General features: G+C 67.2%; 39 protein-coding genes, 2 tRNA genes and 1 pseudogene (1 of these 42 running past the window's edge). 33 read left to right on the forward strand and 9 right to left on the reverse strand.

Annotated features, from left to right (window positions below):
- Positions 1-127: IS3 family transposase (locus DSM100685_RS07355; protein WP_152349903.1), on the forward strand; the 127-nt coding region annotated here is incomplete at its 5' end.
- 821 nt (positions 128-948) lie between these two features.
- Here the strand turns inward: DSM100685_RS07355 and DSM100685_RS07360 are convergent.
- Positions 949-1025 (reverse strand) — tRNA-Met (locus tag DSM100685_RS07360).
- 537 nt (positions 1026-1562) lie between these two features.
- Here DSM100685_RS07360 and DSM100685_RS07365 point away from each other — a divergent pair.
- From DSM100685_RS07365 to nucS, 10 genes are all read left to right on the forward strand, one after another.
- Positions 1563-2603 carry a homoserine O-succinyltransferase gene (locus DSM100685_RS07365; protein ID WP_152350711.1) on the forward strand — a complete coding sequence of 347 codons (1041 nt, stop codon included), beginning with the start codon at positions 1563-1565 and terminating at the stop codon, positions 2601-2603.
- A 360-nt stretch (positions 2604-2963) separates the two neighbouring features.
- On the forward strand, positions 2964-3773 hold the full coding sequence (atpB, locus tag DSM100685_RS07370) for a F0F1 ATP synthase subunit A (protein ID WP_152350712.1): 810 nt from the start codon (positions 2964-2966) through the stop codon (positions 3771-3773).
- A gap of 74 nt (positions 3774-3847) precedes the next feature.
- A complete protein-coding gene (gene atpE, locus DSM100685_RS07375) occupies positions 3848-4078 on the forward strand; it encodes an ATP synthase F0 subunit C (RefSeq protein ID WP_152350713.1) in 231 nt (76 codons plus the stop codon).
- Between the two features lie 63 nt (positions 4079-4141).
- Positions 4142-4672, forward strand: coding sequence for a F0F1 ATP synthase subunit B (locus DSM100685_RS07380; RefSeq protein WP_152350714.1), 531 nt, complete (start codon positions 4142-4144; stop codon positions 4670-4672).
- Positions 4673-4712: 40 nt separating this feature from the next.
- Complete coding sequence (locus DSM100685_RS07385) at positions 4713-5531, forward strand: F0F1 ATP synthase subunit delta (protein WP_152350715.1); 819 nt, start codon at positions 4713-4715, stop codon at positions 5529-5531.
- Between the two features lie 39 nt (positions 5532-5570).
- A complete protein-coding gene (atpA, locus tag DSM100685_RS07390; protein ID WP_152350716.1) occupies positions 5571-7214 on the forward strand; it encodes a F0F1 ATP synthase subunit alpha in 1644 nt (547 codons plus the stop codon).
- Between the two features lie 3 nt (positions 7215-7217).
- Positions 7218-8126 (forward strand): F0F1 ATP synthase subunit gamma, encoded by a 909-nt coding sequence (locus DSM100685_RS07395; RefSeq protein WP_152350717.1) that lies wholly within the window; start codon positions 7218-7220, stop codon positions 8124-8126.
- Between the two features lie 8 nt (positions 8127-8134).
- Positions 8135-9622, forward strand: a complete 1488-nt coding sequence (gene atpD, locus DSM100685_RS07400; RefSeq protein WP_152350718.1) for a F0F1 ATP synthase subunit beta — start codon at positions 8135-8137, stop codon at positions 9620-9622.
- A complete protein-coding gene (locus DSM100685_RS07405) occupies positions 9622-9915 on the forward strand; it encodes a F0F1 ATP synthase subunit epsilon (protein WP_152350719.1) in 294 nt (97 codons plus the stop codon). The genes atpD and DSM100685_RS07405 overlap by 1 nt, the downstream gene beginning before the upstream one ends.
- Positions 9916-10670: 755 nt before the next feature.
- On the forward strand, positions 10671-11399 hold the full coding sequence (gene nucS, locus DSM100685_RS07410; RefSeq protein ID WP_152350720.1) for an endonuclease NucS: 729 nt from the start codon (positions 10671-10673) through the stop codon (positions 11397-11399).
- Between the two features lie 263 nt (positions 11400-11662).
- On the opposite strand, the gene DSM100685_RS07415 is transcribed toward nucS, so the two are convergent.
- Entirely contained in the window at positions 11663-12637 is a 975-nt protein-coding gene (locus tag DSM100685_RS07415; RefSeq protein WP_152350721.1) for an FKBP-type peptidyl-prolyl cis-trans isomerase, read from the reverse strand.
- An 88-nt stretch (positions 12638-12725) separates the two neighbouring features.
- On the opposite strand from DSM100685_RS07415, the gene DSM100685_RS07420 reads away from it, so the two are divergent.
- From DSM100685_RS07420 to DSM100685_RS07430, 3 genes are all read left to right on the forward strand, one after another.
- A complete protein-coding gene (locus DSM100685_RS07420; protein WP_152350722.1) occupies positions 12726-13985 on the forward strand; it encodes a hypothetical protein in 1260 nt (419 codons plus the stop codon).
- 4 nt (positions 13986-13989) lie between these two features.
- A complete protein-coding gene (locus tag DSM100685_RS07425) occupies positions 13990-15015 on the forward strand; it encodes a DUF8094 domain-containing protein (protein WP_152350723.1) in 1026 nt (341 codons plus the stop codon).
- 859 nt (positions 15016-15874) lie between these two features.
- Complete coding sequence (locus DSM100685_RS07430) at positions 15875-16837, forward strand: tetratricopeptide repeat protein (RefSeq protein WP_152350724.1); 963 nt, start codon at positions 15875-15877, stop codon at positions 16835-16837.
- A gap of 20 nt (positions 16838-16857) precedes the next feature.
- On the opposite strand, the gene DSM100685_RS07435 is transcribed toward DSM100685_RS07430, so the two are convergent.
- The gene (locus DSM100685_RS07435) at positions 16858-17478 is read right to left on the reverse strand and encodes a CYTH domain-containing protein (RefSeq protein ID WP_152350725.1); all 621 of its coding nucleotides are present in this window, start codon (positions 17476-17478) and stop codon (positions 16858-16860) included.
- A gap of 148 nt (positions 17479-17626) precedes the next feature.
- Between DSM100685_RS07435 and DSM100685_RS07440 the strand changes: the two genes are divergently transcribed.
- From DSM100685_RS07440 to DSM100685_RS07490, 12 genes and pseudogenes are all read left to right on the forward strand, one after another.
- Positions 17627-17699 (forward strand) — tRNA-Arg (locus DSM100685_RS07440).
- Between the two features lie 180 nt (positions 17700-17879).
- Positions 17880-18269, forward strand: coding sequence for a Rid family detoxifying hydrolase (locus DSM100685_RS07445; protein WP_152350726.1), 390 nt, complete (start codon positions 17880-17882; stop codon positions 18267-18269).
- A gap of 722 nt (positions 18270-18991) precedes the next feature.
- Entirely contained in the window at positions 18992-20818 is a 1827-nt protein-coding gene (gene argS, locus DSM100685_RS07450) for an arginine--tRNA ligase (RefSeq protein ID WP_152350727.1), read from the forward strand.
- Between the two features lie 1055 nt (positions 20819-21873).
- Positions 21874-22038, forward strand: a complete 165-nt coding sequence (locus DSM100685_RS10750; RefSeq protein WP_170284996.1) for a hypothetical protein — start codon at positions 21874-21876, stop codon at positions 22036-22038.
- 291 nt (positions 22039-22329) lie between these two features.
- Entirely contained in the window at positions 22330-23973 is a 1644-nt protein-coding gene (locus DSM100685_RS07455; RefSeq protein WP_152350728.1) for a diaminopimelate decarboxylase family protein, read from the forward strand.
- A gap of 156 nt (positions 23974-24129) precedes the next feature.
- Entirely contained in the window at positions 24130-25440 is a 1311-nt protein-coding gene (locus DSM100685_RS07460) for a homoserine dehydrogenase (protein ID WP_152350729.1), read from the forward strand.
- Between the two features lie 74 nt (positions 25441-25514).
- Positions 25515-26513 (forward strand): homoserine kinase, encoded by a 999-nt coding sequence (gene thrB / locus DSM100685_RS07465; RefSeq protein WP_152350730.1) that lies wholly within the window; start codon positions 25515-25517, stop codon positions 26511-26513.
- A 143-nt stretch (positions 26514-26656) separates the two neighbouring features.
- Entirely contained in the window at positions 26657-28027 is a 1371-nt protein-coding gene (locus tag DSM100685_RS07470) for a Maf family nucleotide pyrophosphatase (protein ID WP_152350731.1), read from the forward strand.
- Entirely contained in the window at positions 28017-29159 is a 1143-nt protein-coding gene (locus DSM100685_RS07475; protein ID WP_152350732.1) for a LacI family DNA-binding transcriptional regulator, read from the forward strand. The genes DSM100685_RS07470 and DSM100685_RS07475 overlap by 11 nt, the downstream gene beginning before the upstream one ends.
- Before the next feature lie 264 nt (positions 29160-29423).
- Positions 29424-30488: pseudogene (locus DSM100685_RS07480) on the forward strand (phosphotransferase enzyme family protein); the annotation flags it as partial.
- 212 nt (positions 30489-30700) lie between these two features.
- Complete coding sequence (locus tag DSM100685_RS07485) at positions 30701-32398, forward strand: galactose-1-phosphate uridylyltransferase (protein WP_152350754.1); 1698 nt, start codon at positions 30701-30703, stop codon at positions 32396-32398.
- Positions 32399-32770: 372 nt separating this feature from the next.
- The gene (locus DSM100685_RS07490; protein ID WP_152350733.1) at positions 32771-34681 is read left to right on the forward strand and encodes a DUF2264 domain-containing protein; all 1911 of its coding nucleotides are present in this window, start codon (positions 32771-32773) and stop codon (positions 34679-34681) included.
- A 471-nt stretch (positions 34682-35152) separates the two neighbouring features.
- Here DSM100685_RS07490 and DSM100685_RS07495 read toward each other — a convergent pair whose 3' ends face one another.
- Positions 35153-37318 carry a GDSL-type esterase/lipase family protein gene (locus tag DSM100685_RS07495; protein ID WP_170284997.1) on the reverse strand — a complete coding sequence of 722 codons (2166 nt, stop codon included), beginning with the start codon at positions 37316-37318 and terminating at the stop codon, positions 35153-35155.
- A gap of 126 nt (positions 37319-37444) precedes the next feature.
- Positions 37445-38764, reverse strand: a complete 1320-nt coding sequence (locus DSM100685_RS07500; protein ID WP_163201061.1) for an ABC transporter substrate-binding protein — start codon at positions 38762-38764, stop codon at positions 37445-37447.
- Between the two features lie 262 nt (positions 38765-39026).
- Here DSM100685_RS07500 and DSM100685_RS07505 point away from each other — a divergent pair, with 262 nt between their 5' ends.
- Positions 39027-39854, forward strand: a complete 828-nt coding sequence (locus tag DSM100685_RS07505; protein ID WP_163201059.1) for an AraC family transcriptional regulator — start codon at positions 39027-39029, stop codon at positions 39852-39854.
- Between the two features lie 554 nt (positions 39855-40408).
- On the opposite strand, the gene DSM100685_RS07510 is transcribed toward DSM100685_RS07505, so the two are convergent.
- The 3 genes from DSM100685_RS07510 to DSM100685_RS07515 all read right to left on the reverse strand — a co-directional run bounded on the left by DSM100685_RS07510 (position 40409) and on the right by DSM100685_RS07515 (position 43378).
- Positions 40409-41731, reverse strand: a complete 1323-nt coding sequence (locus tag DSM100685_RS07510) for an ABC transporter substrate-binding protein (RefSeq protein ID WP_152350737.1) — start codon at positions 41729-41731, stop codon at positions 40409-40411.
- A 281-nt stretch (positions 41732-42012) separates the two neighbouring features.
- The gene (locus DSM100685_RS10755) at positions 42013-42189 is read right to left on the reverse strand and encodes a hypothetical protein (protein ID WP_163201057.1); all 177 of its coding nucleotides are present in this window, start codon (positions 42187-42189) and stop codon (positions 42013-42015) included.
- Between the two features lie 331 nt (positions 42190-42520).
- Positions 42521-43378 (reverse strand): AraC family transcriptional regulator, encoded by an 858-nt coding sequence (locus tag DSM100685_RS07515; protein WP_163201055.1) that lies wholly within the window; start codon positions 43376-43378, stop codon positions 42521-42523.
- A 503-nt stretch (positions 43379-43881) separates the two neighbouring features.
- On the opposite strand from DSM100685_RS07515, the gene DSM100685_RS07520 reads away from it, so the two are divergent.
- From DSM100685_RS07520 to DSM100685_RS07545, 6 genes are all read left to right on the forward strand, one after another.
- Positions 43882-46761 carry a glycoside hydrolase family 2 TIM barrel-domain containing protein gene (locus DSM100685_RS07520; protein WP_152350739.1) on the forward strand — a complete coding sequence of 960 codons (2880 nt, stop codon included), beginning with the start codon at positions 43882-43884 and terminating at the stop codon, positions 46759-46761.
- A 119-nt stretch (positions 46762-46880) separates the two neighbouring features.
- Entirely contained in the window at positions 46881-50249 is a 3369-nt protein-coding gene (locus DSM100685_RS07525; RefSeq protein ID WP_204314342.1) for a DUF5107 domain-containing protein, read from the forward strand.
- 88 nt (positions 50250-50337) lie between these two features.
- The gene (locus DSM100685_RS07530; RefSeq protein ID WP_152350741.1) at positions 50338-52809 is read left to right on the forward strand and encodes a beta-galactosidase; all 2472 of its coding nucleotides are present in this window, start codon (positions 50338-50340) and stop codon (positions 52807-52809) included.
- A 63-nt stretch (positions 52810-52872) separates the two neighbouring features.
- Complete coding sequence (locus tag DSM100685_RS07535) at positions 52873-53571, forward strand: DUF624 domain-containing protein (protein WP_152350742.1); 699 nt, start codon at positions 52873-52875, stop codon at positions 53569-53571.
- A 752-nt stretch (positions 53572-54323) separates the two neighbouring features.
- Positions 54324-55136, forward strand: coding sequence for an ABC transporter ATP-binding protein (locus tag DSM100685_RS07540; RefSeq protein ID WP_152350743.1), 813 nt, complete (start codon positions 54324-54326; stop codon positions 55134-55136).
- Complete coding sequence (locus DSM100685_RS07545; RefSeq protein WP_152350744.1) at positions 55133-56632, forward strand: FtsX-like permease family protein; 1500 nt, start codon at positions 55133-55135, stop codon at positions 56630-56632. Before DSM100685_RS07540 ends, DSM100685_RS07545 begins: the two co-directional genes overlap by 4 nt.
- 431 nt (positions 56633-57063) lie before the next feature.
- On the opposite strand, the gene DSM100685_RS07550 is transcribed toward DSM100685_RS07545, so the two are convergent.
- Positions 57064-57671, reverse strand: the 3' portion of a protein-coding gene (locus tag DSM100685_RS07550; RefSeq protein WP_152350745.1) for an AEC family transporter. Its footprint extends 337 nt past the window's final position; 608 of the gene's 945 nt are visible here — the last part of the coding sequence; its start codon lies off the right edge, out of view; the stop codon is at positions 57064-57066.

Genomic DNA, 57671 nt, shown 5'->3' on the forward strand with positions numbered 1-57671 from the left:
GGGCTACGACGAGTTCCACGCGCGCCTGGCCGCCTACCTGTCCCATTACAATGGGACCCGTATCAAGAAGTCGCTGGGCTGGATGAGCCCGGTGCAATACCGCAGACACCTTGGGCTGGCGGTGTAGTCGTCCAAGAAAAAGTCCGCACCCCCATTGGACGGCGCACGGCATTGGATCTGCTCAATTTGCGGATGGATGCGCATGGATTGAGCGAATTCAGTGCGGCGCGAACTGATTGGGTCCTGCACGACATCGGATCCGCTCAATTTGCGAGGTTGGGTTGCTCGGATTGGGCTGATCGGTTCGGTATGGAACCGTTTGCCGGCATAGTGCCGGCATAGCGCGTCGGTTCCGGGCCGGCCGAGCGCGGCCATTGGGTTTGCCGTCGGCCGATCGTGGTTTGCTGCCGGCCTGATGACAACGGAACGGCGACATTTCCATGGAGAAGGCCGGAATGCCGATGACGGCGATGAAAAATCCGTGCTTCCGTGGTCGGCCGGTGATCCGCTGATCCGCATCCGTTTGCATCCGCGCCCATATGAGAGCCCATACGAGATGTGCGTTGCCGATATGTCCTGCGTATTGCCGATATGCGCCGTCGAAGGCATGCCTGCGTCCGTTCCCGTACGCATACCTATTATTTTGCCCGGATGGCGGCGCTTGGCGTCAGTTTCCATATACGTATATATGAATCCGGACGCTTGGAGCGTGTCAGCGTCCCAATCCGTACGGGCCGATATTATTTCGCCCGCTTGGGTCGTCTCCGCGTCCGTTTTCGTACGGATGGATATTATTCCGGCTGCGGCGAGCGGAATGTGCTTGATGCGATTGATGAGCTTGACGGATTGCCCGGATTCTGACCGGATCGGGCGACGGCGTCGGGCGGCCGGGACCAATCCACCCGGAAATGCAAAAGGCCGGAACCTTTGCGATTCCGGCCTTTCAATTGGTAGCGGGGCATGGATTTGAACCATGGACCTCTGGGTTATGAGCCCAGCGAGCTACCGAGCTGCTCCACCCCGCGTCGGCTTGTCTTGTTTCAGACAGCTCAACCTAAGATACGGGATGATTTGGGAAAGTCAAGCCGTCGGCGTGTATTCATCTGAGAGCGAACAATTACGGAAGGCGGGGACGAGAATGACATGAGCGGGCCGGACGGACGGAGGGCGTGAACGGAGGGTGCGGGCATCGGGCGTGAATGGAAGGCGGGCGAGCAGCCAGGCGGGCGAGCAAGCCAGGCGGGTCACGGCGGGCAAGGGCGGGGACGGAGCCCCAAAGCTCCCGCCATCACGCGGCTCGAACGGTGACGCGAAAATCCATCCATGTGTAACGCACGCGTCCGTCCGCCCGCGCACACGCCACCATGCCGCAAACGTTCCAACCTGCGTTTTCGGGGCGTCAGGTTGGAACGAATGACGGATTGACGGATTGACGGACGTCGGATGGGCAGCCCCGGAGCTCCCGCTATCACGCGGCCCGATGATCGGCCATAAGCGCTTTCGATGGCCAACCGTCGCCTCCCGGGTGTCGCCCGGCCGCGCGTGTTGTCATAATGGGGAGTATGCCTATCAAGATCCCCAGCGGCCTGCCGGCCAGAGACATCCTCGACTCGGAGCGCATCTTCGCGCTTGAGAAGCCCGAGGCGGAGCGTCAGCGCGTCCGCCCGCTCAAACTGGTGATCCTGAACCTCATGCCCAAGAAGATCGAGACGGAGACGCAGCTGCTGCGCCTCATCTCCAAGTCGCCGCTGCAGGTGGAGATCGACTTCATGAAGACCTCCACGCACGAGGCCACGCATGTGAGCGCCGACCATCTGGTGAAGTTCTACGAGAATCTGGATGCGTTCCGCGACAACTACTACGACGGCTTCGTGGTGACCGGCGCGCCGGTGGAGCACATGCCGTTCGAGGAGGTGGACTACTGGGACGAGTTCAAGCGGATCCTCGACTGGGCGTCCACGCACGTGTTCTCCACCATCTACCTGTGCTGGGGCGCCATGGGCGCGCTGTACTACCGCTACGGCGTGCATAAGCGCGACCTGCCCGAGAAGATCTTCGGCGTGTTCCCGCAGTACCTGCAGGACGAGTACTGCTTCCTGACCAACGGCTTCGACGAGATCGCCCTCCAGCCCCACTCGCGCCTCGCCGGCGTGGACGAGGACGACGTGCGCGCCAACCCGGACCTCCAGATCCTCACGTGGGGGCCGCAGTCCGGCCCCGGCCTCATCGCCACGCGCGACTTCTCCGAGGTGTTCGCGCTGGGCCACTGGGAGTACGGCAAGTACACGCTCGCGGAGGAGTACGAGCGCGACATGAAGAAGGGCATGACCAACGTGCCCTTCCCGAAGAACTACTTCCCGCACGACGATCCCTCGCTGGAGCCCCTGTTCGCGTGGCGCGCGCACGCCAACCTGCTGTGGCGCAACTGGCTCAACTGGGTCTACCAGACCACGCCGTACGACCTGACCGAGGTGCCGCGCCTGCGCGCCGAGAAGAGGCTCGGGACCGATCGCTCGATCCGCCACGAGCCCGGCGGCCCGCGCTCCGACGACTACCGCCCGCTGCTCACCGACGGCTACGGGCTCGTCCCGCACGGGGCCTGACGGGTACGGCCCAGGGCGGCGCAACCCGCGCAGCCGTCCCCGCAACCCCACCCGCGAACGCACGAGGAGGTGTGACCTGCATCCCGACATCGCACAGCGGAAATGTTTGATTAGCTGTGTGTGTCCGCATTGTGGACGCATGATGGACCGAAATCGGCGCGTTCACATGACCCGGTCCGAATGCGGGCGTAAACCATACCGAAGGCTTGAGAAGCCGGCACTGTGAGCGTTCACGAAATGTGGCGCGCCGACGGAGCCCAGCACGGGCAACGCGTGGCGGGTCAAAGTAACGATTCCGTCACACACACCGGGCCGGCTGGGGCTATATTGAGTGATGTTTGAGTTAGAAGGAGGTACGAGATGACAGGTGCGCTGAGTCTCGCGACCGCTGCGAGCACGCTGGCGGACTTTGAAGTTCCATCGATTGACGACTTCCTGCCTGACGCGTTCGTCTTCCAGGGCACCCCGTTCGCCATCAACCGCATCGTCATGGTGCGTCTGATCGCCACCGTGGTCCTGCTGCTCGTCTTCGGCATCACCGCCAAGCGTGCCAAGCTCATCCCGGGCCGCTGGCAGGGCGCCGTGGAGTGGCTGCTGGAATTCGTGCGCAACAACATCGTCTACGAGGTCATGGGCTCGGAACGCGGCCGCCGCTACGTGCCGATGATCACCACGATCTTCATGACGATCCTCGTGTTCAACATCTGCGGCATCATCCCCGGCATGAACATCGCGGCCACCGCCACGATCATGATGCCGGTGTTCTTCGCGCTGTGGACGTTCGTGCAGTACTGGATCGCCGCATGCAAGGGCAAGGGCCTCGGCAAGTTCCTCAAGGACGAGCTGCTACCCGCCGGCGTGCCGATCCCGGTCTACGTGATCCTCGCCCCGATGCAGCTCATCGACATCGTGCTCATCCGCCCGGCGTCCCTGGCCATCCGACTCTTCGCGAACATGATGGCCGGCCACCTGATCGTGGCGCTGTGCTTCTCCGCCACGCAGTTCTTCCTCATCGAGGCGCACAACGCCCTCGCGGCGTTCGGCGTGGTCACCTTCGCGTTCGGCTTCGTGATGACCCTGTTCGAGGCGTTCGTCGCCGCCCTGCAGGCGTTCATCTTCGCCACGCTGAGCTGCGTGTACATCAACCTGAGCTACCCCGAGGAAGACTAATCCCCGGGTAGGTTCCCCAAGATTTTTCAATTTGGTCTCTTCCCGCCCGGAAGCCAATAAGAAAGGAAACAACCATGGATCTCATTACTCTCGCAGAGGTCAGCGGCAGCCTGAGCGCCGTCGGTTACGGCCTGGCCGCCATCGGCCCCGGCATCGGCGTGGGCATCATCTTCGGCAAGGCCATCGAATCCACCGCCCGCCAGCCCGAACTCGGCGGCCGCATCCAGACGCTGATGTGGCTGGGCTTCGGCCTGGTCGAGTTCCTGGCCCTTCTGGGCTTCATCGGCGGCTTCATCTTCCGCTGATCCGTCCGGCGTAACGGCATAACAACCCCAAGCCCAAGACGAATCACCTGAAAGGAGGCGGATATGGAGACATTGGCAGAAACCCAGGGCATTGACCTGTTCCTCCCGAAGACCTTCGACATCTTCTGGAGCGCGGTCATCCTCGTGATCGTCGCCATTTTCTTCTACAAGTTCTTCCTGCCCAAGTTCCAGAGCATCTTCGACGAGCGCGCGGCCAAGATCGAAGGCGGCATCGCCAAGGCCGAGCAGGCCCAGAAGGAAGCCGACGCGGCCAAGGAGAAGTACGAGTCCCAGCTGAGCAACGCCCGCGTCGAGGCGGCCAAGATCCGCGACGACGCCCGTGCCGAGGCCTCGCACATCATCGCCGACGCCCGTTCCCGCGCCGAGTCCGAAGCGGCTCAGGTCACCGCGAACGCCCAGCGTTCCATCGCGTCCCAGCAGCAGCAGGCCCTGGTCAGCCTCAAGGGCGAAGTCGGCGTCATCGCCACCGCCTTGGCCGGCAAGATCCTCGGCGCCAAGCTGCAGGACGCCGATGTGCAGTCGTCCATGATCGATTCGCTCATCGACGACATCGACAAGGACCAGGCCGCGTGACCGGCCCAATCACAGCACGAATCCAAGTCAAGGAGGTGACATGCAAGGAGAGGCTTCACTGATCGCGGACCGCGAGTCCCGCGACAGTTTTGCGCCCAAGCTCCGGGCCGCCGGTCTGGAGAACGAGCGCATTTACCAGGAGCTGTTCAGCTTCACCGGGCTGCTTGACCAGAACAAGCGTCTGCAGCGCGCGCTGAGCGATCCTTCACGTCCCGTCGAGGACAAGGCCAAGCTGGTGGACGACCTGCTTCAGGGCAAGGCGCACCCGCTGACCGTCGATATCCTGCATGATGTGGTGGGCCGCCGCTGGAGCCGCATGAGCCATCTGGGCAACGCGGTGGAGGATTTCGGCGTGGACTCCGTGATGTACCTCGCGGACGCCCGCGGCGTGACCCTGCGCGTCTCGATCGAGCTCGCGCAGCTGCACTCCGCGTTCCTCGCGCTGCCGCAGGTGCGTTCCAAGCTCTCGGATCCCTACACCCCCGAAGCCGACCGCGTGGCCTTCCTCAAGGCCGTGCTCGCCGGGCAGAAGCTTGATCCGGTCACCGAGATCCTGGCCATCCACGCGACGCGCGCCCTGCGCAATCGCCGCTACCTGACCATCATCCAGTGGCTCATCAACAAGCTGTCGAGGCACATGGGCGAGACGATGGTCACCGTGACGACGGCCGTGCCGCTGGCCGGCGAGCAGATCAAGCGTCTGACCGCTACCTACACGGCGAAGCTGGGACGCCCGGTGCACATCAACTCCGTGGTGGATCCGGCGGTCATGGGCGGCATGCGCGTCCAGTACGGCTCGGAAGTCACCGACCACACAGTGGTCGCTCAGCTGCAGCGCCTCAAGCGCACGGTCGGCTGACGCGACGAGAAGGATTTTTATCAACAATAAGGAGTGATCATGGCAGAATTAACCATTGATCCCGCCACGATACGCAAGGCGCTCGACGATTTCGTCGATTCGTACAAGCCGTCGGGCACTCCCACTCAGGAAGTGGGCTATGTGGCCACGGCCGGCGACGGCATTGCGCACGTGACGGGACTGCCTGGTTGCATGGCCAACGAGCTGCTCACCTTCGAGGACGGCACGCTTGGCCTGGCGTTCAACCTTGACGCCCGCGAGATCGGCGTGGTTATCCTCGGCGACTTCGCTGGCATCGAGGAGGGCCAGGAAGTGCGTCGTACCGGCGAGGTGCTGTCCGTGCCCGTCGGCGATGGATACCTCGGGCGTACCGTGAACCCGCTGGGCGAGCCCATCGATGGCCTCGGCGAGATCAAGACGGAAGGCCGCCGCATCCTGGAGGCTCAGGCCCCCGACGTGATGCACCGCCATCCGGTCGATGAGCCGCTGTCCACCGGCCTCAAGGCCATCGACGCCATGACGCCGATCGGCCGCGGCCAGCGCCAGCTCATCATCGGCGACCGCCAGACCGGCAAGACCGCCATCGCGATCGATACGATCATCAACCAGAAGGCGAACTGGGAGTCCGGCGACCCGAAGAAGCAGGTGCGTTGCATCTACGTGGCGATCGGCCAGAAGGGTTCGACCATCGCCTCGGTGCGCCAGAGCCTCGAGGACGCGGGCGCCATGGAGTACACCACCATCGTGGCCTCCCCGGCCTCCGACTCCGCCGGCTTCAAGTACATCGCCCCGTACACCGGCTCGGCCATCGGCCAGCACTGGATGTACCACGGCAAGCACGTGCTCATCGTCTTCGACGATCTGTCGAAGCAGGCCGAAGCCTACCGTTCGATCTCGCTGCTGCTGCGTCGTCCGCCAGGGCGCGAGGCGTACCCGGGCGACGTCTTCTACCTGCATTCGCGTCTGCTGGAACGCTGCGCGAAGGTGTCCGACGATCTGGGCGGCGGTTCCATGACCGGCCTGCCGATCATCGAGACCAAGGCGAACGACGTCTCCGCGTACATTCCGACCAACGTGATCTCCATCACCGACGGCCAGATCTTCCTGCAGTCCGATCTGTTCAACGCCAACCAGCGCCCGGCCGTGGACGTGGGCATCTCCGTGTCCCGAGTCGGCGGCGCGGCGCAGACCAAGGCGCTCAAGAAGGTCTCCGGCACGCTGAAGATCTCGCTGGCGCAGTACCGCTCGCTGGAGTCCTTCGCGATGTTCGCGTCCGATCTGGACGCGGCCTCCAAGGCCCAGCTGGCCCGTGGCGCGCGTCTGACCGAGCTGCTCAAGCAGCCGCAGTTCTCCCCGTACTCGATGGAGCAGGAGGTGGCCTCCGTGTGGGCCGGCACCCACGGCAAGCTCGACGACCTCGAGATCGCCGACGTGCTCCCGTTCGAGCACGGCATGCTGGACTACCTGGAGCACAACACCGACATCCTCAAGACGATCCGCGAGACCGGCGACTTCACGGCCGACACCGAGAAGGCGCTGGACAAGGCGATCGAGGAGTACCGCACCACGTACGTGTCCGTCTCCGGCAAGCCGCTGGTCGACAAGAAGCCCGCGGTGGACCCGCGCGCCGAGGTCGAGCAGGAGAAGCTCGTCGCCGACAAGAAGTCCAAGGGAGCTCAGTAAGCCATGGCCTCGCAACTCGCATTCAAGAGCAGGATCGCCTCCACCGAATCGCTGGCGAAGATCTTCAACGCCCAGGAGATGATCGCGTCCTCGCACATCGCCAAGGCTCGCAAGGTCGCCCTGGATGCGAAGCCGTACTCCGATGCGATTTCCGACGCCGTGCAGGCGCTGGTGGCGCACACGCACATCACGCATCCGATCTTCAAGGGCGAGCCGGGCAACGACCGCGTTGCCGTGCTCGCCCTGACGGCGGATCGTGGCATGGCCGGCGCCTACACCTCCTCCGTGATCCGCGAAACCGAGGGTCTGCTCGCCCGCCTCGACCAGGAGGGCAAGCACCCGCTGCTGTACGTGTACGGACGCCGCGGCGTGACGTACTACAAGTACCGCAGCCGTGAGGTTGCGCAGACGTGGGAAGGCGACAGCGACAAGCCCGGCGCCGAAGTCGCGGAGCAGATCTCCAAGGCGCTCATGGAAGCCTACATGAAGCCGGCCGCCCAGGGCGGCGTCGGCGAGCTCTACATCGTGTTCACCGAATTCGTCAACATGGTGGTGCAGAAGGTGCGCGTGCTGCGCATGCTTCCCGTGGAGCTGGTGCAGGCCGAAACCGCGGCCGAGGAGATCGAGGTGGCCAAGACCGCCCCGCTGTACAGCTTCGAGCCCAGCACGGAGGAAGTGCTCGACGCGGTGCTTCCCAAGTACATCCAGTCGCGTATCCATGAGTGTCTGCTGACCTCCGCCGCGTCGGAGACGGCCTGTAGGCAGAACGCCATGCACACCGCCACGGACAACGCGCGCAATCTGATCGGCGACCTGACCCGCAAGCTCAACACTTCGCGCCAGGCCTCGATCACCCAGGAACTTACCGAAATCATCGGCAGCGCCGACGCGCTGAACAAGAAGGAAGAGTAGGAACGCACATGGTTGATCAAGTTCAGACCACTGCGCCCGACGCCTCGGTCGAAGGGCCGGCGAAGGGCCGCGTCACGCGTGTCCAGGGCTCGGTCGTCGACGTCGAATTCCCGGTGGGACACCTGCCCGAGATCTACAACGCCCTGAAGGTCAAGATCGCCGGCGGCGCCGGCGAGGAGGGCGAGAAGCAGGATCGCGAGATCACGCTTGAGGTCGAGCAGCACCTCGAGGACTCCATCGTCCGCACCGTCGCCCTCAAGGCGACCGACGGCCTCGTCCGCGGCGCCACCGTCGAGGACACCGGCGAGCCGATCAAGGTCCCGGTGGGCGACGTGACCAAGGGCCACGTGTTCGACGTGACCGGCCACATCCTCAACAAGAAGCCGGACGAGCACATCGAGGTCAAGGAACGCTGGTCCATCCACCGTTCCGCCCCGTCCTTCGACCAGCTGGAGTCCAAGACCCAGATGTTCGAAACGGGCATCAAGGTCATCGACCTGCTGACCCCGTACGTGCAGGGCGGCAAGATCGGTCTGTTCGGCGGCGCAGGCGTGGGCAAGACCGTGCTGATTCAGGAAATGATCCAGCGCGTGGCCCAGAACCACGGCGGCGTGTCCGTGTTCGCGGGCGTCGGCGAGCGTACCCGTGAGGGCAACGACCTGATCGGCGAGATGGCCGAGGCCGGCGTGCTCGAGAAGACCGCCCTGGTCTTCGGCCAGATGGATGAGCAGCCGGGCACCCGTCTGCGCGTCCCGCTGACCGCACTGACCATGGCCGAGTACTTCCGCGACGTGCAGAACCAGGACGTGCTGCTGTTCATCGACAACATCTTCCGCTTCACGCAGGCCGGTTCCGAGGTCTCCACGCTGCTGGGCCACATGCCCTCCGCCGTGGGCTACCAGCCGAACCTGGCCGACGAGATGGGCGCCCTGCAGGAGCGCATCACCTCGACGCGCGGCCACTCCATCACCTCGCTGCAGGCCATCTACGTGCCGGCCGACGATTACACCGACCCGGCCCCGGCCACGACCTTCGCCCACCTCGACGCGACCACGGAGCTTTCCCGTGACATCGCCTCGAAGGGCATCTACCCGGCCGTGGACCCGCTGAGCTCCACCTCGCGAATCCTCGATCCGCGCTACGTGGGCCAGGCGCACTACGACTGCGCGAACCGCGTCAAGGCCATCCTGCAGCGCAACAAGGAACTGCAGGACATCATCGCCCTGATCGGCATTGACGAGCTGAGCGAGGAGGACAAGACCACCGTCGCCCGCGCCCGCCGCATCGAGCAGTTCCTCGGCCAGAACTTCTACGTGGCGGAAAAGTTCACCGGCCGCCCCGGTTCCTACGTGCCGGCCGACGAGACCATCGAGGCCTTCACCCGCATCTGCGACGGCGTGTACGACGACGTCCCGGAGCAGGCGTTCTCCGGCATCGGCGGCATCGACGACCTCGAGAAGAAGTGGCATGACATGCAGAAGGAGCTCGGTGCCTGATGGCCGCCGAGAAAACCACGATGCAGGTGACGATCGTCGCCTCCGACCGTCCGGTGTGGTCGGGGCTGGCGGCGAGCGTGACCGTGCCCGCCTCCGAAGGCGGCATGGGCATTCTGCCGAATCATGAGCCCGTGCTCGTCGTCGTCAACTCCGGCCAAGTGGTCGTGACGGACGCCGAGGGCGCCCGCCACGGCTTCAACGTGGAGGACGGCTTCGTGGCCTTCGACTCGAATAAGCTCACCGTGGCGGTGGAGCACTGCTCCGACGAGGTGAGCGCCGAACAGGCCGCGTGATCTTGTGATCGCGTGATCTTGTGATCGCTTGATCGCGGGATCCGGCCCAACGGCAATCCGCTTGCAGGGCGGGTGCGGAACTTTCCGTTTTCGTGAAGTTCCGCACCCGCCCTTTCGCATATTTGCGTGCCATGTCTTCCGCTCGCCCGTCTGTCCGTGCGTCTGTCCGTGTGCCGTCTCCGCGCCGGTTCTCCTCCGTATACGCGTATACGTTCCGGACGCCGTGGATGCGGTTTCGGCGTCATTTGCGTATACGCGTATACGCGGAGTGCGTGCACAGACCGCTTCCGGCGTCGTGGGCGTATACGCGTATACGCTGCCTGCGCTGTGCGGGGTGTTCCGACGTCTCCGCCGTATACGCGTATACGGAAGGTTGTTGGATCACAAGTTCGCCTACGTGGTCGTGCTGCTGCCGTATGCGCGCATACGGAAGGTTGGCGTTTTTCGGTCGATCGTTCCAATCTGTGCCCCGAAATTCGCAGGTTGGAACGATCAACGGCAAAATTGCTTCCAAATGGCCGTGTTTTCCCGTCATTCGTTCCAACCTATGTTTTTGCGGGCACAGGTTGGAACGAATGTCGGATGTGGTGGCGGGTGATGACGTGTGGCGGCATCGGTGACGGGTGCAGCAACGGGTGTGGTGACAGGTGATGACGTGCAGTGGCGTCGGTGGCGGATGTGCGGCGGCGGGCGTCGGCGGCTTGCGAACGGCGCAGATTGGCGTTTGACGGACGCGTACGCTAGGGTGAGGGCTCGTGCGAATCATAGTTGCCGACTGCTCGGCCGAATATTCCGGCCGCCTGACCGCCTCCCTGCCGCCCGCAAAGCGCGTGCTGCTCATCAAGGCCGACTCCAGCCTGCTCATCTTCTCCGAGCTCGGATCGTACAAGCCGCTCAACTGGATGGCCGCGCCCTGTACGCTCAAGGAGATCGAGCCGGAGCCCGCCGCCGAGCCCGCCGAGGCCGCTGGGGCCGGGGAAACAGCCGAGCCCGCGCCCGTGAAGGTGCTGCGCGTGGCCGCCGACAAGTCCAGCGACATCCTCGACGTGAAGCTCTACCACGTCTACTCCGACGCGCAGTACGACCTCGGCGAGGACCCGGGGCTCATCAAGGAGGGCGTCGAGGACCACCTGCAGCGTTACCTCGCCGAACAGATCGAGCGCATCGGCGAAGGCGCCAAGCTCGTGCGGCGCGAATACCCGACCGCCATCGGCCCGGTGGACATCATGGCCACGGACGCGAACGGCGAGCACGTGGCCATCGAAATCAAGCGGCACGGCGGCATCGACGGCGTGGAGCAGCTGACCCGCTACTGCGAGCTGCTCAACCGCGACCCGCTGCTCGCCCCGGTGCACGGCATCTTCGCCGCGCAGACCATCACCCCGCAGGCGCGCGTGCTCGCGGAGGACCGGGGCTTCACCTGCCTCATCCTCGACTACGACGAGATGCGCGGCGCCGAATCCGACGAACTGCGCCTGTTCTGAGCTTGCAGGAGTCTCGGGAGCCTCAAGAGCTCCCATTATGCAAAGCGCCCGCCGCGGAATGGTCCCACGGCGGGCGCTTTATTACGTTTCCGCCCAATCCGCTACCGGATTTTGCGATATTGGGCAGAAACATGACGTGAGCGGCTTCTCGGAGCCTCTCAGCTCATGAATCTGCCCAATATCGCAATTTGCGCACGCAGATTAGGCAGAAACGGCGGGAACAGGGAGGAAACGGCGGGAACAGCGGAACGTCCCGCGTTCGATCAGTACGCGGCGAGGATGTCCACCACGAACACGAGCGTGGAGTTCGCCGGGATGGAGCCGGAGGCGGTGCTGCCGTAGCCCTTGTCCGGCGGGACGATCACGAGCACCTGCGAGCCGACGGTCTGGCCCGCGAGGCCCTCCTTCCAGCCGGTCACCACCTGGCTGAGCGAGAACTCCGCCGCCGAGCCGCGGTCCCACGAGGAGTCGAACTGCGTGCCGTCGGTGAGCCAGCCGGTGTAGTTCACCTTGACGGTGTTGGTCTCCGCCACGGTCGCGCCCTTGCCCTTGATGAGCGGCTGGGCCACGAGCTGGCCGTCGCCCTGATAGCCGTTCATGTCGATCGACGGCTTGCCGGAATCGTCCAGCGTGACCTTCGGCAGGTTCGACGGCACGTCGGTGACCACGTCGCCCTCGGCGCGCGTGTAGTCCTTGGACGCGGAGACGATCGTGGTGGCCATGATGTAGGACTTCTGCGCGTCGTCGGTGGCGGTGGTGTCGTTGACGCCCAGTGCGATGAGCGCGCCGACCTTCTGCTGCTTCAGCACGTCGTACAGGCCGTTCCTGAGCGAGGAGGATTCCAGCGTGACCGAGCAGTCGGGCGCGGCGTCCCAGCTGGAGTAGATCTCCGCGCCGGTCTTCGCGCTCACGGCCACGCTCTGCATGCACATGCGTGTGCCGTCCTCGAGCGCGGCGCCGTTGCCCTGCTGCAGGATCTGGTAGCCGCCGTCCGGCACGTTGTACGGCACGGTCGGCAGGGCGATGGCGGGCTTCTGGCCGACCTCGTTGGACGCGGTGATGCCGGTCATCTCCGTCAGGGCGCCCACGCCGGAGGACGAGGAGGATCCGGAGGAGGACGGGGACGCGGTGTTCGTGCCCTGCGCGCTTCCGCAGCCGGCGAGGGCGATCATCATGGCGGCGCCGCAGCACGCGGCCACGCCCTTCATTAAGGAACGCTTGGTAAAGTCGTGAATCATACGCCTTAGCGTAGCGGCACTTGCTGATTTTGCCCGAGGCGGGGCGAACTGGGCGTAAAAGTGAAGGGATTGTAGAATGGTCGGTGTTATGACAGATAAGGAACGCAAGAACCCGCGTCGCGCCACCATCATGCGCGGCGTCGTCACGCCTATCTTCGGCCTGCTGGCCGTCACGTTCATCGCGCTCGGTTTGCTCAACGCGACCGAGTGGAAGCCTAACGCGCAGGTGGAGGCCACCGCCGTAAGCGACACACGCTACACGGTCACCGATCCGGGCCTGCTCTCCCTCGTCGACGACGACGTCACCGTCGACGTCTCCTCCTCCGCGAGCACCAAGCTGTGCGTCGTCTCCGGACTCTCGCGCGACATCGCCGGATGGATCGCCGGGCACGACTACACGCGCCTGACCGGACTGAGCTCATGGTCGTCCATCTCCACGGCCGCCGCCAAGGCGACCGGCAGCGTGCAGTCGCAGGACGGCGACGTGACCCTCGAACAGTCGGACATGTGGGCCGCCGTGACCTGCGGCACCGGTTCCGTGAGCGTCAAGCGCACCGCGGACGACAACGCCCTGCCGCTGCTCATCGACACCAACGCCGACGCCGCCGCGGACAACAACGACTCCGCCAAGCTCACCGTCACCATGCACTGGACCCGCTCCACGCTGCCCGACTACGCGACCCCGCTGTACTTCATCGGCGGCATGTGCGCGCTCGCCGCCGTGCTGTCCGCCTCGCTGTTCGCCATGCACCCCTCCAAGCGCCGCAAGAAGGGCGCCGACGTGGAGACCCCCGCGGCCCGCGTCAGGGAGGAGATCGAGATCACCATCCCGCATCTGGTGTTCGGCGCGGTCGGATCGTTCTTCGGCGCGATCGCCTCGATGCTGCACCTCGGCGGGGCCAAGCGCCACCGCCGCCACGCCCGCCGCGCGGCCGGGACCACGCCGCAGCCGGAGGACACGCGTCTGGATAACGCGACCGGCGTGGCCGCTACGACCGGTGTGGGCGGCGTGGCCTCGTCCGTGGCGCCCGGGCCGGTCGTGGTCGATGTGGGCGCGAGGAATCTGGTGGCCGAGCAGGCCGCGCAGGCGTCTGAACAGGCGACCGATCAGACGGCCGAGCCCGAGCGGACCGAGGAGGCTTCGGCCGCGGAGACAACCGTCGAGGAGCCGGATGCCGCCGGGCGGACGGCGGAGAAGCGCGAATCCGCCGACGAGGAGGCCACCACCGTGATCACCCCCGAGGACTTCGCCGCGTACTTCGCCCGCGTGGCCGCCGAGGAGGCCGCCTCCAAGTCCGGTGCCGACGACGCCGGCGACGATCATGCCAACGACGAAGGAAAGGAGTGACGCCATGAGCATCAACCGCAACAGCACCCGCAATTTCGCCGTCCGCGCGCTCGCCGCGCTCGCCGCCATCGCCGCGCTGGGCGGCATGGCCGGCTGCGACGGTCCCGTGCCCAAGATGGCCGCCTCCGCCACGTCCACTGCGAAGACGCCCGACCTCAACGTCGATCAGGAGGCCAAGATCCGCGCCGACATCCTCGACGCGCTCAAGCAGGCCGACGATGCCAAGGACCCGTCCAAGCTCGCCGAGGTCGTCGAAGGCCCGGCGCTCGCCGTGCGCACCAGCCAGCTCACCACCGCTCAGGCCACCGGCTCGATCACCAAGTACGCGACCATCCCGTCCGACATCGAGCAGACCGTCATCCCCACCGACACCGGCTGGCCGCGGTCCGTCTTCACCATCACCACCACCACCGAGGACCGCCAGACGCAGCGCCTGCTCGTCATGAACCAGTCCTCCGCGCACCAGAACTACAAGCTCTGGGGCGTCGTCCGGCTCCTCGCCGGCGCGCAGCTGCCCAAGTTCGCCGTCCCCAAGATCGGCGCCTCCATGGGCCACGCCGACGACGAAGGCCTCGTAGCCACGCCCGCCGACGCCGTCGCCCACTACGCCGACGTGCTCGCCAACGGCACGAACAGCCAGTACGCCTCCGAGTTCGCCGACGACGACTTCCGCTCCACCATCGCCACCACCACGGCCACCGTCCAGCAGGGCATGGAGGCCAACCGCGGCACCCAGACCCAGACCTTCTCCGCCGAGCCCGACGCCATCTCCATCATGCGCTCCAGCGACGGCGGCGATCTCGTCGTCGCACAGATCAACTCCGAATGGACCCGCCAGGCCGGCGAGGGCCGCGAATCCCTCCCTGCCTCCGCCGACGAAACCGCCCTCTTCGGCGGCGCCACCGCCACCAGCACGCTCAAGGTCACCTATGTGAACGTCGTCGCCCTCTACGTGCCGCAGGCGTCCTCCGGCGCGAAGATCCAGGCGGTGGGGGCTGAGCGGCAGCCCGTCAAGGTCGAAGCTCTGTAAACCGAGCAACGGAGCGTATGCCGCCTTTCCTCAGGCTCGACGTGCCTTAGCACGCCTTCCCTCGGTGCGCCTTGAAGTCGCACGCGCCGCGCGAATTTCACCGTGTCCGGTGGACGCGATTTGGATGCGTTTGCCTTCCTTCGGACGACGGCCTCCGCGCGCGTTGCTCGGTTTACTGCGCGCGAATAGGGTAACGGTGTGCCTCGAAGTTGCATGAGTCGCGTGATCCACCATGTCCGGTGACACGGCTGGCTGCGCGGGTCGTTTGATGTTTGATGCGCCGGTCGTCCGATGGCTCGTGAACGTCGCCGGTGCCCGTTGGAGGCGCAAATCATATCGGACCGATATGAAAACGTACGCATGTACGGCGCAGGTGTTCCGAAAAATATCGGTGTGATACGGGAACGTGCATCGGGCGTCCGCAGATGGCGCAAATCATATCCCGGTGATACGAAACCGTACGCGTATACCGTGCGGATGAACGGAATCATATCGTCCTGATATGAAACCGTACGGCTGAAGACGATGCATGGCGCAAATCGTATCGGACCGATGCAAAACCGTACGCGTGCGCCGTGCGGCTGCATGAAATCACGCCCGTTTGTCCTCTCCAATGCAGCGGACGCATGCGAACGGCACATCCTCAGGAAGTCATGTCGATTTCTGACCTAACGCATGTTGAAGAAACGGGTTTTTGAAGGGGCGAGCCTACGGAATTCCGCCATTTTGGCGAGGCGTGCAACCCGTCTTTGCGGCGGCGTGAGGTCAGAAATCGCGTGGCTGGCCCGGCGTTACTACAATGGCATGCGGATAACGCATTTTGCATCATGCAAGGGGCACGCAAGGAAGGTGTGTGGATATGGCCGAGCCGTTCAAGCCGGGAGTTTCGTTGGCGGGCGCCGTCGATCTGGAGGCGCTCAAGCATCAGGTGAAGTCGGAGCCGGGACAGGCGGGCGGCGCGCCCGCGGCCGGCGGCTACGTGATCGACACCACCGAGGCGTCGTTCCAGTCGATGGTCGCTACGTCGGCCACGTTCCCGATCCTGCTCATGCTGTGGGTCCCCACCGACGACCGCCTGTTCGCCATGGCCCGCACGCTCGGCGACGCGGTGAACAAGCTCAACGGCCAGATCCAGCTGTCCCGCATCGACATCTCCGCCGCACCCTCCATCGCGCAGGCGCTGCGTGTGCAGGGCGCCCCGGCGCTGTTCGCGCTCATCAACGGCCGACCGATGCCGATCATGCAGGGCCTGCCCGGCGACGAGGAGCTGCAGCAGATCACCGACACGCTCATTCCGCAGATCATCCAGATGGCCCAGCAGTCCGGCGTCACCGGCACCGCGCCGCGTCAGGACGGCCCCTCCGGCTCCGATGACGGGAATGCGGCCGGCGCGCAGCAGGCTGAGCAGATTCCGCCGGAGCACCAGCAGGCCCGTTCCCTCGCCGCGCAGGGCGACTACGCCGGCGCCGCGGCCGCCTACGCGCAGGTGCTCGAATCCGATCCGAACGACAAGCTCGCCGCGCGCGAACGCGCCAAGGCGCTGCTGCTCGCCCGCTCCGGCTCCGCGAACGTGCGCGAGGTGCGCGCCGCCGCCGCGGACCGTCCCGACGACGTGGAGGCGCAGCTCGCCGTGGCGGACATCGACATGATCGGCGGGCAGATCGAGGACGCCTTCGACCGTCTGCTCGACTACCTCGCCGCGGGGCACAAGGCCGATCTCGAGCCGGTGCGCCAGCGTCTGCTCGAATACTTCGCCATCCCCGAGCCGACCGACGAGCGCCTCAAGCGCGCCCGCCGCCGCCTCGCCACGCTCATGTACTGAGCGCGCCGACGGGCGGACGCCTACTCCTCCCGCCGGTTCTTGCCGAAGAACGTGAGCAGGCGCGGACCCTGCTCGGCGAGCTCGCGCTCGTAGTCGCCGGCCCAGTCGGCGTACGGGCGCGCGGCCAAGCCGTCGTTGGAGAAGCGAGGATCGTCGGTGATCTCGCTCACGCAGAACCGCGGGATGATGAGGTTCGTCACCGGACCGCTGCGCTCCGCCTCGGCCACCACGAGCGGGGCGTTGCGCCCGCCGAACACGTCGATGTTCCAGCCGTCCTCGCCGATCCACGCCGCGTACCGGTTCTTCACAATCGGCGCGCCGCCGCGCATGACAAGCTCGGCCGCGATCGCCGCGTCGATGTCCCGCTCTGCCTCGTAGCGCGTGCCGCCCACCGACGGCCCCTTGACGGTGACGGTCGCACGCGTGAACGCGTCGCGGTGGCGTTTGAGGATTTCGATCGGATCCGCGTCAGGCGTCATCGCCTCGCGCACCTGATTGGTCCGCAGCCGCACGCGCAGCGCGTAGTTGTCGGCGTGCACGTAATAGCTCTGCACGATGAGCGTCGGCGCGTCGCCGTCGTCCAGCTCGGCGGGCATCTCGCGGCAGAAGAACCGGCGTTCGTATTCGAAATCGTCTTGCATGGCACCATTCTAGGGGCGTGTCGCGGACGAGGGCGGGCCGCTTTGCCGGTGATTCGCGCCGGTCCGTCGTGTTTTGGCCGTTCGGCTTGCCGCCGGGGGCCGCGTGCCGTAGTATGGAGAAGTTGCGCTTGGGCAAGGCCCGCGCACCGGGTTCGTAGCTCAGTGGATAGAGCGTCTGTCTCCGGAACAGAAGGTCGAGGGTTCGAACCCCTTCGAGCCCACAGGAATAGCGGAATTCCAATGGTTTAAGGCCTTGAGATTCCGCTTTTGCGTATGTGCGTCCGTCCGGCAGGCGGGCGGTGCGGGGATGCGGCCGTCGGCGGGCGGCTAGAGTGGGCGGTGTCGACGGCGCGGTGCCGTCCGATCGATACGAATCAACGCAAATCGAAGCGAGGTAGACGATGAGCGAGAAGATGGAAGAAGTGGCGACGTCCCAGGCTCCGGCGGCGCTGGGCGCGTACAGCCAGGCGGTCAAGGCCAACGGCTTCGTGTTCGTCTCCGGCCAGCTGGGCATCGACCCGGCCAGCGGCGAACTGGCGGGCGCGACCGCCGGCGAGCAGGCCGCTCAGGCCCTGAAGAACATCAAGTGCATCCTCGACGCGGCCGGCACCGGCATCGAGCACGTGGTGCGCGCGACGATCTACCTCAAGAACGTGGAGGACTTCAAGGAGGTCGACGCCGTGTACGCCGACGTGTTCATCGGCTCCGTGAAGCCCGCGCGCGTGGCGTTCGGCAACAACATGATCCCCAAGGGCGCGCTGGTCGAGATCGACGCCATCGCCGCGCTGTGAGGCTGGGCGGGCGGCCGTTGCGCGAGCGTGCGGCCGCCCGCTTTGTGTCTCCTGATGAACTCGAGCGCGGTACTGCGGGAACCGCGGATGCTCCATGTCTCCGCGTCCCGCGGTTCCGTCTCCGCATCCCGTGAATCTGTCTTCGCAGCCCCGTGAATCCGCCTCCGTGGCGCTATCTTCGCGGCGCTGTTTCCGCGATGCCGTCTCCGTGAAGGTGTCTCGTGATGTTGTCTCCCCGGTAATATCTCCCGGTGACGTCTTGCACGACACTGTCTTGCGCGACACTGTCCTGCGTGGCGCTGCCTTGCGCGGCGGTGTCTTGTGCCTCCCCGATCCGCGCGATGTCCGTGGCCCGATCGCGCTCCGCCCCGCCGCCACTTTTGTAAAACAATTACAACAACGACGTTGTAAACGCCGCCAAACCGTCGATTTTGTAACGGTTTTACAAAACAGACGCCGAAACTGCCCGTACGGCGTCTCCTCTGTAAAACCGTTACAAAAGAGACGCCGGAGGACCCTTCAAACCGCACTTTTTGTAAAACCGTTACAGGAATGTGCGCCGAGGGCCGCGGCTCATGACGCCAAACCTGCCAAGCCGGCGCGATCCCCGTATGCGCGTATTCGGAAATGATTCCAAGCCGCGCCGGTCCCGTCGAGCGTCGTCCGCCCCTGTCAGATGTTCTGTCGGACGCCCTGTCAGACGCGACGGTATCCTTGGAAGAATGAGTCCTGAAGCTTTAAGTGAACTGATTTCCAAGATCGCGCACGAGCTCGTCGCCGCCGGCAAGGCCGGGCAGCTCACCGACGATCTCATCCCGCCCGTCGAGAAGCTGGTCGTCATGCGGCCCAAGGATCGCGCGCACGGCGACTGGGCGTCCAACATCGCCATGCAGCTGGCCAAGAAGGCCGGCATGAAGCCGCGCGACCTGGCCGAACCGTTCGCCGCCGCGCTCGCCGAAGACCTGGGCATCAAGTCCGTGGAGGTCGCCGGCCCCGGCTTCATCAACATCACGCTCGACTCCGCGTCCGCCGCGGCGATCGTGGACGCCGTGCTCGAGGCCGGCCCGTCGTTCGGCCGCAACGCGCATCTGGGCGGCCAGACCCTGAACCTCGAGTTCGTCTCCGCCAACCCCACCGGCCCGATCCACATCGGCGGCACCCGATGGGCCGCCGTGGGCGACTCCATGGCCCGCGTGCTCGAGGCCAACGGTGCCAAGGTGGTGCGCGAGTACTACTTCAACGACCACGGCGAGCAGATCAACCGCTTCGCCAAGTCCCTCGTGGCCGCGTGGGCCCGCGACAATAATCTGGGGGACAGGGGATACCAGACCGAGACGCCGTTCGACGGCTACAAGGGCGCGTACATCGACGAGATCGCCCGCCGCGTCGAGGATGAGGCGAAGGCCGACGGCGTGGACCTCACGGCCCTGCAGCACGAGGACCAGGGTCTCAACGCGGACGGCGAGCCGGTGGGCGAGTCCGATTCCGCGCTGCGCGAGGAGTTCCGCAAGCGCGCCGTGCCGATGATGTTCACCGAGATCCAGAAGTCCATGAAGGACTTCAAGGTGAACTTCGACGTGTGGTTCCACGAGAACAGCCTCTACAAGGACGGCGAGGTGGACCGCGCGATCGCCGAGCTGCGCGAGCGTGGCGACATCTACGAGAAGGACGGCGCCACCTGGTTCGAGTCCACCAAGCACGGCGACGACAAGGATCGCGTGATCATCAAGTCCAACGGCGAGTTCGCCTACTTCGCCGCGGACATCGCCTACTACTGGAACAAGCGCCACCGCGCGCAGGATCCGGCCGACGTGGCGATCTACATGCTCGGCGCCGACCACCACGGCTACATCGGCCGCATGATGGCCATGTGCGCGGCGTTCGGCGACAAGCCGGGCGAGAACATGGTGATCCTCATCGGCCAGCTCGTCAACGTGCTCAAGGACGGCAAGGCCGTGCGCATGTCGAAGCGCGCCGGCAACGTGGTCACCATCGACGACCTCACCGAGGCCGTGGGCGTGGACGCCGCGCGCTACTCGCTGGCCCGCTCCGACTACAATTCGCCGCTCGACATCGACCTCAACCTGCTCGCCAGCCACACCAACGACAATCCGGTGTACTACGTGCAGTACGCGCACGCCCGCTCCTGCAACGTGGACCGCAATGCCGCCGAGGCCGGCATCGACGCCGCGAAGGCCGACCTGTCCCTGCTGGACACCGCGGTGGACGGCGAGGTGCTGGCCGCGCTCGCCCAGTGGCCCGCGACCGTGGCCCAGGCCGGCGATCTGCGCGCGCCGCACCGCGTGGCCCGCTATCTGGAGGATCTGGCCGCCGCATACCACAAGTGGTACAACGTGGAGCGCGTGGTGCCCATGGAGCTCACCGAGCCGGAGTCCCGCCAGTCCGAGGCCGACCGCGAGGCGCTGGAGATCGCCAAGAACCCGTCGCCGGAGCGCGCCGCCGCCCGCCTCAAGCTCAATGACGCCGTGCGCACGGTGATCGCCGCCGGTCTCGACCTGCTGGGGGTGTCCGCGCCCGAGCGCATGTGATGCGTGCGTTGCGCATGTCTGCGTCGCGCGTGATGCGCGCGGCGTTCATGCGTGGCGTTAGGGGGTATGAAACCTGAGCCCGTGCGGCTCAGGTTGCGCTATACCAGACATTTCCGATAATCGTGGTAGCGAATACGAAGCCGTCATCCCGCCGATGGTTTCCCGCAGGGGAAAACGGCGGAATGACGGCTTTTGTTGTTTGAATATGTGATGTTCGTCACTGTGAGCGCTCACGCGTGTCGTTGATACGTATCAATCCTTTGACGTGCTTGTGTTCAGCATGTGGGACGGCTATGGTCATAAGTGAACGGGGGCACACGGAGTCCTAAGGAAGAGACTTTGACGACCCTCTCGCATTGAAGAGAGAGGTATGACCATGTTGGATACGACTTGCCGGATCATCGGCTGCAATGAGCCGGCGGAATCACAGGGATTGTGCTCACAGCACTTTACGCGTGCGCTGATCTACGGACAGATCCGCGTGCCGGGTGAGGGAACGCGCCGCGCCGCCGCCCAGCCCCAGCCCGCGCCCGTGAGGGAGTAGACTCCGGCGGTCGCTCGCGGAGGGTCGTGGGCGTGTGCCCGTGGCTTGGTTCGTGGGCGGGCGGAAAGCAATCGGCTCGCGGCTCGCGGATATGCCGGGAGCATGCGGGAAAAGAACGTGCGTTGGAGTCGGCCGCGTGACGCGCGTCGGCCCGGCTGACTGCAGGGTGACGCATGATGCGGTGCGTCTTCGGAAAGCCGCGGATGCAGAAGTCTGCGTGCTCGGTGCGGCAGGCGCATGAGGGGATGTTGCGCCGCTTGTTGGGGAAGGATGCGGCGAACGAGCGGCTGCGAACGCCGTGGGCGTGGCTCTTCGCGAAAATGAGAGCAGTCTGTTTTGCAAGCTCGCCCGGGACGGGTAGGGGCGGAACGCCATATACGGAATGTGTGGATGCCGTGCATGCGGGGCTTGCCGCGACAAAAACGTGGCCCGCGACTGTTCGATGGCGTGGCGGACGCCGCGCGTATGGGACTTGCGACAACCTGACCGTACGGGGGAACGTGGAGCTCGCATGGGCGCCGCGCGTATGGGGCTTCGCGTGGATGAAAACCTCACAAACTACGTGTTGCAAGGGCGTTTTGCACGGGCTGACGGGCAGTCGCGAGTGGCATTTCCGATTTGTGCGGTTGATTTTGGGGATTTGCCGGATAGCCGTATTGGAATTTCGCCGGAATGACGTCATGGCTACTTGGCGAGATGCGAAAAACCACTACACAAATCGAAAGTACGCGCTACGTAGCCGGTCCTTGAAGAGCTGAAAGCGCTTTCAGGGGGCGATTGAGGTGAATTGAGGTGATTGTGAAGTGATCGGGGCGATGGGCGATGCGGCGCGGAAGGGCTGCGTGCCCGCAAGCGCGCGTTCCCGCAATGAGGGACGCCGGCGCCCGCGAAGCCCATGGTCGCGTAGGCTGGGATGCAGTCTGCATTTTGCCAGTGATTTTGCCCGCACAACCGTCAGGAGCCCCGCATGAACGAACAGCGTAATGAGCAGCGCAACGAACAGGACCGGAGCGGCGTCCCAGGCCGCCGCCCCAGCGAGATTTGGCCCGAGGCCACGGCGTTCGACGCCGCCGGGGCGCTGACGTTCCACGGGAGCACGGCCGAAGGCCTGCTCGACGAGTTCGGCTCGCCGCTCTACCTCATCGACGTGGATGAGGTCTCCGCCCGCGCCCGCCGCTTCGTGCGCGCCGCCGCGGACGCGTTCAGCAACTCCACCACGCACGTGAGCTTCGCCGGCAAGGCGTTCCTGTCCAAGGAGGTCGTGCGCCTCGTCACCGCGGCCGGCATGTATGTGGACACCTGCACCATGGGCGAGATGCGCATCGCGCTCGCCGCCGGCGCGCCGGGCCGCCGTCTGGTGCTGCACGGCAACAACAAGTCCGACGAGGAGATCGCGCTCGCCATCGAGCAGGGCTTCGCCAAGATCGTGGTGGACGAGCCGGGCGAGCCCGCGCGCATCGCCGCCATCGCGCGCCGGCTGGACAAGCGCGCCCGCGTGATGCTACGCGTCACCTCCGGCATCCACGCCGGCGGGCACGAGTACATCTCCACCGCGCACGAGGACCAGAAGTTCGGCGTGCCGCTGCTGCCCGCGGGCGCCGACGCGGACGCGCTCAAGGTGCTCGACGACCTCGCCGCCGTGACCCCCGCCGGTTCGAACGCGCGCATGGCCGAAGCCGGCGAATCCGCCGAAGCCGCGGAAGCCGCGGAAGCCGCCGGCCACGCCGCCCCGCACCGGCGCACCCTGCGCTACGACGTGCGCTACCCCTACGACCTGAGCCACGAGGAGGTGAGCCCCGCCGACCGCGCCCTCGCCGCCGCCATGAGCCTCGTGGCCGACGGCCCGGCGCTTGCCGTGCTCAAGGACATCGCCGCGCTGGGCGAGGATCTGGAACTCGTGGGCATCCACTCGCACATCGGGTCGAACATCCACGACGCCGACGCGTTCATCCAGGCCGCCAAGCGCATGATGCTCCTGCGCAAGACCTTCTACGCCACCGACGCGATCACCCTGCCCGAGGTGGATCTGGGCGGCGGCTACTCCGTGGCCTACACCGACGGCGAGGACTCCATGGACGTCGAGCGCGAGCTCGGGCGCCTCGCCGAGGCGGTGCATCACGTCAACCGCGCGCTCGGCATGCCGGAGCCCGCCGTCAGCTTCGAGCCCGGCCGCTGGATCGTGGCCCCCGCCGGCGTGACCCTGTACCGCGTGGGCGTGGTCAAGCCCGTGCATCTGTCCGACGGCACCACGCGCACCTACGTCTCCGTGGACGGCGGCATGTCCGACAACATCCGCCCGGCCCTGTACGGCGCCGCCTACACGGCCCTGCTCGCCAACCGAGCGGGGTCGGCGGAGACGACGCTGTGCCGCGTGGTGGGCATGCACTGCGAGTCCGGCGACATCGTGGTGCACGACGTGCAGCTGCCGGCCGACATCCGCCGCGGCGACGTGCTCGCCGTGCCGGTCACGGGTGCGTACGGACGCACGATGGCCAGCAACTACAATCAGGCGCTCATCCCGGCCGTCGTCGCGGTGGGCGAGGCGGGCGCGCACGTGATGATCCGCCGCCAGACGATCGACGACCTGCTCGCCCTCGACGTGAGCGAGTGAGCGCGGGCGACTGAGCGCGGGCGACTGAGCACGGGCGACTGAGCACGGGCGACTGAGCACGGGCGGACGCGGATCGGCAAAGGCCCCGCGTCCGCGCGAGTCCGTAGGATGAAAGGCGGAACACCGTCTTTCCAATCGCTTTCCTGAGGAGGAACCGTGGCCGAGAACACCACCCCGATCCGCGTTGCACTGTTGGGAGCCGGCACGGTCGGCTCCGCCACCGCCCGCCTGCTGGTCGAGCAGAAGGAGGAGCTCGGCAAGCGCATCGGCCGCCCGATCGAATTGGTGGGCGTGGCCTGCCTCGACCCGGACGAGGTCAACTACCCGTGGATCGACAAGTCCCTCCTCACCACGGACACCGCCGGCCTGTGCACCAGGGCGGACATCGTCATCGAGCTCATCGGCGGCACCACCGTGGCCCGCACCTTCGTGCTCAAGGCCATCGAGTCCGGCGCGTCCGTCGTCACCGCCAACAAGGCCCTGCTCGCCAAGTACGGCCCGGAGATCTATCAGGCCGCGGCGGACAAGGGCGTGGACATCTACTTCGAGGCGGCCGTGGGCGGCGCGATCCCGTTCCTGCGCCCGCTGCGCGAGTCCCTCGTGGGCGACAAGGTGACGAGCATGCTCGGCATCGTCAACGGCACCACCAACTACATCCTCGACGAGATGACCACCAAGGGCCTCCAGTTCGATGACGTGCTCAGGGACGCGCAGGCCAAGGGCTACGCCGAGGCCGACCCGACCGGCGACATCGAGGGCTACGACGCGGCGAACAAGGCCGCGATCATGGCCACGCTCGGCTTCCACACCAACGTCACCATCGACGACGTGAGCGTCGAGGGCATCACCAAGATCACCGCCGACGACATCGCCGCGGCCGCCGCCGAGCACAAGGTCATCAAGCTGCTCGCCGTGGTGGAGCGCTCCGAGGCCGGCGTCTCCGCGCGCGTCTACCCGGCCCTGCTGCCGGACACCCACCCGCTGGCCAGCGTGCACGGCAGCTTCAACGCCGTGTTCGTCAAGGCCGAGGCGGCCGACGACCTCATGTTCTACGGCCGCGGCGCCGGCGGCGACCCGACCGCGTCCGCCGTGGTGGGCGACGTGGTCACCGAGGCCCGCCACATCGCCGCCGGCTGCACCGGCCCGGAGATCCCGCTGTACAACAACCTGCCGTTCGCCCCGGCCGACGCCTCCCGTGCCGCGTTCGCCGTGCGCTTCCTCATCCATGACAAGCCGGGCGTGCTGGCCGCCATCGCCGCCGAGTTCGCGAAGAACGGCGTGTCGATCAACGGCGTCAACCAGGACCTGAAGCCCACGGCCGTGGACCCGGGCTACGACGGCGAGATCCAGCAGCTGCGCATCGTGACGCACCCGACCGACGAGGTGACCCTGCGCAACACGGTCAAGGCCGTGCAGCAGCTCGACTTCGTGACCGGCGAGCCGTCCATCCTGCGCGTGCTCGACTGAGCCGCCCGGCTGAGACGTTCGACCGAAATGCTCGACTAAAATGCCCGACTGAAATCCGGCAAGAGGAGACCGCCATGCTGCCCGAAATCCATTCCGTGAAGGTCCGCGTGCCCGCCACCAGCGCCAACCTCGGCTCCGGCTTCGACACCGTGGGCCTCGCGCTCGACTACTTCGACGAGATCGAGTTCACCACGAACGCGAACCCGGAGGACAAAAGCGCGCACATCGAGATCCACGGCGAGGGCGAGGACACCCTGCCCCGCGACGAGACGCATCTGGTGGTCTCCACGTTCCGCAAGGCGTGCGACACGTTCGGCCTCGACAAGTTCGGCTTCACCATGGTGGCGCACAACCGCATCCCGCAGGCGCGCGGCATGGGCTCGAGCGCCGAGGCGATCGTGGCCGGCATCGCGGCGGCGGCCGGGTTCGCGCACCGCGGCAACCTCAACCGCGCGGCCATCTTCGATCTCGCGGCGCACATCGAGGGCCATCCGGACAACGTGGCGCCGGCCGTGTACGGCGGCCTCACCGTCTCCTACGACTTCGAGACCTCCGAGGGCGTCGGCTCCGTGGCCATCGCGGGCGGCGAGCCCCTGCGCTCCGGCTTCCACGCGGTGAACTACCCCGTGGACCCGGCCATCAACGCGTTCGTGTTCGTGCCCGACTACGAGCTGTCCACCGAGAAGGCGCGCGAGGCGCTGCCCGCCAAGGTGGCGCACGCGGACGCCGTGTACAACGTCTCGCGCGTGGGGCTCATGCCCGCGGCCATGAACCCCGCCTCGATCGGCGACGAGGACGCGGCCAACGCGCTGCTGTTCGCCGCCACGCAGGACCGCCTGCACCAGCCGTACCGCGCGCCCCTCATGCCGCCGTCCACCGCGCTCATCGCCAAGCTGCGCCGCGCCGGATTCGCGGCCGCGGTCTCCGGCGCCGGCCCGTGCGTGCTCGTGCTGCACCACGGCGACGCGGTGGAGGAGATCGGGCGGCTCACGGCCGACGAGCTCAACTCGGGCCACTGGCGCATGCTGCACCTGCCGATCAACGCCACCGGCGTCGAGATCGAGCGCGCGTAGGGCGTCTGGACGGCACCGGCCACGGGACGCCGGCCGCGGCGGTTAAAACGTTCAACGCGCCGAACGGGAAAAGTGCCCGCCGACCGCGCCCAAGTGCGATAAAGTGCAGATAGGAACTCACGTACGAGGAAGTTGGTGTAGCTATGTCTGTTCCGCTGATTCTTGCGTCCAAGTCGCGTCCCCGCAGGGACGTGCTGTACAACGCCGGCATCTGCGCGACCATCCGCGTCTCCCATGTCGACGAACCCGCCGTGGTGCTGCACGAGGCCACGCGGCTCGGCATGACCGTGGACGAGCTGCCGGTGCAAAGCCAGGTGTTCATCCTCGCGCAGGCCAAGGCGCAGGCCGTGTACGACACCTACCGCGAGGTGCGCGAAACCGCGGCCGCCGCGACCGGCGAGCTGCACGTGTGCCGCCCGCTTCAGGAGGGCTTCGACGTGATCGCCGCGCGCGAACCCATCTCGCAGGCCATCGAGCGCCACGGGGGCATGACCGCCGCCGGGCGCGGGCCGCTGATCGTGGGCTGCGACTCCATGTTCTGCATCGGCAACAACGCCTACGGCAAGCCGCACGACGCCGAGCACGCGCGCGAACGCCTGCGTATGATGCGCGGCAAGACCGGCACCCTGTGGACCGGCCACTGCGTGATCGACGCCGCCACCGGCAGGACCGTGCGCGCGGTGAGCCACGCCGAGGTGCGCTTCTGCGAGTACACCGACGAGGAGATCGAACGCTACATCGCCACCGGCGAGCCGCTCGAGGTGGCCGGCTCGTTCACGCTCGAGGGCTTCGGCGGCTCGTTCATCGAGTCGATCCAGGGCGACCCGTCCGGCATCATCGGGCTCAGCCTGCCCACGCTGCGCCGGCTCATCGGCGACCTCGGCTACAGCGTGACCGACCTGTGGAACCTCAACCGCAACGAGCAGCTCGGCATCAACCCGGACAACCCCAAGGCCCCGCGCGACAACGTGCACCAGCCTGGCGACGGCTGGATCGACTGCGCGTGCGGCAAGAAGCACTGGGGCGTCAACGGCGCCTCCGGCGTGCTGCTGGCCAGGCGCGACGCCGCGACCGGCGAGGTGACGCACGTGCTGCTGCAGCACCGCGCCGCGTGGAGCGCCGAGGGCGGCACGTGGGGCGCGCCCGGCGGCGCCACGGCGGACGGCGAGAGCCCGCTCGAGGGCGCGCTGCGCGAAAGCTACGAGGAGGCCAACATCCGCCCGGAGGACATCGACGTGGTCGGCTCCTATCGCGAGGACCACGGACCGTGGGGCTACACCACCGTGTTCGCGTTCGAGAAGCCGGGCCACGAGGTGCGCCCGCGCGCGAACGACGACGAGAGCACCGAAGTCAAGTGGGTGCCGCTCGGGGAGGTCGGCAACTACACGCTCATCTCCGCCATGCAGCGCGACTGGCCGCAGTTCGTGGACCGCATCAAGTCGATCTCCGCCGCCATGGCCGAGCGCGACCGCGCCGCGGCTGACGCGGCGGGCAACGCGGCGGATGAAGGCTGACGCCGGCTCCCGCGCCGGACGGTCCGGGCGCGGAACCGGCCGCGTGACCCTGCGCGAGGTGGCCGCCCGCGCCGGCGTGTCGATCGGCACGGTGTCGAACTACCTGAGCGGCCGCGCGCGCCTGTCCGGCGAAACGGCCGCGCGCGTGAAGGCCGCCGTGGACGAGCTCGGTTACGTGGCCAACGCGGCGGCTCGCACGCTCAAGACCGGGCGCACCATGACGCTCACGCTCGCCGTCGTGAGCCTCAACCAGCCGTACTTCGCCGAGCTCGCCGAGCAGGTCATCGCCGCGGCGGACGAGCGCGGGTACGGCGTGATCGTGCAGTCGCTGGGCGCGAGCCGCGCGCGCGTGGAGAAATGCGTGGACGCGGCGCGGCGCGGCGTGACCGACGGGCTGATCGTCAGCCCCACGCTCATGGGGGAGCGGGACGCCCGGCTGTTCGAGGGGACCTACCCGCTGGTGGTGCTCGGCACGCAGCCGTTCGAGGCGCCCGCGCCGAACATCACCGTGGACAACGTGAAGGCCGCGTACGACGCCACCGCGCACCTCATCCGCGCCGGGCGCACGCGCATCGCGCTGGTGGGCGGCGAATTCGGACCGCTGCGCAACTCGCGCAGCTGCCGCGCGGAGGGCTATCGCGCCGCGCTCAATGACGCCGGTCTGCCGTTCGACCCGCGTCTCGTGCACGGCATCTACGACTGGAACAGCATGGAGGGCGCGCGTGCCGTGGACGTGCTCATGGAGTACGCGCCGAACTTCGACGCCGTGCTCGCCTGCGACGACCTGCTCGCGTTGGGCGTGATGCGCCGGCTCATGGACCGCGGCCTGCGCATCCCCGACGACGTGCGCGTGGTCGGCATGGACGACATCGGGCAGAGCCGCTACTCGGTGCCCACGCTGACCTCGGTCGATCTGGGACGCCAGAACGTGGCCGTGGAGGCGGTGGATTCGCTCATCGCGCAGGCCGCGGCCGGACGCCGTGCCGCGCCGGAACTCAGGTACGTGGCGCACCGCCTGATATGCCGCGACTCCTCGCCGGCCGCGCTGGGTGTTCCGGGTGCTTTGGGCTCGCCGGCCGCTCCGGGAGAGGATGCCGGCGAGGACACCGCCGGGCGCGATTTCAAGGCGTAATCGGCGCCCGATCGCGGCGAATGCGCCAAACTACATCCATATTTCCGATTCGTGTGGTTGTTTTTGCAGTCCCGGGCGGGTATCCCCATTGGCGTTTCGGCGAAATGCCGGGAGGACTATCCGGCGTATGCTGGAAAATCGACCGCACGAATCGGAAATACGATTGACGGGCCTGTCAAGGGGCGCATAGTTTGATGCGAACCAACGTAGTTGCCTCGTGAATCACGCAAATTACCGGCCCAACGTCCACAGAGAGGAACTTTCATGACAGTCACCGCCGCCTCGCTGGCATCCGTGGCCTCGCGGTTTGCGCTGGACGGCGTGGTTGAGAGCGTCGAGCCCCATGGCGACGGCCACATCAACGCCACCTATCTGGTGAACGCCGGGTACAGGCGGTACGTCCTGCAGCGCATCAACACCACGGTCTTCCCGGACGTGGAGGGGCTCATGCGCAACATCCGGCTCGTCACAGCGTTCCTGCGCGCCAAGGGCTGCGAGACGCTGCGCATCGTGCCCACGCGCGACGGCGCGGACTACTGGCGCGGCGAATCCGGCGCGTGGCGCGTCTACGACTGCATCGAAGGCACCGTCTCCTACAACCTCGTGCCCAACGCGGGCATCCTGCGAGAGGCGGGCGCGGCGTTCGGTGCGTTCCAGAACCAGCTCGCCGGTTTCAAGGCCTCCCAGCTGACCGAAACCATCCCGCATTTCCACGACACCCCGGACCGCTTCGCGCGGTTCCGCGCCGCAGTGGACGTCGACGTCTGCGGGCGAGCGGACTCGTGCCGCGGGGAGATCGACTTCTACATGGATCGCGCCGGCGACTGCCCGGTCGTCACGGACGCGCTTCGGAACGGCGGCATCCCCCTGCGCGTCACGCACAACGACACCAAGCTCAACAACATCCTCATGGACGCGGCCACGGGCAAATCCCGCGCGATCATCGACCTCGACACCGTGATGCCCGGCTCCCTGCTGTACGACTTCGGCGACGCGATCCGCACCGGCGCCTCCACCGCGCTCGAGGACGAGCCGGACGTGCGCAAGGTGCATTTCAGCCTCGACCTGTTCCGCGCCTACACGCGGGGCTTCGTGGGCGCGGTGCGGGGCAGCGTCACCGCGCGCGAGGCCGAGCTCCTGCCGTTCGGCGCGCGGCTGATGACCCTCGAATGCGGCATGCGGTTCCTCACGGACTACCTGTGCGGCGATGTGTACTTCGCCACCGCGTATCCCGAGCACAATCTGGTCCGCACGCGCACGCAGATCGAGCTGGTGCGGCAGATGGAGGAGCGGGACGCCGCGATGCGCGGGGTGGTGGACGACGTGATGGGCGATGGCGGCGAAGTGCCGGACGAGGGCGTCCCGCCGGCGAACGGGGATGCGGCCGGCAATGCGGCCGTGGCGGGTGAACGTGCGGCCGGTGCCATGATCGGCGCATGCGCGGCCGGCGGGAATGGGACGATGCCCGAAGATGGCACGACCGGATGTGCCGCGGCATGTGGGGACGCGGCATGATGGGCGGTATGACGGATCCCATGGCCATGCGGGAAGCCCCCGCCGTGGGCGCAACTGCCCCGGACGAGGCCGGACCCGAGGCATGCGGCGGTGACGGATTCGCCGCCGTGTGCGCGGCGGTCGACGCGCTGATGATCTACGCGCAACGGCGTCTGATGCTGGATTCGCGCGACGTGGACTGGGCGCGCAACCGCCTGCTTGAGGTGCTGGGGTTGGCGTCGTACCGGTCGGCGGGCGCGGACGGCATGGACGGCGTGCGCGGCGGTGCGGATGAAGCCGACGCGGTGGGGCCGGTTGCGCCGGACGCCTCGAATGCGACGGAGCCGTCCGGGATTCCGGATGCTCCGGATACCCCGGACCTTCCACTCGCCGCGCTCCGCCGTGCCGTCATGGCCGCCGGACTGGTCGCCGATGCGGACTGGCCGAGTCTCGCCGACGCGGTTATGGGCGCCCTCACGCCGCCGCCGTCCGCGCTGCAGGACCGCTTCGCCGCCGAGGAGCGCCGCAACGGCGGTATGGCGGCCATGCGATGGTTCTACGACGTATGCTGCGCGAACGACTACGTGAAGAGGTCCGCGCTCGCGGGCAATCCCCGCTTCGACTCGCACGGGCTGACGGTCACGATCAACCTCGCCAAGCCCGAATTCAAGGATCCGAAGAAGGCGGCGGCCGGCACCGCCACGGCCACCGGATACCCGATGTGCGCCATCTCGCACGACAACGAGGGCTTCGCCGGGCGGAACAAGCGCACCCTGCGCACGGTCCCGGTCACGCTCGACGGCGAGCCGTGGTTCTGGCAGTTCTCGCCGTACGGCTACTTCCGCGAGCACGGCATCTGCGTGAACATGCGGCACGTGCCCATGCGGGTGGACCGGCGCACGTTCACGCGGCTCATGGACTTCACCGACCGTTTCCCCGGTTATTTTCTGGGCTGCAACGCCGCCCTGCCGCGCATCGGTGGGTCGGTGCTCTCGCAGGACCACTATCAGGGCGGCGGCGAGATGCTGCCCATGTTCCGCGCGCCCTCGTACGCCTCGTTTACGGTGCCCGGCGGCGGGGACGTGGCGTTGGAGGCGCTCGACTGGCCGGGCACCGCGATCCGCGTGGTCTCGGCGAACCGCGACGCGATCGTGGAGGTGTGCGACCGGATCCGCCGGGCGTGGTTCGAATACGACGACGCGGCGCGCGGCATCGCCAGCCATGACGAGGCCGGCAACCGGCAGTCGGCCCTCTCACCCAGCGCGGTTCGCACCGGGCGTGGATGGGAGATGAGCCTCATCCTGCGCAACAACGCCGTGAGCGCGGAGCGGCCGTTGGGCGTGTTCCACGTGCGTCCGGAGTTCTGGTGCGTCAAGCAGGAGGCGATCGGGCTCATCGAGGCGCAGGGGCTGTTCATCCTGCCCGGCCGGCTGCAAGGCCAGCTCGGCGCGATCGAGGACGCGCTGGAGGCCGGCGGTCCGCTGCCGGAGCCATTGACCGCGTTCCGGCCGATCTGGGACGAGCTTGTGGCGGCGCTGGTCGGGGCTGATGGCTGCGCCCATGCCCATAGCGTCACCGGTGGCTTCGCTTGTCGTGGCTTCGAACGTGAGGCGGTGCGCGCCGCGATACGCGACGAGTTCGGCAGCGTGTGCCGTCGCATGCTCGGCGACACGGCGGTGTTCAGTGACCGCGCAGGGCTCGCCGGCTTTCTGGAGGGCTTGGGGTTCGCGCGGAAGGCGTCGTGACCACCATTTCGCGGGAAGCTGTGGGAAACCGCGGGAAATTGCGGGGAACTGTGAAAGGCTGCGAGGGGCTACATCCGTATTTCCGATTTGTGTGGTTGATTTTCCGCCCGAGCCCGAGTAGCCTTCGCGCCATTTCGCCGAAGTTCCAATGCCGATACCCGGCGTCTTCCCCAAAAACCACCACACAAATCGGAAATGCAATAAGCGGGCTGGTTCGGAGCCGTATAGGCTGATGCAAAACAACGTAGTCGCGCCCACGGCGACACACCCCAGTGATCAATAATGATCGAATTTGATTAAAACACATAAAACATGCTATGCTGTCGGCAATGCCGCAACGGATGCGGCGCGCGACGAGACAGCGAGGTACCCATGGCCATCCAACCGTTCAACGCCCAGCTCAGGACCAACCGACTCAAAACCAAGGCCGAATGCGAGCAGGCGCTCGTCGACATGCTCGAGCCGGCCATGGAGCTCATGCTCAAGGGCGGTCGCTACGGCCGCTTCCGCATGTCCGACTCCGGCGCGGTCTACTCGCAGGACCGCACGTCCATCGAGGGCTTCTGCCGCCTGCTGTGGGGCCTCGGCCCGCTGTTCAGCAAGGCCAACCGCCGCAACATCAACCGCTTCGGCCACTGGTGGCAGTTCACCACCGAATCGATCATCCGCGGCACCACGCCCGGCGACCCCGACTACTGGGACAGCCCGCTGCTCGACTACGACCAGCTCTTCGTGGAGATGGGCGCGCTCACCGCGTTTCTCTACGAAACCGAGGAGGACTTCTGGGACCAGCTCGAGAAGGAGCAGCAGGAGAACATCCTCGACTGGTTCGAGGAAGTGAACCACCATGTGGTGCCCACCTGCAACTGGCTGCTGTTCCAGGCCATGGTGAACACTTGGCTCGCCTCGCACGGGCGTCCCGAAGCGCAGCGGCACGTGGACGAGTGCTTCGCCGTCACCAACTCGCACTATCTGGGCCACGGCTGGTCGTATGACGGCTTCGAGGACCACATCGACAACTACATCCCCTTCGCCTACCAGTTCTTCACGCTCGTGCTCGTCGGCCTCACGCGCGGCGACGACCCGCAGAGCCGCCTGCTGCGGGAGCGCGCCACGCCGTTCGTGGAAAGCTACGCCAACTGGTTCGCCGCCGATGGCGCCTGCCTGCCGTACGGCCGCAGCCTCGACTACCGCTTCGCGCAGGCCGCGTTCTGGGGCGCCGCCGCGTTCGCCGGTGTGGAGATGCCCGAAGGCTGGACGCTCGGCGACGTGAAGCGCCTGCTCATGTCCAACCTGCGCTGGTGGTTCCAACAGAACATGTTCCAGTCGGACGGCCTGATCCCGATCGGCTACGCATACCCGAACATGAACATGGCCGAGGGTTACAACGGCCCGGCCTCCGCCTACTGGGCGCTGAAGACCTTCGTGTTCCTGTGCCTGCCGGACGACGACCCGTTCTGGTCCGTGCGCGAGGCCGGGGAGTTCAAGTTCGAGCCGGTCAAGGTGCAGCCCGAGCCGCACATGATCGTGGAGCACTCCAGGACCGGGCGGGAGGTGCGTGCCTACGTGGCCGGCCAGCACAACTGGCAGCACGCGCACGGCGAGGCCAAGTACGAGAAGTTCGTCTACTCGTCCACCTTCGCGTTCTCCGTGCCCAAGGGCGGCGTGACCCTCGCGCAGGGCGCGTACGATTCCGCGCTCGCCGTCGCCGAGGGCGAGTACTTCTGGCGCACCATGTTCACCGACGAGAGGGAATGGGCGCTGCACGACGACTACGTCTACACGCTGTGGGAGCCGTGGGGCGACGTGAGCGTCCAAAACTTCGTGGTGCCGTTCATGCCGTGGCATGCGCGCGTGCATGTGATCGACACGGCCCGCACGCTGCATTTGGCGGAGGGCTCCTTCGCGCTGCCGGATTACGGCGAGACGGTCGAGGCGGCGGGCGTCGGCGGGGACTCCGCGCCGAAGAGCCTGTTCTATCGCACCGCCGAGGGGCTGACCGGCCTCGTGGCGTCCGAGGGCTTCGGCGTGGAGCTCTCCACGCCCGAGCCGAACACCAACCTGCAGTTCCCCAAGACCCGCATCCCGCAGCAGACGCGCGTGGTCGAACCCGGCAGGTACGTGTTCGTCTCGCTCTACCTGGGCGACCGCGAGCTCGAAAGCCTGGACGAGTCCGGGCGCGTGCTGGTGCCCGCCGTGTCGCTCGACGGCAACGTCCTGACCGTCCGCTCCGCGAACGGCGTCCCCGCCCGCACGGTCGCGTTCGAGGAGTTCCGCGCGTAGGTAGTTCCGTTCGCGGGCTCGGGCTTGCGGGCTCGCCGCTTGTCGCTTGCCGCCGAACCGGCAAATCGGGCGATCGTTCCAATCCGCGGCCTCTTCGGCGCAGGCTGGAACGATCGCCTTGTTTTTGCCGTCATTCGTCCCAAGCTGCGTTTTCTGGGGCGCGGGTTGGAACGAATGACGGCAAAACGGGGTGGCCTCAAACACGCGGGCATCCGGACACGCGCCCACGTGTGTGTCTCAGATCGCATCCAATTCCGAAATTGGCGGTGATCCAGGACGTATTGGCCCGTCGCCGTGTCGCAATCCGCATCCGACTCCTAAGAAGGATGCGGATCAGGACACATATGACGGTGGGATTGTCTCAAACCGCATCCGCAGCCGGTGAATGGGTCGGCGGAACGGTCGAGGGGGAGTTGTCCGTCTCGACCGCCCACCCCGCCGGAGGACCGGAGGCTTGGAAGTCTGGAAGTGCTACCCCAGCGGCACGGGATCGCTGGCGAAGCGGTCGCCGGCGGCGTTGCCGGCCTCGATGAGGATGGACAGGCCGGGGGCATCGTCCACGCGGTAGCTGTGCAGGCCGTTGACCTGCGCGTCGGGGATACGGTCGAGATCGCGGCGCATCCCGTTGGGGCCGAGCAGCACCACCGTGTATCGGTCGGCGTCCGGGCGGGCGCGGAACCGGACGGAGAACGCGATCTGCCCGGGGAACGTGGCACGGTCCACCTCGTACACGTTGAGGCCGCCGATGTGGCGGTCCGCCTCCGCCGTGGCGTCGAAGCGATGCCGGACGGTGATGCGCGCGGCGGGGGAGGGATGGTCCTCCCGCCATGCGGTGATCTCGTAGTCCACGCGCTCCGGCCAATCGGGGGACGGGCGGTCGTAGTACCACGGGTTGAGCGTTACGGTCTCCAGCGCGACGGGCGCCGCAGTGGCGGGAGCCGCGGCGGCGGGATTCAGCGCGGTGGTCCCCGCTGTGGCGGATCCCGGTGCAGCGGAACCGGGCGCATCGAAATCCGATACGGCGGAACTTGGTGCCGTGGAGCCGGATGCCGTGGAGCCGGATGCCGTGGAGCCGGATGCCGTGGAGCCGGATGCCGTGGAGCCGGATGCCGTGGAGCCGGATGCCGTGGAGTCGAAAACGGAAGAACCGGATGCCATGGAACCGGATGCGGCGGCCCCCGGCAGTTCCCGTCTCGTCACCGTGTAGTGTCTCGCCACCGTGTAGTACTCGGCGTCCGGCGAGGCCTTCCATCGCAGTTTGACCGCCTGCGCGCCCGGCGCATCCTCGATCTGCGCGGTGAGTCCGCTTACGCCGGCCGGCCCCAGCACCTCCTTCCCCGCCGCCGAACCCGGAGCCTCGTCCCCGCCGCCGAACCCGGAGTCCGGGAACGCGCGCAGGAATTCGTCCGCCACGAACCGCGCGCTTTTGGCCGCGCCGAGCAGATTGAGATGCACATTGTCGTCCACGCCGTCCGGGTAGTTCGCATACTGTCCGGCGTCGAGCTTCATGTGCAGCGCGTGCGAGCGCAGCGGGCCGAGACGGCGTTCCAGTTCCAGTCCGTAGGCGCCCAGATCGGCCACAGGCACGTCATGGTCACGGGCGTACGCCAGCATCGCGTCCCGGTAGTCGGCGAACCGGTGCATGAGCGTGTCGTCCGCCGCAAAGTCGCAGGTGCAACTGGGCGTCACCAGCATGGGCGTCACCCCGCGGTCCCGCGCGGACGTGACGTACCGGTCGAGGAACGCCGCATATGTGGGCGGGTCGGCGTAGCGCATGGGCCTGAGCCGCGTGGCGTCGTTGGGGCCCATCTGGAGGAGCAGCCAGTCGCCGGGGCGCACGTCGCGCAGCACCTCGTTGAGCCGGCCCTCGCCGATGTACGATCGCGCGGAGCGGGCGCCCAACGCGCGGTTGTGGATCTCCAGCGTGCCGTTGGCGCTGCGCATCACGCGGGATTGTTCGGCCGAGCCGCCGCGGTCCCGTTCGATCACCGCGACGCCACCGGGGAACAGCGTGCGGAACAGCTGCTCGCCCCAGCCGGACTGCGGGCGCTCGTTGTCGAAGTAGGTCTGGCAGATCGAATCGGCGATCACGAAGATCCGGCGTTCCGGGGCGGGCTCGGACTCCTCCGGTGCGGTTTCCTCGACCGTGATGCGGTGCACGAGCAGCGTGTGGAGTTCCGGATGCGCGGTCGGCTCCGAGGCCGGCGTGAAGGTGAGCTCCATGAGCCGCTTGCTCAAGATGGCCGTGAACGAGACGGTGGTCCGCGCGCCGGCGGGGACGTCGAAGGCGTCGTAGTGGGCGAGCTCGTTGACCACGGGACGCAGACGCAGGTCCGTCGGCTCCGGGTTGGCGACGTCCAGCGTGACCCGGTAGTTGCGCGACGGCATCGGCGCGACGAGGGTGGTGCCGGAGTAGTACGTGAACGTGCCGACGCTGGCCGGGTCGCCGTCCATGGGCGCTCTGTCCTCGCGCAGCGCCGAGAACGTGAACGCGACGGGCCCGTGGGCGAAGTCGGCGGGCCCGATCGGTTCGTCGTGCGCGACGCGGCCCCGGTAAACGCCGTCGACCCATCCCTCGGCCGGTTCGGCGTAGCTGCGATTGATGATGCGGCCTTCGGATGCGTCTTCGTGTTCCATGGCCGTTCCCCCCTCCGTGCATGGCAAGCGGCGGACCACCGGCTGCCGGCATCCGCCGCTTGCGATCATATATGTTCACCTATGGTATGGCCGCGAAACCGGTGCGGCCGCGCGTCAACCGTTGACTCAGCTGGCCGACGCGATCTCGTTGTTGATGGTGGTGATGAGCTCGTTGGCCGCCTCGGTGGGCGTGGCCTTGCCGAACGCGACGTTCTGCATGGCGCGGGCGATCTCCTTCTCGGCGCTGCTGGCGCCGTTCGGCACGGTTTCGGTGGCCGGTCCGGAGGCGGCGATCAGCTTGTCGGTGAATTCGAGGCCCTCCTTGGTGCCGCCGGTCGCGCTGGCCGTCAGCGAGGCTCGAATCGCGTTGTTGGCCGGGTCTCCGCGCTCGTTGCCGAGGATCTTGCCGGCGTCCTCGTCGTTGACCAGGAAGTCGACGAGCATGGCCGCCTCGGCCGGATGCTCGGTCTTGGCGGAGATGGCCCAGCTCAGGGACGACCACGTGGACTCCCACTTGACGCTCTGGTCGTCGGAGGGGATCTGCACGATGCTGATGTTCTCGGTGCCGGCGGCCGCCTGATAGACGGTCAGCTGGTTCGAGGCGACCACGGCCATGGCCTGCTTGCCGGTGGCGAAGGCGGACTGCTCCATCGTGGCGTTGGCGTTCTCCACCCACGCGTCCGTGCTGCCGGACACGCCCTCGTCGGCCCAGCGCTTGGCGAGGTTGAGGAAGTCGCCCAGCGTCTCGGCGCTCACGGCCACCTTGCCGTCCTTGAAGAACTCCTCGCCGTGCTGGCGGGCCCACAGCTCGCAGGTGAGCAGGTACGGCGGGGCGTAGGCGCCCACGACCTCGCCGCCGGACTTCTGCGTGACCTGCTTGGCCACGTTCTCGAAGTCGCTCCACGACCATGTGTCGGTGTCCGGCAGCTTGACGCCGTACTTGTCGAGGATGTCGTTGTTGACGACTACGCCGTGGCCCGCGATCGAGATCGGCGCCGAATACTGCTTGCCGTTGACCTGACCGGCCTGACGCACCGACTCGTTCATCGTGCTCAGGTCGAGGTATTCGCCCAGGACACCCATGTCGTACAGCGAGCCCTGCGAGGCGTAGGAGGCGATGTAGAAGTCGGACATCTGGATCACGTCGGCCACCTCGCCGCCCGCCGCGGACGTGGCGAGCTTGTCCCAATAGCCGTTCCAGTCGGAGTACTCGGTCTCCACGGTGATGTTCGGGTGCTTCTGCTCGAACAGCTCCACCGCCTGCTCGGTGAGCTTGACGCGCTTGTCGCCGCCCCACCAGTTGAGGCGCAGCGTCACGTTGCCCTCCGAGGGCTTGACCTCCGCCGTGCCGCCGCCGCTGCCGCCCGTGCCGCCGCATCCGGCGAGGGCCATCGTCATTGCCGCGATCGCGGCGGGGATCACCCGCCGCCAAGTGTTGCCTGTCATCTTCGTCTCCTTCGACCGTTCGGTGACCGTTGCGACCATCACGGCCATGTGATGGTCATGCTCCCATTGTGATCGCGTTTCGTGCGCGGGATACGGTGTTTCGGGCATGCGGATTGACTTCGGACTAGCGTTTCTTGCAATCGTGTGGTTGGCTGGCCGTATGAACGCCGAAGTTCCGCATGGCACGCATGCCGTGCAGGGCCCACAGACTGCGCATGGCCCGCAAATACCCGTGGCCCCGCGGGCGGAGATCAACAACGACATGTCCAACGACCGTTTCGACATGTTCCATGTGTCCGACCCGGTCGACCCGGACATGACCACGTTCCACTACCGCGACGGGTACGAGGTGCACTGCACGCTCGAGGGCGGCGGGTTGTTCTTCCTCGACGGGCGCGAGTACGTGAGCGCGCCGGGCACCGTCATTCTGGTGCACTACGGGCATCTGTGCCGCATCATCCGGCAGGTCTCGCCGGTCTTCGAGCGCATGTACTTCTACGTGTCGCCCCGGCTGCTGCGGGAGGCGTCCACGCCGCGCAGCGATCTTGAGGTCTGCTTCCGGGACGCGGGCAGCCCGGTCACGCGCGTGGTGGGCATGGACTTGGATGCGCTGCGCGTCCACGCCCGGCTGCTGGATGAGGCCCGGCGCGAGGCCGACGCCGGTGCGTTCGGCGGGGACATCCTGCTCGAACACCGCTTTCTGGACCTCATGGTGGACGTCAACCGGGTGACGCGCTGCTCGGGCAATGTGCTGCTGCAGGCGCGCGGCGAGCTGTCCCCGCTGGTCGACGGTGTGACGCGGTACATCAACGGGCATCTGACCGACGACCTGACGCTCGACGCGCTCGCCGACCGGTTCTTCACCGACAAATTCCACCTCTCGCGCGCGTTCAAGCGAGAGGTGGGCATCACCGTGCACGACTTCATCGTCAAGAAGCGTCTGTGGATGGCCAAGCGTCTGCTGCTGCGCGGCGCGAACGCTCAGACGGCGTGCGTGCAAAGCGGCTTTAGGACGTACACGCACTTCCTGCGCAGCTTCAAGAATGCCTACGGCATGACCCCGCGCGAATTCGTGGCCCGTTCGACGTGATCGTTCCAATCTGTGGCCTCTTCGGCGCAGATTGGAACGATCGCCCTGTTTTTGCCGTCTTCGGGGGCCGGTTTTGCCGTCATTCGTTCCAAGCTGCGTTTTCCGGGGCGCAGGTTGGAACGAACGACGACAAAACGGGGCGGCCTCGGACACGTAGGCATTCGGCCACGCGCCCGCGTGTGTGTCGCAATCCGCGTCCAATTCCGAAATTGGTGGCAATTGGAGACGCATTGGCCGGTCGCCGTGTCCTGATTCGCATCCGGTTCCGGAAATGGATGCAGGTCGAGACGCATCGGCGCCACGTCGTGTCCCGGATCGCCGCCGTTCTCGCAATTGGATGCAGGTCGAGACACAAAAAGCCTCCTGTGGCTTGCTTCGCATCCATCGCGAACAATGGGTGCGATTCAAGACATAGGAGGCGTGGCTGGCAGGGACGGGCGGGACCCCGGTTGACGTGCAATCGTGCAGTCACGCGGACATGGGGAAGGTGAACGTCCGCGAGAATGCGCGCCAATCGGGGCGCATCGGGCCCGCGATCAGTTCCTAACCAACGATCAGGCGGCGTCGATGCTGGCCTGCAGTTCGGCGATCATCTCCTTGGCGGCCTGAGCGGCGGTCTTGTCGCCGAACGCCACGTTCTGCTCGTAGCGCTTGATCACGTTCATCACGTCGGAGCCGCCGTTGGGCGTGATCTCCGGGGCGTCACCGAGCTTGTCCTCGATCACGTCCTGGAACTCGAGGGCCTTCTGATCGGTGCCCGTGGTGGACTTGGCCAGCGCCGCGCGGATCTTGTTGTTGCCCGGGATGCCGCGCTCGGTGCCGAGGATCTTGCCGGCCTCCTCGTCGTTGATGAGGTAGTCGATGAGCATGGCCGCCTCGGCCGGGTGCTCGGACTTCGCGGAGATGGACCAGTACTGGCTGGGCTTGAGGTACGCGGACTTCTTCGACTGGTCGGACGAGGGGATGGGCACGAGGCTCATGTTGTCCGTGCCGGCGGACTTGGCGTTCGAGGTGATCATGGCCGCCTGTGCGAAGACCATGGCCTGCTTGCCCTGCGCGAAGTCGCTCTGGTCCTGCGTGCCGGCCATCTGCTCGGCCCAGCGGTCGGACGAACCCGCGATGGGGGAGGAGCCGTGCGTCCAGTCGTACGACATCTGGAGGAATTCCGCCAGCGTGCCTTCGGAGATGGAGACCTTGCCGTCCTTGAACAGGCTCTCGCCGTGCTGGCGCGCCCACTGGGTCAGTCCCGTGCTGTCGATCATGGTGCCGATGCCCGTGGCCTCGCCGCCGCTCTTCTGGACGATCTGCTCGCCTACCTTGACCAGGTCGTCCCACGTCCACTTCGAGGTGTCCGGCAGGGTGACGCCGTACTTGTCGAGTACGTCGTTGTTGACGATGATCGCGTAGGCCGCGGAGGAGATCGGGGCGGCGTACTGCGTGCCCTGATATTCGCCGGTGCCCTTGAGCGAGGCGTCCATCTGGTTCAGATCAAGGTAGTTCGAGACCTTCGACAGGTCGTACAGTGAGCCCTGCGAGGCGTAGGACGCGAGGTACATCTCGTCCATCTGCAGCACGTCCGGGACCTCGCCGCCCGCGTTCTGCGTGGCGAGCTTGTCCCAGTAGCCGGTCCAGTCGGAGTACTCCACGTTCACGGTGATGTTGGGGTGCTTGGCGTGGAACGCGTCGATGGCCTGCTGGGTGAGCTTGAGGCGCGCGTCGGAGCCCCACCAGCTGATGGTCAGGGTCACCGGTTCGTCCGAGGCCTTGGCCTCGCCGTTCGAGGCATTGTTGCCCGAGCCGCCGCAGCCGGCCAGGGCCATCGCCATCGCGCACGCGGTCGCCGTGCCGCCGATCAGCCTGTTTCCGAGAGACTTCATCGTCCTCACTGTTCCTTTCCTTGACGGTGCCCCGCCGGTTCCGCCGCGTCGCCGAAGCCGCTGTGCGATGGGCGCCGTGCGTTGGTTGGAATTGCCGTGGGGCCATTCCCTCGCCGTAGAGGGAATGTGTGGTTATGGCACTACAGTACGACCGGAATGCCGCCGTGGCGTGGTAAATGTTGCGCTCCCGTATGTGAAAATTGCTCGGTGCGGCCTCTTCGCGCATGGGATAAGGAACGCCCCGGGCGTGCGCTCCGGGGCGCGAAGCATGCCGGACCGGGTTAATCCCGCGTGCCGTTGCTCCAGTCGCTCACCGCCGCGTAGACGAGGACCGCCACATAGGTGATCCATGCCAGCGTCGGTGAGATCTGGCCCGCCAGCGCGACGGACGACGCCGAGGCGATGATCGGGAACATGGCGGTTTTGCCATGGCGGGGCATGTTGGTCTTCGAACTCATGAGTGAGTCCTCCTTAATCAGTGGGTTTGCGGATAACGGCTTTCGCCGTGGTTCCGAACCGGTTCCATGCGGTTCGGAATTGATACCTATGATATCGAAAAAGATATCTAATAGTACGGTGTGTCGGAGGAACAAAATCGAGGATCGTGCCATAATGGAGGCGGTGGAAGGCGGTTCCATCCGCAAGGCCCGTTAATGGTGCGCAACATGGACTTTGGCTAAGCGGCGTCGACCACTGGGGTGTCAGTGCCCCGTTTGCAGACGTTGAGGCCGGTGCCGCGAGGCGCCGGCCTCTTCGCGTATGCGCGTGCCGGAAAGCCTCGGCCGCCGCCTACCGCCCCGCGTTCTGCCGCCGGAATTCGATGGGGGAGACGCCGTTCCTGCGCTTGAACGCCGCGCAAAAGGCGCTGGCGTCGGTGAAGCCGCATTCCTCGCACAGGCGCTTCAGGGGCGCGTCGGAATTGGCGAGCATGTACTTCGCGGCGTGCATGCGTGCGTCCACGATGTACGCGTGCGGGGTGTATCCGGTCTCCTTCCTGAAGACGCGGATGAAGTGGTATTCGCTCATGAACGCCCGCGCGGCCAGCTCGTCGATGGGCAGCGGGTCGGCGAGGTGGCTGGCGATGTAGGCGAGCACGTCCTCGATGGCGTGCGGCTGGCGCTGCGAGGACGGGCCGCCATCGGACGCCGCCACGGCGAATTCGGTGAGCACGTCCGTGATGAACTTGGCCATGCGCGGTTCGCTGATGCGCTGCGCGGCGTGGAAGACGTCGAAGATGCCGGTCAGGCGCGTGATGGCGTAGCTCGGGTCCTTGAGCGAGAACACGTTGCCCAGGCGGTCGGTGATGAGTTCGAAGTACGCCCGCGCGGTCGGGCCGTCGAAGTGCAGCCACAGCACCTCGCTCGCCTCGGTGGCGGCGTACGAATGCCGCCGGTAGCAGTCGAGCAGCACGAAGTCGCCCTTGCCGGCGTGCTGGGTGCCGCGGTCCGTGGCGACGTCGAACCCGCCGCTGCGGATAGCCATCACGAGGAAGCTGTCGAACGAGCTGCGCTCCTGCCGGTAGCCCGCCTCGTAGCGGAAGAATCCCGCGCGCAGCGGGTACAGGAACGTGCGCAGCGCCGTTTTGCTCGGCGTGTAGATGTAGAAGTCCGATCCCTCGTTGGCGATTCCGTGCTCCGCTGGCTTCATGTGCGATCCTTGAATGCGATGCTGATGGTAATGGCAATAATGCCACATGCCGCGCGGTTGGCCCATCGGAGTGTCAATCGTTTGCTGTCTGTCCCGTCCGCCCATTCGCCGGTCCGCCGTGCCGTTCCTGCCCAATCTGAACGTACGGATTGCCATATTGGGCAGAAGCTGCTGATAAGAGTGGCAATGGGTGCTCTCAGATCATGTTTTTGCCCAATCACGCAATATGGCGGCGCAGATTGGGCAGCTTCATGATGTGACGGCGGAGAACGGTTGCGGAAACGGCAATTTTTTCGTATGACAGTGCAATTTTCGCGGGTTGCGGACCATCGGCCGCGCGGCGGCGGTGCGTACAGTGGAAGACGTGGCGGCGGGCGGACTCCGCATGGCCGGGCGGGATGCGCCGGGCTCGCAGGAGGCGCCGAATCGCATGATGTGATGGACGACGGCGTTCGCGCAGGCGGCAAAAGCGCCGCCGCGGACGGAACCAAGGAGGGTTTGCGATGCTCATCGACCTGCAGGGCCAGTGGGAGGCGGCGATCGACGACGGCGTGCCGCGTCCGTTCGCGGTGCCGGGGACGCTGGACGAATCCGGCATCGGATACCCGGACGTGGTGCGTGAGGCGAAGGTGAAGACCGCGGACGACGACGGCAGCGCGCTCGTGCAGGGAGCCGGCGGCACGGACACCGACGGCAATGCCGCAGCCGCATGGGCCACGCGCTTCACCCGCAGGTTCACCTACGAAGGTCCGGCCGTGTTCTCCCGATCGGTGGATGCGGACGGCCGCATCGAGCCCGGCGATCGCGTCTTCCTTGAGATCGAGCGCGCCCGGTGCCTGAGCCTGCGGGTCAACGGCGAGGCGGTCGCGCACACCGCCGTCGGAGGCCGGGACCCCGGGGCCGGCGGCACGCTGAGCACGCCGCACGTCTTCGAGGTGACCGGGCTGCTGGGACGGACCCCGGGCCGCGCCGACCGCATCGAACTCATCGGCGACAACTCGTACCCCGGTCTGCCGTACGCGGGAATCATCCGCTCCTCGGCGGCCACCGACGAAACGCAGACCAACTGGAACGGTCTGCTCGGCTACGTGCGGCTGCGCACCGAGCCCGCCGCGTTCGTCGCCGCGGTCCGCGCATATCCAAAGGGCGACCGGCTGCGCGTGGAGGTCGACGTGGACGCCGCCGAGGCCTGCGCCGCCGCGCGCATCCGCCTTACGTCCCCGGCGTTGAAGCGACAGGCGGAACGCGAGGTGGAGCTGGAGGAGGGCAGGCGCACGGTGGTCTTCGACCGGCTGCCGCTGCGCGACGACGCGGCGCGGTGGGACGAGGGCGAAGGCAACCTCCACGAGCTCACCGTGACGCTGGAGACGGCCGTGCGAAAGACGACGACGCCCAACACGGCCGCGCCGGAACCGCAGTCCACGCCGGAACCACAATCCCCGCCGCGACCGCAGTCCTCGAAGACCATCCGCTTCGGCATCCGCGACTTCGGCGCCGACGCGCACGGCCGGCTCGCGATCAACGGCCGGGCGTTCCTGCTGCGCGGCGAGGCGAACTGCGCGGTCTTCCCCGAAACCGGCCATGCGCCCATGGACGTGCCCTCATGGCGGCGCATTCTGGAAACGTACCGGTCGTACGGCGTCAACGTGATGCGCTTCCACTCATGGTGTCCGCCCGACGCCGCGTTCGAGGCGGCCGACGGGATGGGCATGATGATGCAGCCCGAGCTGTCGCATTGGGACTACAAGGAGGCCTTCGAAGGCGCCGAATCATACGCCTACTACGCCGCCGAACTGGAGGCCGTGATCCTCGCGCTCGCCAACCACCCCTCGTTCGTCATGCTCACGCTCGGCAACGAGCTGGCCTGCAACGAAACCGGCCACGCCCGCATGGACGCGCTGCTCGCCCGCGCCAGGGCGCTCGACACTACCCGCCTGTACGCCAACGGCTCGAACGTGCACTACGGCCACATCGGCTGCGATGCGGCGAGCGACTTCTACACGGCGGCCAAATACCATGACGGCTGGCTGCGCGCCACGGGCTCGCCGATGGCCGGCCCGCTCAACGGGCGCTACGCCAACGCCGCCAACGACTATGCCGGCACGATGGCGGTCCTGCGCGCGTCCAGCGTCCAGCCGGTGTTCGGCTTCGAGGTGGGCCAGTACGAGGTGCTGCCCGACTTCGGCGAGATAGACGCGTTCCACGGCGTGACCGACCCGGCGAACTACCGGATCATCCGCGACCGGGTGCGGGCCGCGGGGCTCGACGGCGAGCGGTGGCGCCGGCGCGTGGAGGCCACCGGCGAGCTGGCGCTGCTGTGCTACCGCGAGGAGGTGGAGGCGGTGATGCGCACGCCGTCCATGAGTGGGCTGTCGCTGCTGGGATTGCAGGACTTCCCCGGCCAGGGCACCGCGCTGGTGGGCATGCTCAACGCGCACTTGGAACCGAAGCCGTACGACTTCGCGCGGCCCGAGCGGTTCCGTGCGTTCTTCCGCGACAGGCTCCCGCTCGCGCTGCTGCCGCGCTACACGTACGAGTCGGGCGACGTGCTCGCGGCAACCGTCAAAGTGGCCAACTACGGCAGGACGCCGGTCGGCGGGCCGGTTCGCATCGAGCTTCGGGGCGGCGGCGTGCGGATCGCCGACGCGTTGCCGCCGGTGCATTGTCCCGCCGGCGCGCTCACGGACGTGGGGGAGCTGCGCCTGCCGCTCGCCGGCGTGGCTGCGGACATGCCCCTGCGGCTCGACCTGACGGTGAGCGTGGGGGATGCGGCCAACACGTACCCGATCTGGGTGTATCCGCGCGAAACGGCCGATGCCGGAACGGGAGCCGCCGGCGCCGGATCGCCGTACGTCCACGAAACCCGCCGCTTCGACGCCGAGGCCCGCGCGGTGCTGGCCGCCGGAGGCACGGTGTACCTGTCGCCACCGTCCACCGCCGAGGCGCTGCCGCATTCCATCCAGTGCCAGTTCTCCACGGATTTCTGGTCCGTGGGCACGTTCCCCGCGCAGTCCGGCGCGATGGGCCAGCTCATCGACGCCGCGCACCCGCTGTTCCGCCGCTTCCCCACCGAAACGCACACGAACTGGCAGTGGTGGCCGATGGCCCGCCGCCGCGCGGTCGTGCTGCCCGGCGACCCGGAGGCGTTCGGCTCGATCGTCACCGAGCTGGACAGCTACGCGTTCCTCAGGCCCATGACCCAGCTCATGGAGTGCCGCTGCGGCGGCGGGCGCCTGCTGTTCTCCGCGTTCGGCCTGCAGGACCTCGCGGAGTACCCGGAGGCACGCGCGCTGCAGGCGGCCATCCGCGCGCACCTCGCGGACCGGTCGTTCGCGCCGCGCGCCGAGGTCTCCCCGGACGCGGTCGCCGCGCTCGTCGCCTGACGGCGGTGCCGGTCGGTGACATCGACCGCAATTTTTCACCATCGATGAGCAAAAGAACCGCAGTCTCCGCTTGATTGCGACGGTAGCCTGAAGTCAATCGGCGAATACAGCACGTTCCAATGAAGGAGCAGACCATGGGCGGCGTCACCATCACGGACACCACGATCACCATCCCCACCTACGAGATCGGCGCGGCGGACAAAAACCCCGAGTTCATCGAAAAGCGCGTGTACCAGGGCAGCTCCGGCCGCGTCTACCCGTACCCGGTGGTCGAAACGATCGGCGACGAGAAGCGCGACAAGGCGTATCGGGCCGTGATCCTCGAGAACGACTACCTCGAGGTGACCGTGCTGCCCGAGCTCGGCGGCCGCATCCAGTACGCGAGGGACAAGACCAACGGCTACGACTTCGTGTACCGCAACGACGTGATCAAGCCGGCGCTCGTGGGGCTCACCGGCCCGTGGATCTCCGGCGGCATCGAGTTCAACTGGCCGCAGCACCACCGTCCGACCACCTATCTGCCGGTCGACTACCGAATCGAGGATCTGCCCGACGGCGGCAAGGCGGTGCAGTGCCACGACACCGACCAGATGTACGGCACGCAGGCGGTCACCACGATCGCCCTGCACCCCGGCAAGGCGGTCATCGAGATCTCCGCGCAGCTGTACAACGGCACCGCGCTGCCGCAGACCTTCCTGTGGTGGGCCAACCCGGCCGTCCCGGTCAACGAGCACACCAAAACCGTCATGCCGCCGGACGTGACGGCCGTCATGGACCACGGCAAGCGCGACGTCTCCCGCTACCCGATCGCCACCGGCACCTACTACAAGCACGACTACTCCGAGGGCGTGGACATCGGCCGCTACAAGAACGTGCCGGTACCGACCAGCTACATGGCCGCGCACTCCGAATACGACTTCGTTGGCGGCTACGACTTCGGTGTGGGCGCGGGCATCCTGCACGTGGCCGACCACCACGTCAGCCCCGGCAAGAAGCAGTGGACGTGGGGCAACGGCGACTTCGGCCGCGCGTGGGACCGCAACCTCACCGACGCCAACGGCCCGTACGTGGAGCTCATGACCGGCGTGTTCACCGACAACCAGCCCGACTTCACGTGGCTCAAGCCGTACGAGGGCAAGACCTTCACGCAGTACTTCATGCCGTACAAGGGCGTGGGGCTCGTCAAGAACGCCACCGTGGACGCGGCCGTGAATCTGGAGATCGGCCCCGAGGACACGTTCGGAGCGGCCGGAGAGACCGAGGGCGTCGAGGCGCAGGGGCTCAAGGCCGGGCAAGGCCGCGTGACCGCGTACGCCACGGGCGTGTTCGAGGGCGCCCGCGTGACCGTGGCCAACCGCGCGACCGGCGAGACGCTGTACTCCCACACCGGCGTGATCGGCCCGAACGACGTCGTCCGCGCCGAATTCGAGACCGGGGGCGCGCCGGCCACCGACATCACCGTCACCGTGGCCGACGAGGACGGCAGGGTGCTCGTCGAGTACACGCCGAAGCCGCGGAGGATCGAGAAGCTGCCGGAGCCGGCCAAGGCCGCCGACGAGCCCGAGCGAATCGCCACCAACGAGGAGCTGCTGCTCGCCGGCCTGCACCTCGAGCAGTACCGCCACGCCACCTACATGCCGGACCCGTACTACCTCGAGGGCCTCAAGCGCGACCCGGGCGACGCGCGCATCAACAACGCGTACGGCAGGCTGCTCCTGCGCCGCGGCGACTTCACGGGCGCCGAGCGGTACTTCCGCGCGGCCATCAGGCGCCTGACCAAGCACAACACCCAGCCGTACGACTCCGAGCCACACTACAACCTCGGTCTGGCGCTGCTCTACCAGGGCGGACGGGACGGCGAGGCCTTCGACGCCTTCTTCAAGGCCACGTGGGACGACGCCCAGAAGGAGCGCGCGTTCTTCGCCATGGCCGCCGTCGCCGCCCGCCGCGGCGACTATGCCGACGCCCTCGAATACGCGGACGCCTCCCTGACCCGCAACACCATGAACGTCAAGGCCCGCGCGCTGAGGGCGTACCTGCTGCGCAAGCTGGGACGTGCGCGGGACGCCGCCGCGGCGATCGAGGAGAACCTGAAAATCGACGCGTTCGACTTCGTGTCCGGCAACGAGCGCGTGATCGCCGGCGCCGACCCGGCCGAACTTGAGGGGCTCATGCGCGGATTCCACGAGAACTACCTCATGGCCGCGCGCGACTACGCTTTGTTCGGCGCCTACGGGGAGGCGCTGGCGCTGCTCGCCAAGGCCGACCAAACCAAGCCGATGGTCCGGTACTACGAAGGCCATTACCTTGCCCAACTCGGCCGCGACGCCGAGGCCCGGGCCGCCTTCGAGGCCGCCGAGGCCGCGCCCTCCGACTACTGCTTCCCGAACAAGCTCGAGGACATCGCCCCTCTGGAACGCGCCATCGCGACCGTGAACGGCCCGAAGGCCGCGTACTACCTCGGCTGCCTGTACTACGACAAGACGCTTGCCGACCGCGCAATCGCCCTGTGGGAGCGGTCGCGCGACCTCGACCCGTCCTTCCCGACCGTGCATCGCAACCTCGCGCTCGCCTACTACAACAAGCGCGGCGACGCCGAGCGTGCCCAAGCCGAGATCGAGGAGGCGTACCGGCTCGACGAGTCCGACGCCCGCGTGTTTCTGGAGCTCGACCAGCTGCACCGCAGGATCGGCTGGACCTACGCCCGCCGCCTCGCCGAGTTCGAGCGGCACCTCGACGTGGTGTCCGCGCGCGACGACCTGTTCATCGAGTACCTCACCGTGCTCAACCAGACCGGCAACCACGCGCGCGCCTACGAGCTCATGCGTCGCCGCCGCTTCCACCCGTGGGAGGGCGGCGAGGGCAAGGTCACCGGCCAGTACCGCATCGCGCTGACCCTGCTCGCCAAGGACGCCATGGCCGCCGGCGAATGGGAGCATGCCCGCGACCTGCTCACCCGCGCGCTCGCGTACCCGCACAACCTCGGCGAGGGCAAGCTCGAGGGCCAAAAGGACAACGACCTGCACTACTGGCTCGGCGTGGTCGCCCGCCATCTGGGCGACGGGAAGGCCGCCGAGGCCGAGTTACGCCGGGCCACGATCGGCCCCGACGAGGTGAAGGGCGCGATGTACTACAACGACCAGCCCGCCGAGATGATCCTCTTCCAGGGGCTCGCGCACGCGGCGCTGGGGGAGCGGGGAGCGGCCAACGCCCGCTTCTACCGCCTGCTGGACTACGGCGAGCAGCACCTCGACGACCGGGTGAGGATCGACTACTTCGCCGTCTCGCTGCCCGACTTCCTCATCTTCGACAACGACTACACGAAGATGAACCGCGTCCACTGCCTGTACCTCATGGGGCTCGCCAACATCGGCACCGGCGACCGCGCGGCGGCCTCGCGTCTCCTCGCCGAGGCGCTTGCGCTCGACCCGAGCCACATTCAGGCGAACCTCTTCGCCGACGAGCTCGCCCATCGTCATGTACTGTGACGGTCGACGACCGTAACGGCCGGCGGACGGCTACCGTGACGAACGGCGCCCATCACCCAGCAACGGAGCAATCACATACGGAGCAATCATGGAACACATCGTTGACCTGCGCGGCTTCGCCCGTCGCCCGATCCACCCCTTCGACGTCGTCGATCGGACCTGCAACACGAATCCGGACGGCGAGGCGATCGACTTCACCAACGCGTACATGACCATCGGCGGCAGGCCGTTCCTCGGCGTGAGCGGCGAATTCCATTTCTCGCGCATGGACGCCTCGCGCTGGGACGACGAGCTGGCCCAGTGCGAGGCCGGCGGCGTGACCGTTATCTCCACGTACGTGTTCTGGAACCACCACGAGGAGGTCGAGGGCGAATGGGACTTCACCGGCTCGCGCGACCTGAAGCGGTTCGTGGAGCTGTGCGCGCGGCACGGTTTGTACGTGATCCTGCGCCTCGGGCCGTTCGACCACGGTGAGGTGCGCAACGGCGGGCTGCCCGACTGGGTGTACGGCAAGGACTACGAGGTCCGTTCGCTCGACCCGGGCTGGCTCGCCGAGACGCGCGAGCTGTACGGGCGCGTCGCCGAACAGGTGGACGGGCTGTTCTACGCGCAGGGCGGGCCGATCATCGCCGCCCAGCTCGACAACGAGTACATGCATTCGTGCGCCCCGTGGGAGATGACCACCGGCATCTCCGACGAGTGGGTGAGCAGCGGCTCGGACGGCGTGGCCTACATGGAGGCGATTCGGGACATCGCGCGCGAGGCCGGCATCCGCGTGCCGTTCTTCACCGCCACCGCGTGGGGCGGGGCCGCCGTGCCGGACGACGTGCTGCCGCTGTGGGGCGGGTACGCGTACCGGCCGTGGCTGTTCTACGCGCACGGCGGCGAGCATCCCAAGACCGACGAATACCTCTACCGCGACTTCCGCTCCGACGACTGCCCGCGCAACGCCGAGTTCGACCCCGCCTACCCGCCGTCCGCCAAGCCCTACGCATGCTGCGAGATGGGCGGCGGCATGATGAACTCGTACAACTACCGGTTCATCCTGCCCACGAAGTCCGTGGACGCCATGGCCAACGTCAAGCTCGGCTCCGGATGCAACTTCCTCGGCTACTACATGTATCACGGCGGCACCAACCCCACCGGCCGCGGCGTCTACCTCAACGAGGGGCAGGTGCCCAAGAAGTCGTACGACTACCAGTGCGGGCTCGGCGAGTTCGGACAGGTGCGCGAGTCCTACGGGCGGCTCGGCGTGCTGCACGAGTTCGTCGCCGCGTTCGGGGACCGGCTCGCGCCCATGGACGTGGCGCTGCCCGCGGATCAGGCCGCGATCACGCCGGAGAACCGCGACGCCCTGCGCTACTCGGTGCGCACCGACGGGCGGTCGGGCTTCATGTTCCTCACCAATTTCCAGGACCACGACGAATCGGACGCCAAACACGGCGAATCCATCCGCATCGAGCTGCCGGGCTCTGCGGGTGGTGCTGGTTCCGCGGGCGGTGCTGGTTCCGCGGGCGGGACGGCCGACGTGCGCTTCGACGGCATCGGACTCGCGCCGGGGGAGAACTGCGTGCTGCCGTTCAACATGGACTTGGACGGCGTGACGCTTGAGGCCGCGACCGTGCAACCGGTCACCGTGATCCGGCCGCGGGGCGGCTCCGGTGCCGCGGGCGCTTCGGATACCGCCGGCGCCGCGGGGCGCCGCACGTTCGTGTTCATGCGCCCCGACGGCATGGACCGCGCGTGGATGCGGTTCGCGGGCGGCGGCTCCGGACGGGCCCGCGAGATCGCGATCGACGGCGAGGCGGACTTCCAGCGGTTTGAGGTCGGTTTCGGCGCCGACGGCCCAATCGGTCCGGAGATCGTGGTCGTCAGCCGCGCCCTGGCGAACCGCATGACGGTGCTCGACGGCGAGGCGCTGGCCTTCGCGCCCGAGCCGGGCATGGACGACCCCGCCGCGCTGGGCGAGATGAACGCCCTGTACCGTCGCGGCGACGAGGTCGTGGTCCGCTCCTTCGACGGACGGGCCGCCGCCGCGCCGAGCACGTACCCGGCCGGATACCTTGTATCGGTGGACGGCCGCGCATCCGATGCGCCGGACGATGCCCGCGACGCCACGTGCGGCGGCGCTTCCCGCGTGCTTGCCGCGTCGTTCTTCCCCGCCCCGACCGTCACGCGCATCCGCGGCAACCGCTTCGCCATCGACCTGCCGGACGGGCTGCCGGACGCCATCGCGTCGCGGGCCGGCGGCCTCGCGGACGTGCTGCTGCGCGTGCGCTACGTGGGCGACATCGGCTGGCTCTTCGCCGGCGGCCGGCTGCTCTCCGACAACTTCTGCAACGGCGACGTGTGGGAGATCGGGCTAAGGGACTCCGCGGACGCCATCCGCGCGGCCGGCGGCCGGCTCGTGCTCGTCATCACGCCCCTGAAGAAGGGCGTCAACGTGAACGTCGACTCGCCCATGGCCGCGCGTCTGGAAACCGCCGACGAATTCATCACCGGGCTCGACACCGTGACGCTCCAGCCGGTCCACGAAACCGTGCTTTGCAGGATGGCGTGAGGAGGGTGTGATACGATTCGTGGGCGGCGCAGGGCCCATCATTCCACGTCAAAGGAGCACGGCATGAAGTTCATCGACAACATCTACAACCCGCCGGAGCCCCGGAAGGACGGCCGCAGCGACGACGAGGGGCGCGACGCCAAGCACGGCAGCGCGGCGATCGTGTGGGACGTGGTCACCCACCACACGTGGGAGCTCATCAAGCTCAACGTGCTGGTGTTCGTCACCTGCCTGCCCATCGTCACCATCCCCATGGCCGCCGCCGCGGCGACCAGCCTGTTCCGCGACATGATCGGCGGGCGCGTGGTCTTCGTGTGGCACGACTACTTCAAGGCGTGGGGCGCATACTGGAAGCGCGCCAGCGTGATCGGCCTGCCCATCCTCGCCGTCTCGCTGCTCGGCGCGTTCGGCGCGTGGTTCTACTCGTCGTCCACCGTGGTCCCCGGCCTCGGCGGCGTGGCGTTCGCCGGACTGTGCGGCGCTGCCGCCCTCGTGGCGCTCGCCATGATGATCTACCTGTTCCCCATGCTCGTCGTGACCGACCTGAGCCGTCAGGAGATCTGGCGCAACTCCCTGCTGCTCGTGCCGCTGCGCTTCCCGTCCACGCTGCTCACCTTCCTGTTCGACCTGCTCATCGTGGCCGTCGGCGTGCTGCTCCTGCCCTACTCGTTCTTCGTGCTGCCGCTGTTCGGCCTCTCGCTCATCGGCCTGGCCGGCACGCAAAGCGCCCTCAAGGGCATCGCCCAGTTCGTCACGCGCTAGGTCGCGGCCCGCGCGCTGTGTGTGCTCTGCGGCTCTGTGCTCCGGCGTTTCGCGTCTGTGTCCCCATCCGCATCCATTTAGCAAACCGGATGCGATTTGAGACGCATCATGGCCCTATGCTGTCTTAACCTGCAGCCGTCTCCGGTTTTGGCGGCGATCTGAGACGCGATGCCCCTGCCTATGCCCTGATCCGCATCCAGCAATCGGAATGGATGCGATTTGAGACGCACAACAGCCATTCTGTGTCTCGAATCGCATCCGAATTCAGTTTTGGCGGCGACCGGAGACACAACGGCCGCTATTTGTGTCTCAGATCGCATCCGTTTCCGTTTTGGGTAGTGGATTGGGACGCAAAAGGCCCGAATCGCGTCTCAATCCGCATCCGTCGCGGCAACGGGCCTCCGGCCGCCTTCGGTGGTTGGGCTACCTGGCTTTCCGAGGGCAGATCAGGGTCTCTGTGACCATCCACTCCGCCTTCCGAGGGCACCCCATCTACCGCATCAGGCTTATCGCCGATCCGCGGCCGCTGGAATTCCGCGACTTTCCAAGGCCATAACCGGTATGCTCCCCAAGCGAAGTGCCCTCGGAAGGGCAAGTAGATGTCCGCGAACCCGCGAATCCGCCCTCGGAAGGGCAAGTAGCCGTTTTCCGAAGGCACCTCATCCGCGGGGATGACGCCGTTCATCGCGGAGCGCGCAAATCATCCGTCCGCCCGATGGGCCGCCCGCCGGTCGCCGCGTACCGTCGAAGGCATGAATACCACAGCCACACCATATCCCGCATCCGGCCCGATCCTCGAAGCCCGCGGCGTCGTCATGGACTACACGGCCGCGCTCCACTCCGCCGCAGCGCCTGCAGTCCCCGTCGCCGCCGGCACGGCCCCTCACGCCCTGGCCCTCGACCACGTCGACTTCGCCCTGCAGCCCGGCGAAACCGTGGCCGTCATGGGGCCCTCCGGCTCCGGCAAGTCCACGCTCCTGCACGCGCTCGCCGGCATCATCCGTCCCACCTCCGGCGCCGTGCGGTTCCGCGGCACGGACCTCACCTCCATGCCGGACGCCGACCGCACCAAGCTGCGTCGCACCGCCTTCGGCTTCGTCTTCCAATCCGGCCAGCTCCTGCCCGAACTGCCCGCCGTGGAGAACGTGGCGCTGCCGATGATGCTCGGCGGCATGGATTACCGCGCCGCCACCGACCAGGCCGTCCTGTGGCTGGAGCGGCTTGGCCTGCGCGCGCTGGCCTCCCATAGGCCGGGGGAGATGAGCGGCGGCCAGATGCAGCGCATAGCCATCGCCCGCGCCCTGTGCGTGCGTCCCGCGGTGGTGTTCGCCGACGAGCCGACCGGAGCGCTCGACCAGTCCACCGGCCGCGAGGTGATGGGCATCCTCATGGACGCCGCCCGCGCCAACGGCTCCGCGGTGGTCGTCGTCACGCATGATCCGTCCGTGGCGCGCTTCTGCGGACGCACGGTCCTGATGCGCGACGGGCGACTGAGCGCGGACGACGCCGCGGTTCCGGCGAGTGCGGCTCCGGCGAACGCGGCGTGGACGGGAGGCTCACGATGAGCACCTTCGCCCTGTGGCGCCTGTTCCACCGCCCCGGCACACGCGGCCTGTCCGGCCACACCTCCCTGCTGGCGACCGTCGCATTCGCCGCCGCGACCGGCATCTTCCTCACCGTGCTCGGCGGCGTGCACGGGTTCGTCTGGCGCGCGTCCGCCGACCATACCGTCGCATGCTTCCTCGATGCCCGCCGATGCGCCCCGGGCGCGGACGCCGTCGCCTACTGGGCGCAGACATTCCCGGATGCGGCGCTCGCGGACGGCGGCACGTCGCTCGCGGACAACATGGCGGGCATGGCCGGCGGCTATGTGTTCCTCGCCGCCGTGGCCTGCCTGCTGCTCGTGGTGCCGTTCGCCGCGCTCGCCGGTTCCGCGGCCCGTCTGGCAGCCTCCCGCCGCGACGCCCGATTGGCCGCGCTTCGGCTGGTGGGAGCCACCCGCGGTCAGGTGGTGCGGCTCACCGCCTTGGACGCCGCCGGTCAGGCCGTACTCGGCGCGCTCATCGGCGTTCTTCTGTACTTGGCGCTCATGCCGGCGATCATGCTCCTCAACTTCCAGAACCTGCATTTCACTTTCGAACAGCTCTGGGTGGGGCCGCTCGCGCTGGTCGCCACGGTGGCGGGCGTGGCCGCGCTCGCCCTGGCCTCCGCGCTGCTCACCCTGCGGCGCGTGTCGATCACCCCGCTCGGCGTGGCCGCCCGCGCATCCCAGCCCCTGCCCGCCGCGTGGCGCGTCGCGGCATTCGTCGGCGCGATGATTGCCGCGTTGGCCACGTTCAAGCTCCTGCCGCAGCTCGGTGCCAGCTTGGGCGAGGCGGCGATGATCGCCATCTCGCTGGGATTCATGCTTCTGCCGTTCCTGCTGATGAACCTCGTGGGCTCGTGGGCGGTGGCCGCTCGCGCCCGGGCCCGCGCACGCCGACCGCGCACCGCCGCCGTGATGATCGGCATGCGCCGCATCCTCGACGATCCGAAGCGCGCGTGGCGCAACGTGTCCGGCATCGCGCTCGCCATGTTCATCGCCGGGTTCACGTCGGTCGCCGGCTATGCGGGCACGGGCGGCGGAGCCCCCGCCGATGCCGCGGCGGCGACGGATCCGGCCGTGATCTTCGCGCGGGACATCGGTACGGGCGGGCTGCTCACGCTCGCGTTCGCCGCGGTGCTCGCGGCCGTCTCCTCCGGCGTGATGCAGGCCGGCTCCGTCTACGATCAGGCCGATGAATACCGCATGCTCGTCCTCGAGGGCACGGATGTCGCCACGCTGGCCCGTGCGCGGTTCGCGGAGGTGATGACCCCGCTCAACGTGGTGACGCTCCTCGCCGGCGGGTGCTCGATGCTGCTCATGCTGCCGCTGTTCGGGCAGGCTATGGGTGCCGCGTCCACGCTGCTGGGTTTCCTCGGCGGCGTCGGACTGTGCTATGCGCTGGTGGCGGTCGGCGCCTTCGCCGCGAACCGGGCCGCCGCCTCGCTCAGCCTCGTCGACCGGCGGACCGACGACTGACGGCCTCGGCCTGCCGCTTGTCCCTTTCCGCTATGGGCTGCGTGCAGTGGGGCCGTGTGTCGTGCGGCATTGCCCCTGCATGGCCCTGACCGTCGCGTGACGTGACACTGGTCACCTCGTGACATTGGCGGTCGCGTGACATTGGCCGTGACGCCGACCGCCCTGTGGCGTCGACCGTGCTGTCGACCGTGACAAAGACCGTATGTCCGGCATGCCTGAATCAGGAAAACGGCTTGATTCCAAGGTTTTGCGCGGCCTGCGACAGAGCGCGTCCGGTCTTTGTCACGGGCGCGGTCACGCGGGTCACGCCTCCATCAACTCAACAGGAACGCAATGAGCGCGATGCCGAGCCGTGAAGCGGGCAATCCAGTGGATTGCCCGTAGGTGAGGGGAGCCGCCGTTATGGGCGGCGACGGTTCATCGCGCGCCCCTCAGCTCAACAGGAATGCAATGAGCGCGATGAACACCGGACTGGTCATGGTGCTCATGAGGATGCCGTCGCGCGCGAACGTGAGGCCCACGTTGTAGCGCGCCGCGTAGTTGTACACGTTCTGCCCGGTCGGGAGGGCCGCCAGCACCACGCAGCCGTACAGTTCGGCGCCGCGGAAGCCCATGAGGAAGTAGGAGATGAGGAACGCGATGATCGGCATGACGATGTTCTTGAGCACCGCCACGGTGAAGATGGCCGGCCGGTCGCCCTTCTCCTGCAGCGGCTTGGTGCCGCGCAGGGACATGCCGAACGCCATGAGGATCATGGGCACCGCGGAGTCGCCGATCATGTCGATCGGGTCGTAGAGGAAGTCCGGCACCACGAAGTAACCCACACGCGCGCTGATCGCGGAGATGGCGATGCCGCCCAGCGACCCGATGAGCAGCGGCTGGTGCAGCGGCTGCTTGGCGATCTCCTTGACGGACACCTTGCCCTTGGTGGTCACGTCCAGCACCGTGAGCCCGATCGGCGTGAACAGCGCCTGCTGCATCACCAGAATCGGGGCCACGAGCGCCGGGTTGCCGAGGATGTACGTGGCCACGGGCAGAC

The organism is Bifidobacterium avesanii (assembly GCF_009299475.1).
In the GTDB taxonomy this organism is placed as follows: domain Bacteria; phylum Actinomycetota; class Actinomycetes; order Actinomycetales; family Bifidobacteriaceae; genus Bifidobacterium; species Bifidobacterium avesanii.

What these genes read in the sequence shown, in the direction of transcription:
- DSM100685_RS07365 (WP_152350711.1), top strand. Translation starts at nt 1,563, where the DNA reads ATGCCTATCAAGATCCCCAGCGGCCTGCCGGCCAGAGACATCCTCGAC.
- atpB (WP_152350712.1), top strand. Translation starts at nt 2,964, where the DNA reads ATGACAGGTGCGCTGAGTCTCGCGACCGCTGCGAGCACGCTGGCGGAC.
- atpE (WP_152350713.1), top strand. Translation starts at nt 3,848, where the DNA reads ATGGATCTCATTACTCTCGCAGAGGTCAGCGGCAGCCTGAGCGCCGTC.
- DSM100685_RS07380 (WP_152350714.1), top strand. Translation starts at nt 4,142, where the DNA reads ATGGAGACATTGGCAGAAACCCAGGGCATTGACCTGTTCCTCCCGAAG.
- DSM100685_RS07385 (WP_152350715.1), top strand. Translation starts at nt 4,713, where the DNA reads ATGCAAGGAGAGGCTTCACTGATCGCGGACCGCGAGTCCCGCGACAGT.
- atpA (WP_152350716.1), top strand. Translation starts at nt 5,571, where the DNA reads ATGGCAGAATTAACCATTGATCCCGCCACGATACGCAAGGCGCTCGAC.
- DSM100685_RS07395 (WP_152350717.1), top strand. Translation starts at nt 7,218, where the DNA reads ATGGCCTCGCAACTCGCATTCAAGAGCAGGATCGCCTCCACCGAATCG.
- atpD (WP_152350718.1), top strand. Translation starts at nt 8,135, where the DNA reads ATGGTTGATCAAGTTCAGACCACTGCGCCCGACGCCTCGGTCGAAGGG.
- DSM100685_RS07405 (WP_152350719.1), top strand. Translation starts at nt 9,622, where the DNA reads ATGGCCGCCGAGAAAACCACGATGCAGGTGACGATCGTCGCCTCCGAC.
- DSM100685_RS07415 (WP_152350721.1), bottom strand. Translation starts at nt 12,637, where the DNA reads ATGATTCACGACTTTACCAAGCGTTCCTTAATGAAGGGCGTGGCCGCG.
- DSM100685_RS07420 (WP_152350722.1), top strand. Translation starts at nt 12,726, where the DNA reads ATGACAGATAAGGAACGCAAGAACCCGCGTCGCGCCACCATCATGCGC.
- DSM100685_RS07425 (WP_152350723.1), top strand. Translation starts at nt 13,990, where the DNA reads ATGAGCATCAACCGCAACAGCACCCGCAATTTCGCCGTCCGCGCGCTC.
- DSM100685_RS07430 (WP_152350724.1), top strand. Translation starts at nt 15,875, where the DNA reads ATGGCCGAGCCGTTCAAGCCGGGAGTTTCGTTGGCGGGCGCCGTCGAT.
- DSM100685_RS07435 (WP_152350725.1), bottom strand. Translation starts at nt 17,478, where the DNA reads ATGCAAGACGATTTCGAATACGAACGCCGGTTCTTCTGCCGCGAGATG.
- DSM100685_RS07445 (WP_152350726.1), top strand. Translation starts at nt 17,880, where the DNA reads ATGAGCGAGAAGATGGAAGAAGTGGCGACGTCCCAGGCTCCGGCGGCG.
- argS (WP_152350727.1), top strand. Translation starts at nt 18,992, where the DNA reads ATGAGTCCTGAAGCTTTAAGTGAACTGATTTCCAAGATCGCGCACGAG.
- DSM100685_RS10750 (WP_170284996.1), top strand. Translation starts at nt 21,874, where the DNA reads ATGGGCGCCGCGCGTATGGGGCTTCGCGTGGATGAAAACCTCACAAAC.
- DSM100685_RS07455 (WP_152350728.1), top strand. Translation starts at nt 22,330, where the DNA reads ATGAACGAACAGCGTAATGAGCAGCGCAACGAACAGGACCGGAGCGGC.
- thrB (WP_152350730.1), top strand. Translation starts at nt 25,515, where the DNA reads ATGCTGCCCGAAATCCATTCCGTGAAGGTCCGCGTGCCCGCCACCAGC.
- DSM100685_RS07470 (WP_152350731.1), top strand. Translation starts at nt 26,657, where the DNA reads ATGTCTGTTCCGCTGATTCTTGCGTCCAAGTCGCGTCCCCGCAGGGAC.
- DSM100685_RS07475 (WP_152350732.1), top strand. Translation starts at nt 28,017, where the DNA reads ATGAAGGCTGACGCCGGCTCCCGCGCCGGACGGTCCGGGCGCGGAACC.
- DSM100685_RS07485 (WP_152350754.1), top strand. Translation starts at nt 30,701, where the DNA reads ATGCGGGAAGCCCCCGCCGTGGGCGCAACTGCCCCGGACGAGGCCGGA.
- DSM100685_RS07490 (WP_152350733.1), top strand. Translation starts at nt 32,771, where the DNA reads ATGGCCATCCAACCGTTCAACGCCCAGCTCAGGACCAACCGACTCAAA.
- DSM100685_RS07495 (WP_170284997.1), bottom strand. Translation starts at nt 37,318, where the DNA reads ATGGAACACGAAGACGCATCCGAAGGCCGCATCATCAATCGCAGCTAC.
- DSM100685_RS07500 (WP_163201061.1), bottom strand. Translation starts at nt 38,764, where the DNA reads ATGACAGGCAACACTTGGCGGCGGGTGATCCCCGCCGCGATCGCGGCA.
- DSM100685_RS07505 (WP_163201059.1), top strand. Translation starts at nt 39,027, where the DNA reads ATGTCCAACGACCGTTTCGACATGTTCCATGTGTCCGACCCGGTCGAC.
- DSM100685_RS07510 (WP_152350737.1), bottom strand. Translation starts at nt 41,731, where the DNA reads ATGAAGTCTCTCGGAAACAGGCTGATCGGCGGCACGGCGACCGCGTGC.
- DSM100685_RS10755 (WP_163201057.1), bottom strand. Translation starts at nt 42,189, where the DNA reads ATGAGTTCGAAGACCAACATGCCCCGCCATGGCAAAACCGCCATGTTC.
- DSM100685_RS07515 (WP_163201055.1), bottom strand. Translation starts at nt 43,378, where the DNA reads ATGAAGCCAGCGGAGCACGGAATCGCCAACGAGGGATCGGACTTCTAC.
- DSM100685_RS07520 (WP_152350739.1), top strand. Translation starts at nt 43,882, where the DNA reads ATGCTCATCGACCTGCAGGGCCAGTGGGAGGCGGCGATCGACGACGGC.
- DSM100685_RS07525 (WP_204314342.1), top strand. Translation starts at nt 46,881, where the DNA reads ATGAAGGAGCAGACCATGGGCGGCGTCACCATCACGGACACCACGATC.
- DSM100685_RS07530 (WP_152350741.1), top strand. Translation starts at nt 50,338, where the DNA reads ATGGAACACATCGTTGACCTGCGCGGCTTCGCCCGTCGCCCGATCCAC.
- DSM100685_RS07535 (WP_152350742.1), top strand. Translation starts at nt 52,873, where the DNA reads ATGAAGTTCATCGACAACATCTACAACCCGCCGGAGCCCCGGAAGGAC.
- DSM100685_RS07540 (WP_152350743.1), top strand. Translation starts at nt 54,324, where the DNA reads ATGAATACCACAGCCACACCATATCCCGCATCCGGCCCGATCCTCGAA.
- DSM100685_RS07545 (WP_152350744.1), top strand. Translation starts at nt 55,133, where the DNA reads ATGAGCACCTTCGCCCTGTGGCGCCTGTTCCACCGCCCCGGCACACGC.